The organism is Shimia sp. R10_1 (assembly GCF_017744095.1).
In the GTDB taxonomy this organism is placed as follows: domain Bacteria; phylum Pseudomonadota; class Alphaproteobacteria; order Rhodobacterales; family Rhodobacteraceae; genus Shimia.
The window spans coordinates 283150-337873 of the sequence record NZ_JAGHQX010000003.1 but is presented as its reverse complement, the minus strand read 5'-3'; the positions used below and the strand labels follow the sequence as shown (position 1 = coordinate 337873).

The following is a 54724-nucleotide window of genomic DNA, read 5'->3' as shown; positions in this document are numbered from 1 at the left end:
GCAGGGCTGCGCAGCTTGTGGCAGCTGTGAGGTGTTTCGGTGTTTGTGACAATTGCCAGCTGGGTGGAGCGGCGCGGCTTGCCTCAGGTCGCCGATTGGGCTAGCCCATGGCGAACGCTGACTTTGGCGGGCCTGTCATTCTGAACAGGCCGCCCTATTGGAGAAAACTGCAGATGCGCCTGTCCCGCTATTTCCTGCCTGTGTTGAAAGAAACGCCGTCTGAAGCCCAGATTGTGAGCCACCGCCTGATGTTGCGCGCTGGTATGATCAAGCAATCCAGCGCCGGGATTTATTCCTGGCTGCCGCTGGGCTTCAAAGTGCTGCGCAAGATTGAAAATATCGTGCATGAAGAGCAGGTGCGCGCGGGCCATATCCCGATGCAGATGCCAACGCTGCAGTCCGCCGATTTGTGGAAAGAGAGCGGGCGCTATGATGCATACGGCGAAGAGATGCTGCGCATCAAAGACCGCCACGACCGCGACATGCTCTATACGCCAACTGCAGAAGAACTGATCACAGATATCTTCCGCTCTAATGTGAGCTCTTACAAAGATCTGCCGCTGACCATGTATCAGATCCAGTGGAAATTCCGTGATGAAATTCGCCCGCGTTTCGGCGTGATGCGGGGCCGCGAATTCTACATGAAAGACGGCTATAACTTTGACCTGACCAAAGAAGACGCGCTGCACGCCTATAACCGTCATCTGGTGAGCTATCTGCGCACCTATGAGCGTATGGGGCTTCAGGCGATCCCGATGCGTGCGGATGGTGGCCCGATTGGCGGCGACTACACCCATGAATTCCTCGTGCTGGCAGAAACCGGTGAGTCTGAGGTCTTCTATGACAGCGCGGTGACCGATCTGACCTTTGGTGATCGTGAGATCGACTATGACAGCGTTGCGCAGTGTCAGGGCGTGCTGGAGGAGTTTACCTCCAAGTATGCCCGCACGGACGAGACTCATGATGAGGCGCTGTTCAACGAAATCCCGGAAGAGCGCCGCCGTGTGGCGCGCGGCATCGAAGTGGGGCAGATCTTCTACTTTGGCACCAAGTATTCTGATGCGCTGAACGCGCAGGTTCAGACCGCTGAGGGAGAGAAAGTCTCTGTACATATGGGCAGCCATGGCATTGGTGTGAGCCGCCTGCTGGGCGCGATCATTGAGGCGAGCCATGACGACAAAGGCATCATCTGGCCTGAAGGTGTAACCCCGTTCCATGCGGGCATCGTGAACCTCAAGCAGGGCGACGAAGAGGCCGATGCCGCCTGTGAAGCGCTTGAAAAGGCGTTGATCGCTGCAGGTCTTGAGCCGCTTTATGATGACCGGAAAGAGCGTGCGGGCGGCAAGTTTGCCACGATGGATCTGATCGGACTGCCTTGGCGCATCACTGTGGGGCCACGTGGCCTTAAAAATGGAGTGGTCGAGCTGACCAGCCGCCGCACTGGAGAGAGCGAAGAACTGTCGCCAGAAGCGGCGGTGGCCAAGCTGATTGAGATTTACGCGGACCACCGTGTGGTTGGGCTGTAAGCTTTGATAAAGTGTGCGCCTTCCGGCGCGCCCTGTGTTGAAAACCCCCGCCTTTGTGCGGGGGTTTTTATTTGCCTCCGGCGGGGATATTTGCCGCAAAAGGAAGCCGCGCTGCATGTGCCGTACCGTTGCAGGATGTTGCCTAAGGGCGTGCGGTGCTGGGTTGACCCTTTGCAGGGGGGCTCATAGGGTCGCGCTCAACCAGAACCTGGAGCAGACATGGCAGGCACAACAGCCCCTTTTTCCCGATTTGAGTGGATGATTGCGTGGCGCTATCTGCGTGCACGGCGCGCCGAAGGCGGCGTGAGCGTGATGACATGGATCAGCCTGATTGGCATCACGCTGGCGGTGTTTGCGCTGATCGCAACGCTTTCGGTGCGGGCAGGGTTTCGCGCGGAATTTGTCGATACAATTCTGGGGGCCAATGCCCACGTAACTATCTATCAACGTGGCGAAATCTCAGAGACAGGTCAGATAGATCGCACCATTCGTGATTTCGACGCGATGGCTGAGCGTATACAGGCGGTGCCTGGTGTGACGCGCGCCGCGCCGCTGGTGAAGGGCCAAGTCATGGCCAACAAGCGTAGCCGAAACGCGGGCGTTGAGGTCTTTGGCATGCGGGCTGAGGATCTCGCGGAATTGCCGCGGATTGCCGATCCCGCAACCAGCGAAGGCGACTTGGCGCGGTATGGTGAGGGGATTGCGATTGGTTCTGGCGTGGCGCGGGAGCTTGGGGTGTTGGTTGGCGACAAGATCAAGATTATCTCCCCCAACGGTGTCAAAACCGCCTTCGGTACGTCGCCGCGGGTGAGCAGCTATGAGGTGGTTTATATCTTTTCGGCTGGGCGCTATGACATTGATCGCACACGGGTCTATCTGCCGTTTGAAGAAGCGCAGCTGTTTTTTGAACGGGACGGCGTGGCCGATGAGATTGAGGTGATGGTCGCGGATCCGGAGGATGTGGACGCGATTGCGGTGCCGCTGTTGCAAGCTGGCGGAGACAGGGCACTGATCTGGACCTGGCAGCAAGCTTCAGGTGGGTTCCTTAACGCATTGGAAGTTGAGGACAATGTGATGTTTGTCATCCTGTCCGTTCTGGTGCTGATAGCCACGATGAACATTGTCTCTGGCCTTGTGATGCTGGTGAAAAACAAAGGGCGCGACATTGGCATTCTGCGCACCATGGGGTTGACGGAAGGCTCTGTTCTAAGGGTGTTTTTCATCTGTGGGGCTTTCACCGGGGTGATTGGCACGGCGATGGGCGTGGCGCTTGGATGCTTGTTCGCGATTTATATCGACCCAATTTTTTCTTTTGTGAACATACTCTTGGGTGGAGAAGCCTGGGATCCGTCGATCCGCAATATCTACCACCTGCCAGCGCGGTTGCAGGTGGAGGACGTGATAAGCGCGGTGAGCCTGTCACTGGGACTTTCGTTTATTGTCACGATTTTTCCGGCGCGGCGTGCGGCCCGGATGAACCCGGTGGAGGCGCTGCGCTATGAATGAAATTGTTCTAAGGCTGAATAGCGTAGAAAAGTTTTATAACAAGAGCTTGGCCAGCGAAATTCACGTGGTTCGCGGCGCGGATCTGAGCCTGACCGCAGGCGAGATGGTGGCTTTGGTGGCCCCCTCTGGCGCCGGTAAATCAACGCTGCTGCATATGGCAGGGCTGCTTGATGCGCCGGACGCGGGGACGGTGGAAATTGGTGGCCAGCAATTGTCCGGAAAGTCGGATCGACAGCGTACAAAGGCGCGGCGGCAGGACATTGGATTTGTTTATCAGTTTCACCATTTGTTGCCGGAATTCAGTGCCTTAGAGAATATTGCCCTGCCGCAGATGGCCAATGGCGTGGGCAAGGCAGAGGCTTTGGCGCAGGGGCGGGAGCTTCTGGAGATTGTCGGTGTGGCGCACCGGGCGGATCACCGGCCAGCCGAGCTCTCTGGTGGGGAGCAGCAACGGGTGGCGTTTTGTCGAGCTTTGGCCAATAAGCCACGGATTTTATTGGCAGATGAGCCGACGGGCAACCTTGATCCTAAAACCAGTGATCAGGTGTTTGACGCGCTGATGACCCTGGTGCGGGAGACCGGGCTGGCGGCTTTGGTTGCGACGCACAATATGGAGCTGGCGGCGCGGATGGACCGGGTGGTGCGGCTGGAAAACGGGCTGTTGGTGGACGGCTGAAGGCCGCTGTTGCCTAAGAGGTTAATGGGGCAGATTTGCCCTGTTTGAAACGTCGGTATTGCGTCGGTAACGCGGCTGTATTGCGTCGGTTCAATATCTTGGGGCAGGGGCGTTTGTGAACGCAAGGGGCGTTGCGTCGCATGCTGGCCTTAGCCCCAGAACAAGCCGAAGGCGCTGGGGCAGCGCCCGACCGTCCGCAGGGCGGGCGCTTAGGCGACGGGGCGCGGCAACTTGATGAAACCGGATGTGTTTGGTCGGCATAAACGGGCAGGTTGCCCGCTGAGTGCGCCCACCCCCGGTCGGGCTTTGCGCAGGCGCGCGGCTACACGCTCATTGCCAGCACGCGGCTGATTTGGGTGAGGCTGCGGCCGGATTGCTCCATCCAGATGTTGAAGACTTCCTGCACTTTCTTCATCGCGCCTTTGGAGGTGGGCTGTTTGTCCACCACGCCTTCGGCGATCAGGCGGGCGACCACATCGCGGGACAGGATGAAGCTGTCTTTGCCCAAGAAGCGCAGCGCATATTGACCGGTGTTGCCGCCGATGCGGGAGCCGCCCCTTTTCATAAATTCGAGCAGGCCGATATAGTCGGTCGCGGCCCAGCCGCCGAGCACCACGCCCGCGCCGCCCTCTGCGCGCAGGGATTGCAGGAAGTGGGCGTTTTCGATCACGGTGCGGATTTTGGGACCGTTGCGCACGATGTCTGTGTTGGACATCAGGCGGTCCATATCTTCGTCGTGCAGAAAGGCGCAGCGGTCCACATCAAAGCCATGGAAAGCGGCCTCAAAGCCCTCCCATTTGTTCTCGATGACCTGCCAGTTAAAGCCTGCTTGAAACACGCCTTTGGTGAATTGGGCAAGCCAGCGGTCTTCGGGGATTTGCGCAAGGTCCTCGGCGGATTTGGGTTTGGTCAGTTGGGCTTCAAGCGCAGCGGAGCCGCCTTTGCGGTCGGCGGCGATGGCGAAGATCTCGTCGAAGGGGCGCATGGGTTGGGTCCTTTGGGTGGCGTTGATCTTCAGAGCATTGTTGCGATTTTTTGGGCGCGCGCCAGAGATTTACCTGTGCAGTTTCTCAAGTGGTTTGATCAGAATTGCACGGGGTCAATTGCTGAGCTGCCGCGCCCGCCCGGTTGGGGGCGGTTCGGGCGCTGCCAAAGCGCAGCTTTGGCATAGGAATGGCTTTGCGGCGGGGATGGGTGGCGAAGAGTTCGACGAAGGGGCGCATGGAGTTTTCACAAGCGGAACTTTATAGCTTGCAGCGTTCACGTAGAGCGGCGTCTCTCTGGCCTATCATTGCCCCATAAACCATTTTATCCAAACATTCCGGATTGTAGTTTTCCCGCATGTACTTTGCATCCAGTATCACGATCTTCTTTCTTTGAACGTAAAAAGGGAGCACGTGCCGCCTAAGGTGTATACCAACGCCGCTTTTTTCAATGCTGTTGCCCGGTGCGCTGTCTGCGATATCGTCGGGGTCGAGGCCAAGCTGCTGTGCAAGTTCGAAAGTGTGAATGTCCGCGAAGCCTTCAAGCAGGATCACCCAGATATCGACATCGTGAAAATCGGTTGGTTCGTCGAAAGACAGATACCCATTGGGATCTGAGAGCGGTCTGGTGAACAATGGTGGGGTCGAAAAGAACCCTTGGTTTTGCCAGAAGACAAATTTTGAGGGGTTTATGCGTTTCTCGATGTTTGCGATTTTTGGAGAGGCAAGCGAGAGGCTATAGAAGGCAAACAGCAAAGCGAGAAAAAGGATGTATAGGCCTAAACCGTAGGCGATCCATTTTGCGGCTTTCTTCATGCAGCTGTCTTTCTTCGAATTTCTACCAGAAGCGTTGTCGCCTCAAAGTTGCGCTGAAATCAAGTGTGTTGAACCGTTGGCTATGTGAGTAGATTTTGTCGGGACATTAGCAGCATAAATGCTGCCGCGCACGAACCGAGGGGCAGGAAGCGAAGCGCCCGCCCCGTGGGGGCGGTTCGGGCGCTGCCAGATTTTTGATTTGGCTTAGGGGGGCATTCGAACGAGGCTGATCAATAACCTCTTACGTTGTGCTTTCGCCCCCCACCTTTACCTCGCTTTAACTCAAAAATCCTTAGGTGGCCTTGCAGCCCTCCGAACCCACCACTAAGACTCTCTTGGTAGGGTCCGACGGTCGGGCCGAAGCGATCAACAGGCAGGCGATATGAAAGACCCTTTTGAGACTTATATGAACACCCTTGTGCCCATGGTTGTGGAACAGACCAGCCGTGGTGAGCGCGCCTATGATATTTTCTCGCGCCTGTTAAAAGAGCGCATTATTTTCCTTAACGGTCCGGTGCATGACGGCATGTCGAGCCTGATCGTTGCGCAGCTGCTGCACCTTGAGGCGGAAAACCCCTCCAAAGAGATCAGCATGTACATCAACAGCCCCGGCGGCGTGGTGACTTCCGGTCTGTCGATCTATGACACCATGCAGTACATCAAGCCGAAGGTGAGCACGCTGGTGATTGGTCAGGCGGCCTCCATGGGCTCCTTGTTGCTGACCGCAGGTGAAGCGGGCATGCGTTTCTCTCTGCCGAACTCGCGCGTGATGGTGCACCAGCCATCTGGCGGCTATCAGGGCCAGGCGACGGACATCATGATCCACGCCGAAGAAACCCTGAAGCTGAAGAAACGCCTCAATGAAATTTACGTGAAGCACACCGGCCGCACCTATGAAGAGGTGGAGCAGGGGCTTGAGCGTGACAACTTCATGAGCCCGGAAGAGGCCAAAGAGTGGGGTTTGATCGACGAGATTGTCGAAAACCGCGCCAAAGGCGACGACGAAGAGAAATAAATCAGCTGCCCGGTGAGGCATGAACTTCACCGGGCACTTTCGCATTGTACCCGCTTTCTGCCTGCCCTAAGCTGGCTGGAGCGGTGGCCTCAGGAACTGAGGCCGTAGTTTTGGGCCTGAAAGGGAAGACATGTCGAACACATCCGGTGGTGACAGCAAGAATACTCTTTACTGCAGCTTTTGTGGCAAGAGTCAGCACGAGGTGCGCAAACTGATTGCGGGGCCAACCGTTTTCATTTGTGACGAATGTGTCGAACTTTGCATGGACATCATCCGCGAAGAGACAAAAGCCAGTGGGCTGAAGTCTTCTGAAGGGGTGCCAACGCCGCGCGAGATTTGCGACGTGCTGGACGATTATGTGATCGGTCAGGCGGTTGCCAAACGGGTGCTGTCTGTGGCGGTGCACAACCACTACAAACGCCTCAACCACGCTCAGAAGGGTGGCGATATTGAGCTGGCGAAATCCAACATCCTGCTGATCGGCCCGACCGGCTGCGGTAAGACGCTGTTGGCGCAGACGCTGGCGCGCATTCTGGATGTGCCGTTCACCATGGCGGATGCGACCACGCTGACCGAGGCTGGCTATGTCGGTGAAGATGTTGAGAACATCATCCTGAAGCTGTTGCAGGCGTCAGAATATAATGTGGAGCGCGCGCAGCGTGGCATCGTCTACATTGACGAGGTCGACAAGATCACGCGCAAATCCGAGAACCCGTCGATCACACGTGACGTGTCTGGCGAAGGTGTGCAGCAGGCGCTGCTGAAGCTGATGGAAGGTACTGTTGCCTCTGTGCCGCCACAGGGTGGCCGCAAGCATCCGCAGCAGGAGTTCCTGCAGGTGGACACCACCAACATTTTGTTCATCTGCGGCGGGGCCTTTGCTGGTCTGGACCGCATCATTGCGCAGCGTGGCAAAGGCTCTGCGATGGGTTTTGGCGCGGATGTGCGTGACAATGACGAGCGCGGCGTGGGTGAGATCTTCCAGGATCTGGAGCCGGAAGATCTGCTGAAATTTGGTCTGATCCCGGAATTTGTTGGCCGTCTGCCGGTTCTGGCGACGCTGGAAGATCTGGATGAAGACGCGCTGGTGATCATTCTGACACAGCCCAAGAACGCGCTGGTGAAACAGTATCAGCGTCTGTTTGAGCTGGAAGATGTGCAGCTGACTTTCACCGATGAGGCGCTGAAAGCAATTGCGCGCCGCGCGATTGAGCGCAAGACCGGTGCCCGTGGCCTGCGTTCCATCCTCGAAGAGATCCTGCTCGACACGATGTTTGAGCTGCCGGGTCAGGAGAGCGTGACCGAGGTTGTGGTGAACGAAGAAGCCGCAACCACCCAGGCCGCGCCGCTGATGATCCACGGCGAGAGCGAGAAAGAGCCAGCGACGGCGGGCTGAGCAATTCTGCAATAGGTTTTGAAAGGGCGCTCCGGTTGGGGCGCCTTTTTTGTTTTGGGTTGAGCGGTGATGGGATTGTGGACTTTCCAGACGCTGGGTTCGAAAGCTCGGTGACTGCACGCAGTCCAAAGCGGTCCTTGGCAAAGGTAATAGCGAAAGACTTCTGTGAGCCCATTTTACCGAATGCTGCGCCGCGCATGAAGGTCTGGTTACTATAGTGCTCTGTTCATCATGAATATGCCAAGTCCTCCAAACAAAGTGCCAAAGAGCGCTTCACTGGTCCTTTGAAATTGCTGATAAAGACCTCGTGCGCGGCCTGTGGAGAACAACCAGCCATATGTTCCATAGATTGCAAAGATGATGATTGCCGACCCTGTTGTGAACATCAAAAGAAGTGGCCAATCGGTGATCGCAGGCCCGACGAACGTAGAAAGTGATGCCCAAAGTAGAGCAACCTTGGGGTTAGACGATGTGACCGTCAAGCCATGTAAAAAGTCCTGCCACACCCCGCGCCCCTTGATGGGCGCGATCTGTCCGCCTTTTCCGGTTAGCGCAGCACGCCATCCTTTGAAACCAAGCCACAGGAGATATGCTCCACCGAATAGGCCCATGATGCGCAGAAGGGCCGGATAAGCCTCAAATAAAGTTCCAAGCCCTACGGCTGTTAGAAATGACCATAGAAACGCGCCACAGGCTAAGCCCGCCGCAACAATCAGTGCAGAGTTTCTGCCCGAACCAAGGCCACGCGATGCAACAGCAACGAGGTTTGGGCCGGGCGAAATCGCCGCCGTGGCGAGGGCGGCCCACGCTGTCAAAATAAGTGAAATCATGAGTGGGCCTTTTTGCTGTCTTTTGGGGCTTGCGCGCGATCAAACATGCCGTAATCGCGGATGACGCTCGCGATGCGCAGCCGATAGTCGTCGAATACGCCGCTTCTCCCTTTCGTCTGCGCCCTGCGATGCGCGCTCAAATTGCGCCAGCGTGCAATCGCGTCCTCGTCTTTGAAAAACGACAAGGAGAGTACCTTGCGCGGATCGGTAAGGCTCTGAAACCGTTCGACCGAGATGAACCCCTCGATCTCATTCAGCATCGGTCTCATCTCGGCGGCGATATCGAGATAATCGCCCTTGCGGCCCTCTGCTGGTTCGACCTCGAAAATCACCGCGATCATGCGCCACCTCCATGCGGGGCTGACGCGAGCTTGAGCCATGTCCGATCCTCGCGGAGCAGAAATTTCTCTTTCTGGGCAAACTCATAGTTCTCACGGCCCAACGGGTCCGCCGACAGTCGCGCCCGATAGGCTTCATAGTCCGCAAGGTTTTCCACATTATAGATGCCGTAAGCCAGCGTCGATGACCCTTCATGGGGCGCGTAATAGCCGATCAGGTCCGCGCCACAGCGCGGAATCGCCTGGCCCCAGTTGCGGGAATATTCTTCAAACAGGGCTTTCTTGGTCGGGTCGATCTGGTAGCGAATGATGCAGGTCAACATAGCGGAATCCTTTTAGTGTGTTTTCTCCGGTCTACCGAATTGCGATGATCGAATGCTTCGATTAGGCTCGAACTATGAAAGAAGGTCCTGATATTGCACATGTCGCGGCGCTGATCGGCGATCCCGCGCGTGCTAACATGCTGACTGCGCTCATGAGCGGGAAGGCCCTGACCGTGAGCGAATTGGCGGAGGAAGCGGGCGTTACTATCCAGACAGCAAGCTCCCACCTGTCCAAGCTCGATGACGGCGGTCTGTTGCGTCCTCGCAAACAGGGGCGGCACAAGTATTTTTCTCTCGCCAACGACGAAGTTGCGCATGTTCTGGAAGGCTTGATGGGTTTGGCCGCGGGATCAGGACATCTGCGCAAGCGTACCGGGCCGAAGGATGCTGAATTGCGACGGGCACGCGTCTGCTACAATCATCTTGCGGGTGATATGGGCACACAGATGTTCGACAGCCTGATAGCGCAGGGCCATCTGATCCTCGACGGCGAGGATCTAAATCTAACGCGTTCCGGCCAAGCCTTTGTGACAGAACTCGGAATTGATCTGACGGAATTACGTAAAAATAAATCACCGCTTTGCCGAGAATGTTTGGATTGGAGCGAGCGCAGGTCGCATCTGGCGGGTAGTCTTGGCCGCGCGTTCCTTAGCCGGTTTGAAGACCTGTCGTGGGCCAAACGCGATCAGAAAACGCGCGTGATTTCGTTCTCGACAAATGGAGCTAAAGAATTTGAGCGACTGTTTTCTGTTGGTTAAGCTTCTCTAAAACAGGAAACCTGACATTGGCGCACCCGCAGCGAAAGCTCACTTTGTCCGCGTTGTTACCGCCTGTATCTGACTTTGCAAAGCCCGTTTCCTGCGCATCGCCGTCGTTGGAGCGTAGTGCCGTATCGGTTAAATGGCGATCACTCCGGAGTCTTGCCCCTTTGCGCGCGGGGCGTGCATTCACCCCAGGAAATTTGGCGAATGAGGAAGCTTGGCCCACGCAAATGTGAGCGGGGGGCTGGTTGCCTTTGCGGGTGCGGCACCCAATATCGGGCGCGCTAACAAAGGACCACGAAAATGCCCAAAGCCGTACTCTATCGCATGGATCTGCCCAACTACACTTGTGGCTATGGCACCGCCGCGCGTGACCTGCTCAAGCGGGAGAAGTTTGAGATTGAAGAGCATATTCTGCGCACGCGGCGGGAGACGGATGCTTTCAAAGACAAGCATCACATTACGACAACGCCGTTGATTTTCATCGATGGCAAGAAAATTGGCGGCTACACCGAGCTGAAAAAGCACCTTCAGGGGCAAAAGCCGAAATCCAAAGGGTTCTGGAAACGCTAGGCACCTATGAGGCCTCATGTCACGCCTGTGGCGGGGGCCATTGACAGTTGCCTGCTGGCGGAGGATGTCTGGGCTGAATGACAATTCAGGAGCGCATCATGTCTGTCCGTCACATTTCCACCGGATCCCCTTTTGAAGAAAAAATCGGCTATTCCCGCGCGGTTGTGGCGGATGGCTGGGTCTTTGTTTCGGGCACGACGGGCTATGACTACGCCACCATGACCCTGCCTGAGGATGTGGTGGATCAGTGCCGCAATACGCTGGCCACCATTGGCAAGGCGCTTGAGGAGGCAGGCAGCAGCCTCGATGATGTGGTGCGGGTGACCTATATTCTGCCCGATGGCAGCGATTTTGAGAAATGCTGGCCGGTGACAAGTGAGGTCTTTGCCAAGGCCAAGCCGGCGGCGACGATGGTGATTGCCGACCTTATGGAAGCGGCGATGAAAATTGAGATCGAAGTCACCGCGCGCGTCTCTGCCTGACGCTGACAGAGAGCAAAAAAATGACCGCACATATCGCCACGGATCGCGCCGCCAACAGGCTTGGTAGCCTGTTTATGATCGCCGCAATGGCTGGGTTTGCCGTGGAGGATGCTTTCTTGAAGGCCGCCGCGCAGAGCTTGCCGATTGCGCAGGTGATGGTGCTGTTTGGTGCAGGTGGGGCCATGGTGTTTGCTCTGTGGTTGCGCGCCAAAGGGCAGCCGCTGGCCCCCAAAGAAGTGCTGTCGCGCCCAATGCAGGTGCGGGTGTTTTTTGAGGTGTTTGGGCGGCTGTTTTTCACGCTCTCGCTGGCGCTGACGCCGTTGTCGTCCACAACTGTGATTTTGCAGGCCACGCCACTTGTGGTGGTGGCCTTTGCCGCGCTGGTGCTGGGCGAGCAGGTGGGCTGGCGGCGCTGGCTGGCGATTGTGATCGGGCTGCTGGGTGTCGTGCTGGTGGTGCGCCCCGGCGGGGATAGTTTCACGCTGTTGTCGCTTTTGGCGGTGGGCGGCATGCTTGGGTTTGCCGGGCGTGATCTGGCCAGCCGGGCGGCGCCTGCGAGCCTGGGGACGGCTGTGCTGGGGCTCTATGGCTTTCTTGCGATTGTGCTTGCCGGTGCGCTCTATGGTCAGTTCTGGGAGCAACAGCCGTTTCACATGCCGCCGCCCATGGCGTTGCTGTCTGTGGTGGCCGCTGTGGCCTGTGGTGTGTTCGCTTATAGCGCTCTGATGCGGGCGATGCGAACAGGTGAAGTCTCTGCCGTCACGCCGTTTCGATACAGCCGCCTGTTGTTTGGCGTTGCGTTGGGTGTGGTTGTCTTTGGCGAGGGGCTCGATGCGATGATGATTGCCGGGAGCCTACTGATTGTGCTGTCTGGTCTGGTGATTATGTGGCGGGGCGCGCGCTGAGCTTCGCCTCGCTCACGGGTGGCTGTTTCTTGCACAGACAGCTGCGATTTTGCTGAGCTTCTGCCAACAAGATTGACAACTGCGTGGCTCTGTCCTTTGGTGAGGACAGGAAAAGATGCAACTCTTGCGAGAACAGGGGGCTCATATGGCGGGAAGCTCAGCGGAGGCTGATCCTGTGCAGAAGGTGATGCTTCGATCAGCCATTCCGATTTTGCGGGTGTTTGACACAGCCCGTGCACAAAAATTTTATATTGATTTTCTTGGATTTACCTTGGATTGGCAACACCAGCATGAGCCCGGGTTTCCTTTGTATATGCAGGTGTCGCGCGCGGGCTGTTTGCTCCACCTGAGCGAGCACTTTGGGGACGCAACGCCGGGGAGCGGCTGTTTCGTACCGATGGAGGGGGTCGCGGGTTACTGCGATGAATTGTTGGCGCGCAATCCTCAGAACGTGCGACCGGAGCTTGAGAAGATGCCCTGGGGCGTACAGTTTAAGCTGACGGATCCCTTTGGCAATAAGCTGACATTTTGTGAACAGGGGGCCGAATAGCGTTCGGCCGCCATGAATTGTTGGGGCGTGGCGTGCCTGACTGTGTTGTCAGGCTTGCGCAGACTGGACCTTTGAGGGCAAATGGTCCATATGAGACATGTACTTGCGGAGACTCCCATGGGCATTCTGAGCACAATCAACAACGTATTGACCTGGTGGAACGGCGCGACGCTGAACACCAAACTTTATACGATGCGCAAAGGCACAAAGGTTGGCGAGGATGCTGAGGGCAATGTCTATTACCGCAATGCCGATGATTCAAAGCGCTGGGTGATCTATAATGGTGAGGCTGAAGCCAGCCGCGTGAGTGCGGATTGGCATGGGTGGCTGCACCGGACCTTTGACGAGGTGCCCTCGGAAAAACCATTGGCGCACAAAGCGTGGGAAATCCCACATCAGGAAAATGTGACCGGCTCGGCTTTGGCCTATGCGCCGGCAGGATCGATCAGAGCCACGGGCAAAGCGCCTGTTGAACGCTCTGATTATGAGGCTTGGAGCCCGGAGTAAGACACCCATGTCGGCGGTACGTACTGAGACTTTTGTAGGCGCGGCTGTGGTCGCGGTGGCAGCAGGTTTTCTGCTGTATGGCGCGCAGTTTTCCAATGTGGGCGGCGATACGGGGGGCTATGGGCTGACCGCATCTTTCCGCTCAATTGAGGGCATCAGCGTGGGCACGGACGTGCGCCTGGCGGGTGTGAAAATTGGCACAGTGACCGATGTGGATCTGGATCCTGCAACATTCCGGGCGACCACCACGTTTAACGTGGCCAATGGCATTGAGCTGCCCGATGACAGCGCGGTTGTGATTTCCTCTGAAGGGCTGCTGGGCGGCAACTTTGTGGAAATTCTGCCCGGTGGGTCGCCGTTCAATTTTGAAGCCGGTGATGAGATCGAAGACACGCAGGGCTCTGTCAGCCTGATTTCGCTTCTGTTGAAGTTTGTCAGCGGCAGCGGAGAGAGCTGATATGCAAAAAGCGGTTAAGGCGCTTGGACTGAGCGTTTCACTGGGGGTGGGCGCGGCGACGGCCTTTGTCTCGACGCCTGTAATGGCGCAGGACATTGAGATCGAGATGCTTGAGATTGCGCCGCTGCGCTATGAGCCGCTTGAGATCCCCTTAGGCGATGTGACGAGCGAAACCGTTGTGGCGGCCACAGTTGGGGAAAGCGCCATGCTGCGGGGGCTTGATAAGCTGACCGGGCAGGTGGCGGACTTCGAGCTGCAGAATGGCTATAGCGTCAATTTTGGCACCCTGCGGGTGGATATGGCGCAGTGCCGCCATCCCACCGAGAACCCGACCGGCGAAGCGTATGCGTTTGTCTCCGTCTTTGAGGACAAAGGCGCAGGGGAGAACCTATTTCAGGGCTGGATGATTGCCAGCTCTCCGGCGCTGAGCGCGCTGGATCATCCACGTTATGATGTCTGGGTCTTGCGCTGTAAGGCGGCAGAGGCGAGCACCTCTGAGGCGGAAGGCAGCGAGTGAGCGGTGATGTCCGCGTCCTGACGCTGGGCCCATGTGAGCATTTTATGATAGTCGGCCCGTGGCACCTCGATGGCGCCCAGTGAGGCGAGATGCTCAGTGAGAAACTGGGTGTCAAACAGGGTGAAGCCACAACGGCGCAGGTGTTCGATCAGAAACGCCAGCGCGACTTTGGACGCATCGGTGGCGCGCGAAAACATGCTTTCGCCAAAGAACGCTGCGCCAAGGGTGACGCCATAGACGCCGCCTGCGAGGCGTGGGCCGTCCCAGATCTCCAGTGAATGGGCCTGTCCGCGCTGGTGCAGATCCATATAGAGCTGATGGATTTGCGCATTGATCCAAGTCTCATCGCGATCTGCACAGCCGTAGAGCACGCCCTCAAAATCAGCGTTCAGGGACACATCATAGCGGCCACGCCGGATGCGCCGCGCCAAGCTGCGGGAGACATTAAATCCATCAAGAGGAAAGATGCCGCGGCGGATGGGATCCACCCAGAAAATATCCGGGTCATCGCGGTTTTCGGACATGGGAAAGACCCCCATGCCATAGGCGCGCATCAAGAGGTCTGGCGTGACCTCAGACATGATGCGCGCCCATGTGCGCTCAGCCCTCTACCAAATTGGTTTCGAGCCATTTTTCCAGCCAGTGAATGTTATATTCGCCGGTGTGGATGTCTTTTTCCTGCAGAAGTGCATGGAACAGGGGCGTGGTGGTGTCGATCCCGTCGATGATCAGCTCCCCAAGGGCACGCTCCAGACGCGCGAGCGCCTCTGCACGGTCGCGGCCATGCACGATGAGCTTGCCGATCAGGCTGTCATAGTAAGGTGGGATCGAGTAGCCATCATAGAGTGCGCTGTCCATGCGCACGCCAAGGCCACCGGGCGCGTGGAAGGCTGTGATCTTACCGGGACGCGGTGCGAAATCCGGCAGTTTCTCAGCGTTGATACGCACTTCGATGGAGTGGCCGTTGATCTCCAGATCATCTTGACCGAAGGACATCGGCTGACCAGCGGCGACGCGGATTTGCTCGCGCACAAGGTCCACACCAAAGATGCTTTCGGTGACCGGGTGTTCCACCTGAAGACGGGTGTTCATTTCGATGAAATAGAACTCGCCGTTTTCATAGAGGAACTCGATGGTGCCCGCGCCAATGTAGTTGATTTTCGCAACCGCATCCGCACAGATTTTCCCGATCTTGGCGCGTTCTTCTGGGGTGATGGAGGGGCCGGGGGCCTCTTCAAACACCTTCTGGTGACGACGCTGCAGGGAGCAGTCACGTTCGCCCAGATGCACCGCATTGCCCTTGCCGTCGCCAAACACCTGAATTTCGATGTGGCGCGGGGTGGTGAGGTACTTTTCGATGTAGACTTCATCGTTGCCAAAAGCGGCTTTGCCCTCGGCCCGTGCGGTCATGAAGGCGCTTTCCATGTCAGCGGCGGTTTGCGCCACTTTCATGCCACGCCCGCCGCCACCGGCGGTGGCTTTGATGATGACCGGATAGCCCATCTCTTCGCCAAGCTTCTTGGCAGCAGCCAGATCTGGCACGCCCCCGTCAGAGCCCGGTACGCAAGGCACGCCGAGTTTGATCATCGTGTCTTTGGCGGTGATCTTGTCGCCCATGATGCGGATATGTTCCGCGGTCGGACCGATGAAAGTCAGGTCGTGATCTTCGACGATTTGCACGAAGTTCGCGTTTTCTGACAGGAAGCCATAGCCCGGGTGGATCGCCTGTGCGCCAGTGACTTCGCAGGCGGCGATGATGGAGGCCATGTTCAGATAGCTCTCTGTGCCCGGCGCAGGGCCGATACAGATCGCCTCATCCGCCATGCGCACGTGCATCGCATCCGCATCGGCGGTGGAATGCACCGCGACGGATTTGATGCCCATTTCGCGACACGCACGGATCACGCGCAGGGCGATCTCTCCGCGGTTGGCGATCAGGATTTTGTCAAACATTGGGGGATCCTTACTCGATGATCACCAGCGGCGCGCCGTATTCCACGGTATCGCCATCGCCCACCAGAATGCGCTTCACGGTGCCGGATTTTGGCGCCGGGATGTGGTTCATGGTTTTCATCGCTTCGACGATCAGCAGGGTGTCGCCTTCGCTGACGGACTGACCGACGCTGACGAAGGAGGCGGCGCCGGGCTCTGGTGCAAGATACACGGTGCCGACCATTGGCGAGGTCACAGCGCCCGGATGGCTGGCAGGATCGTCTTGTGCAGCGGCAGGTGCTGCAGCGGCTGGGGCTGCGGCTGGCGCAGCAGCGGGTGCGGCGGCCGGCGCGGCCACGGCGACCTGTGCCGGAGCGGCGACCACTTGGGTCTGGCGGCTGACGCGTACGTTCAGGCTGTCGTCTTCGCCATATTCGCGCATGACTTCCAGCTCGGTCAGGTCATTATCGCGCAGAAGCTCCGCCAGTGCAGAGATAAAGGCCACATCGGAGTCGTGATTTTTGTTGCTCATTTACGTTTTCTATCCTCTTCGCGCGGGGCGCGGTTGAGTCTTATTCTGGTTTCCCCTGCGGCGCTTATAGAGAAAAAGCACCCCCTAGGAAAGCTGAACTGGCCTGTCAGATGGGGGGAAATGGGGGTGATTTTAAGCCCCTGTAGGTCATTTTTGACTGAGAAAGCCCGTATTGCGCCTTAAAGCGGCATGCCTGCGAGTTTGGCCACAAGCTCTGCGAGCTTGCGTGCGCCGAATTTGCGCAGCAGCCGCGCGCGGTATTCTTCGACAGTGCGATAAGAGAGCGCGAGCTCTAGCCCGATCTCTTTTGACGTCATACCGCGACAGGTGAGAATGGCGACTTCACGTTCCCGCTGTGTCAGTTCAACCACCGGACGGTCCTCGGATAGATCGGCAAAGGACCAGACGCTTTTCTGAAACGGGTTGTCGGGGGAGGTGGACTGGCCCCGCACGCGGCACCAGAACAGGGTGCCGTCGGTGCGGCGCATGACACGTTCGTCGCTGTAGCGCCCCGTATCGGCGATGGCCGAATACACGCGCTCGCCGATGGTGCGAAAATCCTCTTGAGAGGCGTAAAAATCGGCGATGGAGCGGGCAGAGCAGTCTTCGGCAGTCAGGCCGAACATTTCTGCAAAGCGCAGGTTGGCCCGCGAAATGATGCGGTTTTGCAGAATGCAAAGCCCCACAGGGGCGTGATCAAAAGCCAGTGCGTGCAGTTCCATGGGGCGCAGTGATGGCACAGGCTCTGCAAAAGGGGAAGGGGGCGCATGGCCCCCTTCGGATTTGTTTAGCGATCGCGTGACTTCTGGAAAACCAGCGACAGGAGCCCCAGTATTGCAGAGGCGATGATGAGCAGCAGCGACACCGCGTTGAGCACCGGCGTAGAGCCTTGTTTGAGCTTGTCAAACATGGTGATCGTGAGCGGGGAGTCAGAGCCCACCAGAATGAGCGTGGTGTTGAAGTTCTCAAAGCTCATAAGCACCGATACAACCGCGCTCGCCACAATAGCGGGCAGTAGGAAGGGCAGGGTGATCTGGCGCACCGCGCCCCATTTGCTGGCCCCGAGGTTCAGTGCCGCTTCTTCCAGGCTTGCGTCAAACTTCTGAAGGCGGGCGGAGATCACCAGCGTCGCAAAGGTTGTGATGAAGGAGAACTGCCCCAAGATCACCAGCGGCAGGCCGGGGCGCAGCCCGTCAAACCAGAGGCCGGTCGCGTCTTCGAGCGTGTTGGCTATGGAGCTTGAGAACACGAGGATTGAAATGCCTAGGATCACGCCGGGGATGATCAGCGGCAATAGCATCAGCATGTACAGCAGGGCTTTGCCGCGGAAGTCATGGCGGACAAACAGGAAGGCGTTGCAGGTGCCAACTGTGACCGCGAGGGCTGAAACCCATGCGGCCACAAAGGCTGAGGTGCCGATGGAGCGCAGGATCGCGCGTTCATGAAAGACGCCGACAAAAGGTGCTTCGGTGCCAAAGAACCACGCCATTGTGAAGCCTTCCCACGGCAGCGCAGGGAACACACTGTTGTTGAAGGCAAAGGCACAGACAACCGCGAGCGGCAGCGCGAGGTAGACGAAAAACAGCCCGACATAGGCGCGGTAGGCCCATTTTGTGAACCATGGTTGGGAAATCGTAGGAATCATGACCGCCCCATCGTTTCAGAAAGTGACTGACCGGAGAGTTTCAGGCCGACAAACACCACAAGCGAGGACAGCGCCAGCAGCAGGAAGCCAAAGGCCGCGCCCAGTTCCCAGTTAAAGCGGGTGATGAACTGTGTGTAGATCATGCCTGTGAACCACAGGCTGTCCTTGCCGCCCAGCAGGATCGGGGTGAGATAGTTGCCAAGGGACAGCATGAACACGACAATACAGCCCGACACGATGCCGGGCATCGCATGGGGAATGACGATCTCGCGCATGATGGATGTGCTGTTCGCGCCAAGGTCATAGCCGGCCTCAATCAGACTGTCGTCCAGACTGTCGAGCGTGGTGACAAGCGGCACCACCATGAAGAGGATTGAGGTGTAGACAAGGCCGACCATGATGGCGGCGTCGTTATACAGCATCTCTACCCCGCCGCTGGCCAAGCCAAGCGATTGCAGCAGGTTGGAGAACACACCGGTTTCCCGCAGCAGGATCATCCAGCCGAAGGTGCGCACCAGCTCAGACACCCAGAACGGGATCATGCACATCAGAAACAGCGTGGTTTTGGTGCGCCCTTTGGTGAGTTTTGCGATGTAGTAGGCAATCGGAAAGCCCAGCACCAGCGTCAGCGCCGTGGCGAGAATGGACATGATGGCCGTGCGCGCAAAAGTGCGCCAATAAAGCGGTTCGCCAAAGAAGGCGGCATAGTTGCCCAGCCCGTATTCATATTCGCGGGGGCCGACTTTCTCGCTGATGGAGACGATGAAAAGCCCGATATGGGGCAGGATGATGAGCAGCACCAACCAGAGCAGGATTGGTGCCAGCAGCAGGTAGAACCCAAGCCGGGATGCGTCAGAGGTCATGGCTTACTGCTCCTGCGCTGCATAACAGCGGGCCTGTTCGGCGCTCCAGCGTGTGATCAGCCGGTCGCCTTTTTTCAGGTTCGCGAGCGCGCCGGTCTGGGGCAGGGCTGCGCTGATCAGGCCGCCAGCGGCGTCGCGCACGGTGACAGAGCTGTTGGCGCCATTAAAGAGCACGGTTTCCACCACACCTTCGGAGGCGTTGCTGCCGGGCTGTTGCGCGGTGCCGATCGGCAAAAGGTCAATCGCTTCGGGGCGCAGGAAGATTTGCGCTTTTTGACCAACAGCGAGGCCCGCGTTGGGGGCAGACACCTGCACTTCGCTGCCTGCATCGGTCACGAGCGAGAGCATGGCGCCGTTGGTTGCGGTGACTTTTGCGGACAGCTTGTTGGTATCGCCGACGAAGCCCGCAACAAAGGCGGTTTGAGGGGCGTGGTAAACCTCATGAGGCGTGCCCACCTGCTCAAAGCGGCCTTTGTTCATCACGGCGATGTTGTCGCTCATCACCAAGGCTTCGGATTGGTCGTGGGTGATGTAGACGAAGGTGGTGTCAAAGGCGGCCTGAAGCGCCTTGAGCTCCACCTTCATATGTTCACGCAGTTTGAGATCCAGCGCGCCGAGCGGTTCATCCAGCAGAAGCACATCGGGCTCAAGTACCATGCAACGGGCGATGGCCACGCGCTGGCGCTGACCGCCGGAGAGCTGATCCACACGGCGCTTGGCCACACCGGGCAGGCCGACGCGTTCCAGAGCTTCATCCACCCGTTTGCCAATCTCTTTTTTGCCCACACCGCGCTGGCGCAGGCCAAAGCCGACATTGTCGCCAATGTTCATGGTTGGGAACAGCGCGAGGTGCTGAAACACCATGGAGACGGGGCGTTTGTTGGGCGGCACGCCAATCATGGAGGTGCCTTTTATCCGCAGATCGCCGCTGGTTGGGGACTGAAAGCCTGCAATCATGCGCAGCAGCGTGGTCTTGCCGCAGCCGGAGGGGCCAAGGATGGAGAAAAACGATCCTTTGGGCACGTCAAAGCTGATGCCGTCGACGGCGCGGAAATCGGTGAAGTCTTTCACCAGATTGCTGCAGGAGAGATCGGGGGTGCTGTTGGTCACTGGGGGCCTCAAAATTGGTGAAAGGGCGCCCACGAGGGGCACCCTTTGCAATGGTTTAGAGTGGTTTATTTCGCTGCGTTCACGCGATCCAGAGTGGCACCTTCCAGTGCTTCCAGACCTGCTGGCACCGGTGGGTACCATTTGATGTTGTCAATCGCCGCCTGATCAAAGCTGCCCTGATAGCGTGCTTTCAGATCGGCATTCACACCGGCATCGCCATCTACAGCGGCGGTGAAGTTGCCTGCGGTGTTGGTGATCATGGAAGCGATGTCAGGGCGCATCACAAAGTTGATCCAGTCATAGGCGGCATCATCGGCGCGGCCACGTGCGGGCAGAACAAAGGTGTCGATCCAGCCAAGCGCACCGGCTTCTGGGGCGACAAAGGTGATGTCCGCATCATCGGCGTTCAGCTGCCATCCGCCGGTGTCCCACGCCATGGAGGCGATGACTTCGCCAGAGCGCAGCAGTTGTTTGATTTCATCACCGCCACCCCAATAGGTTTTGACGTTTGGCTTACAGTCGATCAGCTTTGCTTCGACCTGATCGAGGATCTCTTGATAGGCGTCTGCGTCATCGTAGGCTGCAAATGGGTCAAGGCCCATGGAGTAGGCAAAGCCGATCAGGGTTGGGCGCTTCAGACGGTAGGACACTTTGCCAGACACGGAGGCCTCGCACAGATCGGTGTAGTCGGTGACGTCACCCGCTTTGGCGGTGTTCACAACCAAGCCGCTCGTGCCCCAGACATGTGGCAGACCGTAGACTTCGCCGTCAAAGGTGGAGTTTTCCGCGGTTGCGGCGAGCATGGACGGGATGAACAGCTCTGATTTGATGCGGGACATGTCGATTGGCTTGTAGATGCCAAACTCTTCCTGCGCGCTGGTGATGCGGTCTTGGCTGGGCTGTGCCAGATCAAAGCCGCCGCCGTTGGTGGCGCGCAGTTTTGCAATCATCTCTTCGTTGTTGGAGGTGGTTACCTCAACAGTGTGGCCGGTTTCTGCCTCAAACTTCGCGATGACCTCTTCAGGCGCGTAGCCGCCCCACGTCAGCAGGCGCAGTGTGTCGGCGCCAGCAGCCATAGGCAGCGCATAAATGGCGGTTGCGGTGACAGCCGCGACGCCGAGCTTTTCAAAATTTGCAAACATCGTGTTTTTCCCTGTGTTGCTGGTGAGGCGTGCCCCAGTGCAAATCATCAAGCTGGATTGTTTCAGGCGCTGATCAGATTGCGCCCTGACGCTCCAGGCCGACGGTTCATCTGTACGCGGTGCACTCCCCTTCCTCTTCCCCAGGTGTGAGTGAATCGCCACCTGACCGGACAGCGCAGAGGGTGCCGCAGTCGCATCTATAATTCAACATTATTATTACTGTTACATATAGTATGTCATTATACTAAAAGATCTTGCGAGAGCGACCAAGGGACAGCATCTTCATGACCGCCATAGAGCCATTGCGCATTCGACAGCTTCAGGCCCTTGGCCTGTTGGGGGAAAGCGGTACGATCAGCCTGACCGCCAAGGCCATGAACATTTCACAACCTGCGGTGAGCCGCCTGCTGTCGGATCTGGCAAAGGAGCTTGGATACCCTTTGTTTGTGCGCTCTGGTCGCCGCATGGTTTTGACGCGTGAGGCACAGTATCTGCTGCCGGAAATCGAGCGTATTTTCAGCTCGATGGAGCAGATCAGGAACTTGCGTCACAACATTCAGGGTGGCACCAGCGGCCATTTGAAAATCGCGTGTCTGCCCGGGTTTTCAACCAGCCATCTGCCAACCGTGGTTGCAGATTTTCTGGACGCCCGCCCAAATGTAACGGTGACAATTGAGCCTGACCGCCCTGAGCGCATCCTGGATTGGGTGATTGGCGAGCAGTATGACTGTGGCATCACCGATACGTTTCGCCCACACCATGCGCTCAACAGCAAAACCATCCCGATCCGCTGTGTCTGTGTATTCCCTGAAGGGCACCGGCTTGAGGCGCTGGATGTGGTCACCCCCAGTGATTTGGCAGGGGAGCGGATTGCCCATGATCGCATTGGCAGTGAGTTTTATCTGCGCTTGCGCGAATCGTTGGAACGCGAAGATGTCGCCATGGACAGCTTCATTGAAACGCGTCAGTTCACCTGTGCTTGCGAATTGGCGGCCAAGGGCGTGTGCGTCTCTGTCTTGAGTGAGCTGGATGCGCACGAATATGTCGGGCGCGGGGTCTCTTATCGGCCTTATACCGGCAATTTGACACATCGGTTGTCGTTGATCTGGCCGAACCACAAATCGACTTCGGTTTTGACGTTGGAGTTTTTGGCTAATTTCGAAAAGAGCCTGCAACCCTTTGCCGTTTGACCGCAAGTCTAGAGGCTTTGTTAAGGTTTTGTTCTTACTCTGTTCATGTTGAGAGTGCTTGTTTTGTTTCGGTGTTGTTATGGTTTTACGTGTTTTTGCGCTGTTGTGCGCGCTGATAGGTGCCCTGTCTGGGCCGGCCTCAGCGGAGTCTGTTAAACTTTATCTGGATGCGGATCGCACCTCCAATTATGCCTCTGCGCGGGCCATCGAGGTGGGGATGCGCGCGGCATTTGATGAGGTCGGCCATGTGATTGACGGGCGGGCCGTTGAGTTTGTGGTGCTTGATCACCGCGCCAATGCGCGCCGTTCCCAACGCCATTTGCAACAGTTTTTGACCGACCCGGAGGCGATCGCCGTGGTGGGGGGGCTGCATTCGCCGCCCTATTTGCGCGCAAAAGACTATGTCAATGAAAATGGCATCCCGTTGGTTTTGCCCTGGTCTGCGGCCGCACCACTGACGCGATCAGAGACCGAGCGGAACAGCATTTTCCGGCTGTCACTGGATGACTCCAAAGCCGCAAAAATCATTGTGCCTCAAGCCGTAGAGACCGATCAGTGTCAAAATGTCAGCCTTGTACTGTGGCGGTCCGGGTGGGGGGAATCCAACGAAAAAACCATGGTAGCTGAAATGCAAAAGCTTGGATTTGAGGCATATACTGTGCGGTATTTTTCGGGAAATCTGAGCATGGCGGATGCGGTGTCTTTGGCGCGTGATTTGGATATGGCAGGCAGTGATTGTGCAATCTATGTCGGCAATTCGGCAGATGCTGCCACGATTTTCGCAGCGCTCAATGAGACACAGGTGGCGCTGCACATGTACAGCCACTGGGGCATCACAGGCGGCAATTTTGAGACGCAAGTCCCGACGCAGGTGCGCGATGAGCTGGCGCTGACCTTTATCCAGCCATGTTTTGATTTTGATACGGGCGACGCATTGACCTCGGAGCGGCTGGAAACTGTGGCGCGCACCTATCAGGAGGATTTTGATGCAGAAGGTTACTTGCGCGCCCCAGCGGGGTTCTTCCATGGTTTTGATCTGGGGCTTTTGCTGATTGAGGCGCTGAGGCAGGTTGATCCAAGCGTAGATATTGCCTCGCAGCGGGCAATGTTTGTGGCGGCGATGACTCAGATTGAGGGGCCCATCTCAGGGCTGTTGCGCAGCTATTCCTTGCCCTTTTCTCCCTATGCGCCAGACAATCCGGACGCCCATGAGGCGCTCGATGTTGGCGATTTCTGTATGGCGCGCTTTGATGCTGACGATCGGATTGTGACGGCCCGAGCCGACAGTTTCTGAGCCATGGGCCGTTCCTTTCGCTACACATTGGTGTTCAACATATTTGTTGTGCTGGGATCGCTGGCCTCGGGCGCATTCACCAGCGCGGTGGTGCGCCTGTCAGTCTCTGAACAGACGCTGACCTCCCAGCAAGAGTTTGCGCGGGCAGAAGGGGATGCGCTGGCAGAGCGGTTGAACACTCAAATGGATCAACTTGGCTTGAGCCTGTCGTTTCTGGCGGCACAACCGGCAATCGTGAACAGGGTTTTAGGCGATGCAACAGGCGATAGTTTCACGGAGGCGATCTTTCGCAGCTATTTTGAGGTGAAACCTCTGGATGGTGTTGTGGTTTTTGATTTCTTTCCCGAAGAAATTTATCGGCTGGATGACACAGGCGCGCTGACGACGCGCCTCACAGACCGGGCGGCTGCGTTGGCTGAGCGCGTGGTTTTGCAAGAGCGCAGGCTTTTTGATGTCGCCTATCTGAACAATCAGCCTGCGCTTTTGGTGGCGACGCCTGTGTTGGCCAATGGCGCGGTGGAAGGCGTGATTGTTGCTGTTGATGCAGCTTGGGCTTTGCCGGCACAGATTATGCCCCCAAAAGCAACAGAACTCAGGATCTTACCAACCTCGGGAGAGCAACCGGGGCAATGGCGGTTTGCCAGTGCTTTGCAAGACGTGGGCTTCTTTCTGCATGTGCAATGGGATGCGCAGGCTTTGGATCTGACGCGTCACGATTTGTTGCGCTCACTGACTTGGGCCATTTTTGGGATCTTGCTGCTGACGGCTCCTGCCATGTCATTTCTCGGTCATCGCTTGCTGGTGCGCCCGGTGCAGGCGCTGCAACACGCCAAGCGTGAGATGGAAATTCTGGAAGAAAAACAGCGCGAGTTATCAGAGGTTGCCATCCGTTCCAACGACGCGGTGGTGATCACCGACAAACATCGGCGGATCACTTGGGTGAATCCTGCCTTTGAACGTTTGACTGGGTACACATTGGCAGAGGTTTTTGGGCGCGCGCCTGGTGATTTTCTGCAAGGGCCAGAGTCTGACCCTGCGGCGATTGCCGATATGTCCCGTAATCTTGACCTTGGGAATCCGGTGTCTGTTGAATTGGTGAACTATGCCAAAGACGGACGGCCCTATTGGGTGGATATCGCCATCAATCCGGTGCTGGATGAACAGGGGCAGCTGCTGCGTATGATCGCGGTTGAAAGAGACACCACGCGCCAGAAAGAGCACGAAGCCAAGCTCAATCGCGCGGTGCATGCTGCGGAGGAGGCCAACAGAACCAAGAGCCGGTTCCTCGCGAATATGAGCCATGAGATCAGAACGCCGATGAATGGCATCATTGGCATGTCTGAAGTGCTTCTGTCAGAAGATTTAACCGCGGAGGCGCGCGAAACTGTGGATGTGATCCGCTCCTCTGGGCTGGCTCTGGTGGGGATCATCAATGACATTCTGGATTTTTCCAAACTTGAGGCCAATCAGTTTGAGACATCGACCGAACCCGTTTTCATAGACGATCTGGTTTATGAGGTCGTGGGGCTTGTAAAGCAGGGGTTGGAAAAGCCGGAGGTGGCTTTTGAGGTTGCGGTTGGCGCGGACATGCCACGCGTGATCTGGTCTGATGCGAAACGGCTGCGACAGATTTTGCTGAATGTTGTGGGGAACGCCAATAAATTCACGCTGCGCGGGCATGTACGTGTCACTCTTGCGCGCACGGACACGGAAACATCGGAGCGTTTCACCCTGCATGTGGCCGACAGCGGGGTCGGCATCGCCGCCGATAAAATTGACCGGGTTTTTGAAGCTTTCAAGCAAGTGGACAATTCTGCAACGCGTACATTCGATGGCAGCGGGCTTGGTTTGGCGATCACCAAGGGGCTGGTGGATGTGATGGACGGCGAAATTGGAGTGACGTCCACTTTAGGGGAAGGCACAACATTTTCGATAACCTTGCCGCTGAGCACGGCCCACTGCGCTCAGGCGCCTGTCCACAGTCTTTCCGGAAAACGATGCGCAGTGTTCGTAACTGAGAATGATGTCTCACACTTGAAAGCGGCGCAGTATTGGGCCGAACGCTTGGCCTATCTTGGCGCAGAGGTGGCCGTTTTCACGTCGCCGGACGCAGTGCCGCCACAGTCTGACCTCGATGCACTGCTTGTCTTTGGGGGAGCGTGCGCTGCGGTGGATAATGGGGACTGTCCGGTTTTTGACATCGGTTCGGTCGACGCAGGGAGCGGGCACCACCCTTGGCTCAATCCGCTGATGACCAATTCCACATTGGTGGACCGCCTGTGCCCTGAGCCTGAGGCAGACGTAAGTGCGGTTTCCGGGCCTTCTGGTCTGCCCGAACTTCGGCTGCTTGCGGCAGATGACAATCGGGTCAATCGCCTGGTTTTGGAAAAACTGTTTAAGAAAGAGCCTGTTGAGATTGTGTTCTGTGTGAATGGCAAGGAAGCGGTGGAGGCCTTTCAGAGGGATCGCGGGTTTTCTGCGGTGCTGATGGACATTTCGATGCCTGTGATGGGCGGTTTGGAAGCGACGCAACGGATTCGCGATTTCGAATTGCTGCATGGCTTGCCGGCCACGCCGATCATTGCGCTGACTGCCAATGCCAGTCGTGAAGATCGCGAAACCTATCTGGCGAGCAATATGGATGCGGTTCTGTCCAAACCCTTCAAAAAAGAAGACTTGCTAGATCTACTGTGGGAGTTTTCCAAGCACAGCGATGCCAGCACGCCTTTGCAGGACAGTGAAGGTGTGGCCAAATTTGGCAGCTGACAGACCGACATTGCGACAGGTTTGACGCACGCCGCATATATTGTGCACGCTGTGGACGCAAATGGCGTTGGTTAAGCGCTGCGCATGGGGCGCGTGCGGAGACGTTTGGTGCGCGGCGGCTGTGCCCATACCTGTGCGCATAGGCGCTCTAAGACCGCTGGGCCTAACGGACAGCAAGGTCCGTAAGCGTGAAAAAATTCAGACATAATTTGTTGCAGAGTGGAGGCAGTTTGTTTTTAGGCTGAAAGCGGCTGTTGTGTACACGCCGCAGAGGCACTCTGATCGGGGGGGCGTCAGGCACCTGTATGGGGTGCCTGAACAGTTTTGCATTTTGCTCAGTTGACCAAAGTGGCCTCGGTTGCGGCTCGGAACTCTTCCTCGGATACGCCCTCCGCCAGTTCCACCAATTTTAGGCCTCCTTCGACCACATCGAGCACGCCGAGATTGGTGATGATGCGGTCGACCACGCCTTTGCCGGTCAGCGGCAGAGTGCATTCTTTCAGCACTTTGGACTGGCCGTGTTTGTTGGCGTGATCCATCACAACCACCACGCGGCCGACACCGGCCACCAGATCCATCGCGCCGCCCATGCCTTTCACCAGCTTGCCGGGGATCATCCAGTTCGCCAAATCGCCGTTTTCCGCCACTTCCATCGCGCCGAGGATGGCCATGGCGATTTTACCGCCTCGGATCATCGCAAAGCTCTGCGCGCTGTCAAAATAGGCGGTTTGCGGCAGCTCGGTGATGGTCTGTTTGCCGGCGTTGATCAGATCGGCATCTTCCTCGCCCTCATAGGGGAAGGGGCCCATACCGAGCATGCCGTTTTCAGACTGCAGCGTGACTTCAACACCTTCGGGGATGTAGTTGGACACCAGCGTCGGGATGCCGATGCCGAGGTTCACATACCAGCCGTCCTGCAGTTCCTGTGCGGCGCGTGCCGCCATTTGATTGCGATCCCAAGCCATTTTATGCCTCCTCGCGCGGGCGCGTTGTGCGCTGTTCGATACGGTTTTCATGCGCGCCAGCAATGATGCGGTGCACGTAGATGCCGGGCAGGTGGATCGCGTCTGGATCCAGCGATCCGGTGGGCACGATTTCCTCAACCTCAGCGATGCAGATCTTGCCGCAGGTGGCGGCAGGCGCGTTGAAGTTGCGGGCGGTTTTGCGGAACACCAGGTTGCCGGTTTCATCGGCTTTCCAAGCCTTCACAATGGCCAGATCGGCAAAGATGCCCTCTTCCATGATGTAGTCTTCCATCGCGCCATCCGGGCCGGTGGGGAACTGTTTTTCAAACTTGCCCTCGGCAATCACGGTGCCGACGCCGGTTTTGGTGAAGAAACCCGGAATGCCCGCACCACCAGCGCGCATACGTTCCGCGAGCGTGCCTTGTGGGTTGAATTCCAGCTCCAGCTCGCCGGAGAGATATTGGCGCATGAATTCGGCGTTTTCGCCCACATAGGAGCTGATCATTTTCTTGACCTGCTTGGTCTGCAGCAGGATGCCGATGCCAAAATCATCAACGCCTGCGTTGTTGGAGGCAAAGGTCAGATCTTTGACGCCGCTGTCTTTGATGGCGTTGAGCAGCAGCTCCGGAATGCCGCAGAGGCCAAAGCCGCCTGAGGCGATGAACATGCCGTCAGACAGCACGCCCTCAAGCGCGTCTGCGGCATTGGCATATACCTTTTTCATAGGTCTCTCTCCCTAGGGTCGGAAATTGTGCAAAGTTGTGACGGCGCGTCACATGGGAGTCAACGACCGCTGGGGCAAAGGCGTATTACTACGGGGGCTGTTTGCGGGACGGGACGAGGGCCCAGCTCCTCGCGCTCTCCGGAGATTTTGCGGCAGAATGACGTTTGGATGGGGGGACATCAGCTGTTGGTAAATGGGCGGTGGCGGTGTTCACTGAGAAGGCCGCGCCACGAGGATATATGAGCCATGCCAAACATCCCCATTTGCACCGATTTTGTCTCGCTGTTGGCGATCAGGACCACGGCGGGCGGGGCAGAGGTCTTGTTATTGAAACGTAATTCCTACCCTGCGCACAGCTGGTGTCAGGTCGCGGGGCGGATTGAGGCGGGGGAAACCGCGTGGCAAGCGGCGCTCAGAGAGTTGTGTGAGGAAACCGGGCTGGTGCCACGCGCGCTTTATTCCGGCGACATTTGTGAGCAGTTCTATGAGCCCAAGCAGGATGCGTTGATGATTGCACCGGTGTTTGTGGCGGTGATTGACCCGGAGGCGCAGGTTGTTTTGAACCACGAGCACAGCGCCTGTTGCTGGGAAAGTTTTGATGCGGCGCGGGAAATGGTTTCTTTTGGGGGGCAGCGGCGGGTGTTGCAGGCTGTGGAGGAAGAGTTTGTGAAGCGGCCTCCGAGTGCGCACCTGCGGATAGAGGTCTAACACCCGGGCGTGCCCGACCCAAAACGGGTGACCGGCTTTGCGGGGCAGACCTCAAAAACAAAAGGCCCCGCGTGGGGGCCTTTCTTTTGACGGTGGCAGCTTATTCTGTGTCCGCCGCCTTTTTGGTTGTGGTTTTCTTGGCCGCTGTTTTCTTGGCGGGCGCTTTCTTTTTCGCAGCGGTTTTCTTGGGGGCCGCTTTCTTGCGCGTGGGCTTTTTCTTTGCAGCCTTTTCGGCGATCCATTGCACCGCTTGCTCCATGGTCACGTCGGCCACTTCCACCTCTTTGGGGATGGTGGCGTTGACTTTTTCCCATTTCACATAAGCGCCGTAGCGGCCGTCCATGATGTTGACCGCGCCGCCGTCATCGGGGTGTTCACCCAGCTCGCGCAGGGGTTTGGCGGCTGCGCCACCGCCGCGACGGCCCGGGTTGTTGCGCTTTTCAGTCAGCAGCTCGACCGCGTGGTTCATGCCGATTTCAAAGACATCGTTGGGGTCTTTGAGGTTGGCGTAGACCGGCTTTGCGTCATCGGGCAGCTGGTGCATCACGTAAGGGCCGAAACGGCCAAAGTTGGAGGTGATCATGCCGCCTTCGGGGTGCATGCCGATTTCGCGTGGCAGGGACAGGAGCGTCAGGGCCTTGGCGAGGTCCATATCGTCCTTGTTCCAGCCGCGGGGCAGGGAGGCACGTGGCGGCTTTTTGTTTTCAGGCGTGGGCTCACCACGTTGCACGTAGGGGCCAAAGCGACCGGCCTTGAGCCAGATTTCATCCCCTGCGTCTTCGCCGAGCACACGCTCATCACCGTCTGCGCCTTCGCCCGCAATCGGGCGGGTGTAGGTGCATTCGGGGTAGTTGCCGCAGCCGACAAAGCCGCCGGTGCGGGAACTTTTGAGGTGCAGCTGGCCGTTGCCGCATTTCGGGCAGACGCGCGGATCGGAGCCGTCTTCGCGGGGCGGATAGAGCTGTGGGGCCAGCGCGTCATCGAGCACGTCGAGCACCTCAGAGATGCGCAGCTCGCTGGTTTCGCCGATGGCGGCCGAAAAATCTTTCCAGAAGCGTGCGAGCACGTTTTTGTAGTCGCGGTTGCCTGCGGAGACGTCATCGAGCTCTTCTTCGAGGTTCGCGGTGAACTCATAGCCGACATAGGTGCGGAAGAAGTTCAGCAGGAAGATCGTGACGATGCGGCCCTTATCCTCTGGGAAGAGGCGGTTTTTGTCTTTGCGGACGTATTCGCGATCCTGAATGGTGGTGATCACGGAGGCGTAGGTGGAAGGGCGGCCGATGCCGAGCTCTTCCATCTTTTTCACCAGCGTCGCCTCGGTATAACGGGGCGGTGGCTGGGTGAAATGCTGCTCGGGCGTCACGGTGCGTTTGTCGGCCTTTTCGCCCTGCATGATCTGGGGCAGGCGCTTGTCATCATCATCGACAACCTGATCGTCGCGGCCTTCCTCATAGACACGCATGAAGCCGTCAAACAACACCACCTGACCGGTGGCGCGCAGCTCGACCTGTTGATCGTCAGAGGCGATATCGACCGTGGTGCGTTCCATACGGGCGCCAGCCATCTGGCAGGCCAGTGTGCGCTTCCAGATCAGATCGTAAAGCTTGCGCTGATCGGCGTCGGTGACTTTGAGGTCATCGGGTTTGCGCATCATATCCGTCGGGCGGATACATTCGTGCGCTTCTTGCGCGTTTTTGGCTTTGTTTTTGTAGATGCGCGGCTCGGCGGGCACGTAGTCATCGCCATAAAGCGTCTGGATTGCGTCACGCGCTGCGGCCACGGCCTCAGGTGCCATGTCGATGCCGTCGGTCCGCATATAGGTGATGTAGCCGGCCTCATAGAGGCGCTGGGCGGCGCTCATGCACTGGCGCGCGCCCATGGAGAATTTGCGGCTGGCCTCCTGCTGCAGCGTGGAGGTCATGAAGGGCGCAGATGGATTGCGGGAGGCGGGCTTGGCCTCCACGCGCGCCACAGAAAGATCGCGGGACTGGATCGCCTGCACGGCCAGTTCGGCGGCGGTGCTGTTTTCCAGCGCGTATTTGTCGAGCTTCTCGCCGCCCAGAACGGTGAGGCGAGCCTCAAACTCTTTGCCGCGCGGGGTGGCGAGCAGGGCTTTCACGGACCAGTATTCGCGGGCGTTGAAGGCCTCGATCTCCATCTCGCGCTCAACGATGAGGCGCAGGCACACAGATTGCACACGGCCTGCAGAGCGCGCGCCGGGCAGTTTGCGCCAGAGCACCGGAGACAGGTTGAACCCCACAAGATAGTCGAGCGCGCGGCGGGCGAGATAGGCATCCACCAGCGGCTGATCCACCTGACGTGGGTTCTGCATGGCCTCGGTCACGGCGGTTTTGGTGATCGCGTTGAACACCACGCGGGACACGGGCGTGTCTTTCTTGATGGCGCGGCGTTTGCGCAGGGCTTCCTCAAGGTGCCAGCTGATCGCCTCTCCTTCGCGATCGGGGTCGGTTGCGAGAATGAGCGCGTTGTCTTCTTTCAGCGCATCCGCAATCGCTTTGACATGTTTGCGGCTGTCGGTGCCGACTTCCCATGTCATGTCAAACTCGTTGTCAGTGTCGACCGATCCATCTTTGGCTGGGAGGTCGCGTACGTGGCCGTAGGACGCCAGAACTGTGTAGTCTGAGCCTAAGTATTTATTGATTGTTTTGGCTTTGGCTGGGGATTCTACGACGACTACTGGCATGAAATTTCCTCTCGACTCGGCGCGAGCCTTATGGCGGCGAAAAATGTGGGGCGAAAGGGGGGATTGTCAATCCATGGTGGTTTTTATCGTCATTTTTGGGTGAATGCGCTGCGCTTTTGTTGGGCGCGCGCGGGGCGAGGACGTTTGGCCGTCGGGTTGCTTGATTTGGCTTCGATGTCAGTTTTTGGAGAGCAAGCCGCCGGAAAGACGATTGATTTTGCCGCTGACCTCAAGGTCCAGCAGTGCTGGGGTTAAGACTTGTGGGGGCAGCGACAGATCCCGCACGAGTTGATCTTCGCTGAGCGGGGAGGGGCCGAGGCGCCCAAGGATTTCGGCATGCAGCGCGGCTGTGTCGCGCAGATTGCGTGCAGGTTTTGGTGCGGGATCGGCGGGGATAGTGGGTTGTTCTGTCTTCTGAGGGGTGTTGCGTGCGGGGCGCATGGGGGGCTGCATCGGTAGTGTGCTGAACACTTCGAGAACGTCATCTGCGCCGCGAATGAGTGTGGCACCGTCCCGGATGAGGATATTGGCCCCTGCGGCGCGGGCATCAAACGGGTGGCCAGGGACGGCAAGCACGTCGCGCCCCTGATCCAGTGCAATGCGCGCGGTCAGAAGGCTGCCGGATTTCGAGGCGGCCTCTACCACGATAACGGCGCGCACAAGGCCGGAAATGATGCGATTTCGAGCTGGAAAATGGCGCGCGCGTGGCTCCATAGCGGGGGGCTGCTCTGACACGCAGATGCCGTGCGTGCCAATCTCTGTCGCAAGGGAGAGGTTCTGGGCGGGGTAGGGGCGTGCAAGCCCACCCGCGTAAACTGCAATCGTGCCGGTGCTGAGGGCGGCCTGATGGGCGGCGGCGTCTATGCCGCGTGCAAGGCCGGATACGATGATGTAGCCCGCGTCCCCCAATTCTTTGGCAAGGCGGGTCGCCATGCGCAGACCAAGGGAGGAGGCGTTGCGCGCCCCAATCACGGCGACGGCAGGTTTTTGAAGCAGCTCGGTTTTGCCCTGAGCCCAAAGCATGGGCGGCGCATCTGGGATTTCTGCCAGCAGCGCGGGGTAATCCGGCTCCCCAAAAAAGATCGGCCGCGCTCCTGTGGCACGGCCGTCATTCAGTTCACGTTCTGCATCTTCGCGGGACTTGGCAGTGTAGCGTGCCACCCCCGCCGCTCGGGCAATACCGGGCAAGGCGTCAAGCGCAGCCTCCGCTGAGCCGTGTTCTGCTATCAATCTGTGGTAGGTGATGGCCCCGACGCGTCGGGATCGCAAGAGGCGAAGCCGCAGTAATCGCGCTTCCTCCGTGGTGGGTGGGATTTGGGGGTGAGTGGAAGAAATTCGATCTTCGGTCATCCGCAACTCCGCCTGCTTGCAAGGAATAATTATGGCGACAGTGGTTAACAGGGCGTAAACCAAGGAAAGAAAATCGCAGTTTCTGCTAAAATTTTTCCGAGTGATTGCCCTGTTAAGTTGTTTGGCGTGTCAGGTCGCTGAGCCACCCACGGTCAAACCTTCCATTAAAACAGTGGGTTGGCCAACGCCAACCGGCACCCATTGGCCGGCTTTGCCGCAATTGCCCATACCCGGATCCAGCGCCATATCGTTTCCGAGCCCTTTGATCTGCATCATTGCGGTGGCGCCATCGCCAATCAAAGTTGCACCTTTGACGGGTGCGCCGACTTTGCCGTTCTCTACGCGATAGGCCTCGGTGCAGGAGAATACGAACTTGCCATTGGTGATATCCACCTGACCGCCGCCAAAACCTACGGCGTAGATGCCATCCTTTAGCGAGGCCACCAGATCGGCGGGGTCAGAGCTGCCGCCCTCCATATAGGTGTTGGTCATCCGCGGCATGGGCGCATGCGCATAGCTTTCGCGACGCCCGTTGCCAGTTGGGGCTACCCCCATAAGGCGCGCATTTTGACGATCCTGCATATACCCCACCAGAATCCCATCTTCGATCAGCGTGGTTTTGCCCGATGGCGTGCCTTCGTCATCGACGGTGATGGAGCCACGGCGATCCGGGATGGTGCCGTCATCGATGACAGTCACGCCTTTGGCGGCGACCTGCTGGCCGATCATGCCTGCAAATTTCGAGCTGCCTTTGCGATTGAAGTCGCCTTCAAGGCCGTGGCCCACCGCCTCATGCAGCAGAATGCCGGGCCAACCCGGGCCAAGCACCACTTCCATCTGTCCGGCGGGTGCAGGGATGGCAGAGAGATTGACGCAAGCGACGCGCAGAGCTTCGCGGGTTTTGGCCTGCCAGTCCGCTGGATCTAGCAAGCCGTCCAAGCCGATACGCCCGCCGCCGCCCGCGGAGCCGCTTTCGCGTCGCCCGTTTTCTTCGACGATGACAGAGACGTTTACCCGCGTCATGGGGCGCACATCGGTGATCTGGCTGCCGTCTGGGCGCAGGATCACCACTTCCTGATGAGAGGCGGCCAAAGTTGCGGAGACCTGAACCACACGCGGATCAAGATCGCGGGCAAAGGTGTCGATCTCGCGCAGGGTTTCGATTTTTACAGGGAAATCGATTCCGCCAATGGGGTCGGCGTCTGTGTAAAGTTTGCGATTGGTGGGCAAGGGACCCGCAGCCAGTGTGCCGCCCCCTGCGCCAACGGCGAGACGAGCGGTTTCTACGGCGCGTTTGATGGCCGCTTCGCTGATCTCGGAGGCGTGCGCATAGCCTGAAACTTCGCCATTCACAGCCCGCAGGCCGAATCCTTCGGCAGCGTCATAACTGGCGGTTTTGAGGCGTCCATCGTCAAAAACCAATGCTTCGGAGCTGCGACGCTCCAAAAACAGCTCTCCGTCTTCAGCGCCATCGGTGGCTGCGCGCAAGAGTCGCAGGGCGGTGTGCTCATCGACTTTGTTTTCAAAGGGTTTGAAGTGGTTTTCGGCCATGACCTATGGTGCCTCTTTATTTGATCTAGATCAAAAAAGCGTCCGTTTGCCGCAAGCTTCGATCTTTATTTGAGACATAGAATATGGTTTCTGGTGCTAAAATAACAGCGGGGTTGTGCTCATGGAGCAGGCACTCCGAAAACAAACGGCAAAATAAAACGCAACCGATCAGGGTGAGACATGCGACGAATATCGACATTCCTGGGCCTAACGGCAGCTACTTCCGCCACCTCAGCACTTGCGCAGAGCGCTGAGACCATTGGCAAGCCCGTGCCCCAAGCCACAGGGTTTCAGCCCGCAGCGACAGAGCTCGCACGGCAAATTCACTCTTTGGATTGGTTGATCCTGGTGATCATCACATTGATCGTGATTTTTGTGACGGCTCTGATCGTGTATTGCATGGTGCGCTTCAGCCGCCGCAATAACCCGGAGCCCTCAGCTTTCACGCACAACACACCGCTTGAGATCGCCTGGACACTGGGGCCGATCCTTATCTTGCTGTTCATTGGTGCAAACAGCCTGCCGGTTCTGTTCAACCAGCAGGAAATCCCAGAAGGCGACGTGCATATCAAAGTCACAGGGTACCAGTGGTACTGGGGCTATGAATATACCGATCACGAGTTTGAGTTTGACAGCTTCTTGCTGGGCAAAGAGGCTCTCGCGGAGAATGGCTACAACGAAGATGAGTATCTGCTCGCAACCGACACCAAAGTGGTTGTGCCTGTCGGCAAGACCGTGGTGATGGATGTGACCGGTGCGGACGTGATCCACAGCTGGACCATCCCGTCGTTTGGTGTGAAGCAAGATGCAGTGCCTGGCCGTATCGCCCAGCTTTGGTTCAAAGCGGAACGCGAAGGCATTTTCTTTGGCCAGTGTTCTGAGCTTTGCGGCAAGGACCATGCCTATATGCCGATCACAGTGCAGGTTGTTTCTGAAGCTGAGTACAACGACTGGCTGAAAGGCGCGATCGAGGAATATGCGGGTGACATCACCACGCTTCCGGGTGTAAAGGTCGCCTCTGCAGACTGAGGCACGCCACCCCACGATATTGGGCGAGCACAGCACTCTCCCCATCAAAAATGACAAGGCGTGCAGGCACTGCCCGCCTTTTGAAGAACAGGACGATCCATGAGCGACGCAAGCCTCAACACGCAAGCCAGCACCGGTGACGCAGAATTTGGTGATTATTTCGCGCTACTTAAGCCGCGCGTGATGTCGCTGGTTGTGTTTACGGCCGCTGTTGGGTTGCTGGCCGCGCCCGGCTCTGTACATCCGTTTGTCGCCTTCTGTGCGATCCTGTTTATCGCGGTGGGCGGTGGCGCATCTGGCGCGCTGAACATGTGGTACGATTCGGACATTGACCGCGTGATGAAGCGTACCCAAAGTCGCCCCATCCCAGCCGGAAAGGTCACGGAAGGTGAGGCGCTTGCGTTTGGCGTTGCCTTGTCCGGGTTTTCCGTTGTGATGCTTGGCCTGGCGGCGAACTGGGTGGCGGCTGCACTTCTGGCGTTCACCATCTTTTTCTACGTTGTGATCTACACCATGTGGCTGAAGCGCTGGACGCCGCAGAACATCGTGATTGGCGGGGCGGCTGGGGCCTTCCCTCCCATGATCGGTTGGGCAGTGGTGACAGGCGGCATTTCGATTGAAAGCGTGCTGATGTTCACATTGACGTTTATGTGGACCCCGCCGCATTTCTGGGCGCTATGCCTGTTCATGAAATCTGATTACAAGGACGCAGGGGTGCCGATGCTGCACGTGACCCACGGGCGGCGTGCCACGCGCAATCATATTCTGGTCTACACATTGCTCTTGGCAGTGGTGGCGATTGGCATGGGGTTCACGGGCGTTGGTGGCGCGCTGTATCTGGCGACGGCGCTTCTGTTGAATGTGTTGTTTGTTGCGGGCGCAATTTCCATCTGGCGCCGTGACGAAGCGATGTCAGAGGCGGACGACTACGCGCGTGAGAAGAGCTTCTTTAAGCTTTCTCTGTTGTATCTTTTCCTACATTTCGGGGCGATCTTGGGCGAAGCTGCCTTGGCGCCCTATGGCTTGGGAGGCTGGTAGACCATGAGTTTTCGGGAGGAGCATGATCTACACAAGCGCCGATTTGGCCGTAATCTTGGCGTGGCGCTGGTGCTTGTGAGTTTCATTTTTATTGTGTTTGGCCTGACTGTCGTGAAGGTCACACGCGGCGACTATGAGCCTGAAAATGCCAGCATCCAGAGGACTGGGTGATGGCGATGGATCCCAAGACAAAAACGCTGGTTCAAACTGTTGGTGTTGTGACGTTGATGGGGGCTCTGGCATGGGCATCCGTGCCGTTTTATGACTGGTTTTGCAGGGTGACCGGCTTTGGCGGTGTGACCAGCACGGCCGAAACTGGCAGCGATGTGATATTGGATCGCACCATTAAAGTGCGCTTTGATGCCTCCACAGAGCGGGATATGCCGTGGGACTTCAAGCCGATGCAGCGCGAAATGGAAGTGCGCATTGGCGAAACTGGCCTTGCGTTTTATGAGGCCTACAATCCAACCAACCGCCCGGTTGCCGGCACCGCAAGCTATAATGTGGCGCCCTATGAAGGGGGCGGATTTTTCACAAAGATCGATTGCTTCTGCTTTGAAGAGCAGGTGCTGCAGCCCGGCGAACGGGTGATGATGCCTGTAAGCTTCTTTGTGGATCCTGAGATCGTGGACGACCGCGATGCCAAACATCTGAAGGTGATTACCTTGGGATACACATTTTATGAAACAGACTTGCCTGAAGAGCTCGCCGCATTGGCAGCTGAACCGTCTGATGGCTTGACGGTGACAGGCACGAATGACCAAAACTAACGAACTGGGCAAAACGACAAGAAAGCAAGCCGGCCAACGAGGGAATATCTAATATGGCGCACGCTAAAAATCACGACTATCACATTTTGGCCCCCTCCTGGTGGCCGTTTCTAGGCTCTGTTGGCGGCTTTTTTATGCTGTTTGGGGCTGTGCTCTGGATGCATGACAGTGGACCTTGGATGTTCCTGATTGGCCTCATCGCTGTGCTGTATGTCATGTTTGGTTGGTGGGCAGAAGTGGTGGCCGAAAGCAAGGTTGGCGACCACACACCGGTGGTTCAGATCGGGCTGCGGTATGGCTTCATTCTGTTCATCATGTCCGAAGTCATGTTCTTCTCTGCGTGGTTCTGGACCTTCTTTAAGCACGCAATGTACCCAATGGGTCCCGATAGCCCTGCAGTGGACGGTGTGTGGCCGCCCGCGGGCATTGAGACCTTTGATCCATGGCACCTGCCGCTGATCAACACGCTGATCCTGCTGTGCTCTGGCTGTGCGGCGACTTGGGCGCACCATGCGTTGGCGCATGAAGACAACCGTCAGGACATGAAGATGGGCTTGATCCTTGCCGTGGGGCTGGGCGTGATCTTCACCGTTTTCCAGGCGTATGAATACAGCCACGCCGCCTTTGGCTTTGCAGGCAACATCTATGGCGCGTCGTTCTTTATGGCGACTGGCTTCCACGGGGCGCATGTGATCATTGGCACCATCTTCCTGCTGGTGTGCTTGCTGCGCTTGAACGCGGGACATTTCACCAAGGAAAAGCACGTCGGATTTGAGGCGGCGGCCTGGTACTGGCACTTTGTGGATGTGGTTTGGCTGTTCCTGTTTGCAGCAATCTATGTCTGGGGGCAGTAATCGCTCCGATTTGACACACCACAAAAGGTTGATCCTTTGGTGTGGATAGGCTTAAAGCAAATCGCGGTGGGGCTTCCTGCCGCGATTTTGCTTTGAAAGGACCCTTCATTGCGTCGACTGTTCTGGCCGCTGTTCTTTGGCATTTTGGGCACGGTTGTGCTTGTGTCGCTGGGCGTCTGGCAGATGCAGCGACTGATGTGGAAAGAAGGGGTTCTTGCGGACATCGAAGCGCGGATCGCAAGCGCGCCGGTGGCCCTGCCGCGGACCATTGATCCAGAAGCTGATAGATACCTACCTGTACATCTGCGCGGCACGGTCACGGGTGATGAAATTCATCTGTTGGCGAGCACGCGGGATGTGGGCGCGGTTTACCGCGTCGTGAGCGCCTTTGAGACAGAGGATGGCCGCCGCATCATGGTTGATCGGGGGTGGATCAGAACCGCTGACAAAGAGGCAGCGCGGCCTGCATTTGCGACAGAGATCATAGGCAATCTGCATTGGCCTGAAGAGCGCGACAGCTATACACCGGCCAATGATAAGGGCGCAAATATCTGGTTTGCGCGCGATGTGGACGAGATGGCAGCGGCTTTGGATGCGGATCCCGTACTTGTGATTGTGCGCGAGATCAGCAACAACACGCCCAAAGTGACCCCATTGCCGGTGGACAATGCCGCCATTCCCAACAATCACCTTGAATATGTCATCACATGGTTCGGACTTGCGATTGTCTGGGTGGCGATGACGCTGTATTACCTGCGCCGGATGCGCAAAACCAAAAAGGCTGAAGAGACGTGAAATACATTTCGACCCGCGGAAATGCCCCGGAGCTGAGCTTTGAAGAGGCGATGCTGACTGGTCTCGCGCGTGATGGCGGGCTTTATGTGCCTGAGACCATCCCGACGCTGAGTGCGGCCGAGATCGCGGCGATGGCTGGGAAGTCTTACGAAGAGGTGGCGTTCACTGTGATGCGGCCCTTTGTGGGTGACGCTTTCACGGATGAAGAATTCAAGGGCATCATCGCGCGGGCCTATGCAAACTTCCGCCATGAGGCGCGCGCGCCTTTGGTACAGCTGGCGCCAAACCACTACCTGATGGAGCTGTTTCACGGCCCTACACTGGCGTTCAAAGATTTTGCGATGCAGCTGATTGGCCAGCTGTTCCAGTTTTCGCTGGCGCGCCGCAATGAACGTGTGACCATCGTCGGAGCGACCTCTGGCGATACCGGTTCTGCCGCGATTGAGGCCTTCCGGGGGCTCGACAATGTAGATGTTTTCATCCTGTTCCCGCATGGCCGTGTGTCTGACATTCAGCGGAAGCAGATGACCACGCCGGCAGACAGCAACGTGCACGCGCTGGCGCTGGATGGCGACTTTGACGATTGTCAGGCGCGCCTGAAAGATATGTTCAACGATTTTGAGTTCCGTGATGGTGTGAAACTCGCGGGCGTGAACTCGATCAACTGGGCGCGGGTGCTGGCACAGGTTGTATATTACTTCACCTCCGCCGTGAGCCTAGGCGCACCGCATCGCAAGGTGAGCTTCACCGTGCCAACCGGTAACTTCGGCGACATTTTCGCAGGCTATATCGCCAAGAAGATGGGCCTGCCGATTGATCGGCTTGTGATCGCAACCAACCAGAACGATATCTTGCATCGTACGATGGAGAGCGGCGCGTATACCAAAGAGGGTGTGACGCCGTCGATTAGCCCGTCTATGGATATTCAGGTGAGCTCCAACTTTGAGCGTGCGCTGTTTGATGCCTATGGCCGCGAAGGCGGGGCGGTGGCGCAGCTGATGGAAGAGCTGAAAGACGGCTCTTTTGCGATCAGTCAGGGCGCAATGGAGACGCTGAGAGAGCATTTTGACAGTGGCCGCGCCTCTGAGGAAGAGACCACCACGACGATAACAGACTCTTATCAATCCTGTGGTGAGGTGCTTTGTCCGCACTCTGCGGTTGGCGTGAAGGTTGCGAATGCCTATCTGGGCGAAACGCCCATGGTGACATTGGCCACAGCCCATCCGGCAAAATTCCCGGATGCTGTGGAGGCCGCAATGGGGACTCGGCCCACACTTCCGCCACATATGGTGGATATGATGGACAAAGAAGAGCGCGTGACCCGCGTTCCAAACGATCTTCAGGCGCTGGAAGCGCTGGTACAGGAACGGATTGCACAACGTTGACAGTTCAACTTCACACCCTTTCAAACGGGTTTCGCATCGCTACTGAACATATGCCGGGGCTGGAAAGCGCCTCGATCGGGATTTGGGTAAGTGCCGGTGGCCGTCACGAGCGTGCGCCGCAGAATGGCATTGCCCATTTTCTGGAGCATATGGCGTTCAAAGGCACCAAGCGGCGCAATGCGCTGGAGATTGCCGAGACGATTGAGGATGTGGGTGGCTATATCAATGCCTACACCAGTCGCGAGGTCACAGCCTATTACGCGCGCGTGCTGAAAAACGATGTGGCACTGGCGATGGACGTTGTCGGGGATATCGTGCTGAACCCGATCTTTGATCCCAATGAGATCGAGGTGGAGCGCGGCGTGATCCTGCAAGAGATCGGCCAAGCGCTGGACACACCAGATGATGTGATCTTTGATTGGCTGCAGGAACGGGCTTATCCCAACCAACCTATGGGCCGCACCATCTTGGGTGAGGGGGATCATGTGCGCAGCTTCAGCCGTGATGATCTGGCTGGGTTTGTGACCGAGCATTACCGGCCTGAGCGTATGATCCTGGGAGCTGCGGGTGGCGTGGATCATGATGAGATCGTGCGCATGGCGGAAGAGATGTTTGGCCATCTGGAGCGCGGCCCAGAAATTGAGATTGTGCCAGCACAGTTTGCTGGCGGTGAGTACCGCACGGAAAAGGCGCTGGAGCAGGCGCATTTTGCTATCGGGTTTGAAAGCCCTGACTATTGCAGCCCTGAAATTTACACGGCGCAGATCTATTCAACCGCTCTCGGAGGCGGCATGTCGAGCCGCCTGTTTCAGGAAGTGCGCGAAAAACGTGGCCTGTGTTACTCGATTTTTGCCCAAACTGGGGCCTATGCGGATACCGGGATGACCACGATTTATGCGGGCACGTCCGGTGCGCAGATCGCGGAACTTGCTGAGATCACCATCGATGAGCTGAAGCGCGCGGCGGATGATATGTCTGCGAAAGAGATTGCGCGGGCGCGTACGCAGATGAAGGCAGGCCTTCTGATGGGGCTTGAGAGCCCATCCAGCCGCGCAGAGCGTCTGGCGCGGATGCTGGCGATCTGGGGCAAGATTCCGAGCCTCTCAGAGACGGTGACTCGTATTGATGCTGTGAGCGATGCGGATGTGCGCGGTTTTGCCGAGCAGATCGCGTCGAAGGCGCGCACTGCTATGGCGCTCTATGGGCCGGTGTCTGGTGCACCTGCGCTGGAGGCATTGGAAGACAGGCGCGCTGCCTGATGTTGATGACGCGGCGCAAGGTGCGGATCGAGACGGATCGGCTGACCCTGCGTCCGCCGATTCATGCCGATTTTCGCGAATGGGCGATATTGCGCAGTGAAAGCGAAGAGTTTCTCACACCGTGGGAGCCGGTCTGGGCCAGCACCCATTTGAGCAGGAAGAGCTTTACCAACCGGGTGTATTGGGCGCAGCGATCGATCTCTGGCGACACAGCGGTGCCGTTGTTCATCTTCCGCCGTGAAGATGATCGGCTTTTGGGCGCGATCACGCTCGACAATATCCGGCGTGGGCCTGCACAGGCAGGGACGCTGGGCTATTGGGTGGGTGAACGTTTTGCACGCAACGGCTACATGAGCGAAGCAATCGAAGCCGTTGTGCATCATGCTTTTTCGCGTCTGGACCTCAGCCGAATTGAGGCGGCTTGCCTGCCGGAAAATGTCGCCAGTCGTGGCGTTTTGGAGAAGTCTGGCTTTAAGTACGAGGGCGTGGCGCAAAGTTATCTGCAGATCAACGGCCGTTGGCGGACCCATGTGCTTTATGCGGCGCTGCGACATGATCGCCGTGGACGCACGCTGGCGGGTCAGGTTTAGCCTTTTTTCCTCTTATTTTGGGTGCTTGCGCGGCGCACTTGAAGTGACGCTGCATGAAGCGCGCGCCAAACGGGCGTAAGTCTGCTATCCTCCGATTTCAGGTGATCTGATGGAGGAAGGCAGAATGCGATTTCTCATGGGGCTGTGCGTGGCTTTGGCACTTGGGAGCGGGGCAGTTGCAGCACAGGAACGACGGCCAAGTCATTGTATTGCCTTGGCAGAAGCGCCGGGCGTGACCTATCTGCACAAAGCGTCCTTTCGCGACCCGGTGGCGGAGCATTCGGTGCGTATCAGCTATATTCACCATGCCTCTTTTCTGATTCAGAGCGCGGATGGGATTGACGCGGTGACCGACTATACCGGTTTTCTGGGCACCACGGATTTTGTGCCGGATGTTGTGACCATGAACCATGCCCATGGCACCCACTGGACCGCCAGCCCAGATCCAGAAATCCCGCATGTTTTGCCGGGATGGGGCGACTATGGGTTGGGGATAGAGCACCACCTTGATCTGGGTGCGATGCTTGTGCGCAATGTATCGACAGACATTCGCAGCTATGGCGGGGTGGAAGAAAAGGGTAACTCCATCTTCATCTTTGAGGTGGCTGGGCTGTGTATCGGGCATTTGGGGCATCTGCACCATGAGCCCAATGCGGCGCAATATGCAGCAATTGGGCGGCTGGATGTGGTGATGGCCGCGGTGGACGGAGGCATGAGCCTTGATGTGGCAACCATGATGCGGGTTTTGCGTAATCTGAAAGCGCAGATTGTGATCCCGATGCATTGGTTTGAGAGCTGGACTCTGGAGGCCTTTCTGACAGGGATGTCAGATGAATATCTGATCGAGCGTGGGGCCGGCTCCTCGATGACGGTGAGCCTCAGAGATCTGCCCAAGCAACCGACGATCAAACTGCTCACGCCGCGCTTTCTGCAAGACCCCTAGACGCCGCGCAAAGCCTCCCGTAAGCCTTTGGTATGACGTTACAAGCTGCCACGCCCGCCTTCGCCGATCGCCTTGCTGAGACTTTGCCGTCAGACACGCTGCGCATTCCGGATGCGCGGTACTTGGAGGAGCCGCGTGGGCGGTTTTTTGGGGCAGGTGGCGTGTTGGCATTGCCCCGCAGCACCGAAGAGGTTGCGGCCATTGTGAAGGCTTGTGCCAAGGCCAAGGTGCCGGTGGTGCCCTATGGCGGCGGCACGGGGCTTGTTGGGGGGCAGATCAAAACAGAGGGGCCAGCGCCTGTTGTGCTTTCGCTTGAGCGGATGAACCGCATTCGGGCGGTTTATCCCCTGGAAAACGCTCTGGTGGCCGATGCAGGCGCAATACTGGCGGAGATACAGGCCGCGGCAGAGGCGGAGGATCGTTTGTTCCCGCTCTCGCTTGGCTCTGAGGGCTCTGCGCGGATTGGGGGCAACCTGTCGAGCAATGCAGGCGGGCTGAACGTGCTGCGCTATGGCAATACCCGCGATCTTTGCCTTGGGCTGGAGGCCGTGCTGCCAAATGGCGACATCTGGCATGGGCTGACACGGCTGCGTAAAGACAACACCGGCTATGATCTGCGCAATCTGCTGGTGGGCGCTGAGGGCACACTTGGGGTGATTACCGCCGCCGCGCTCAAACTATTTCCGCGTCCGCGTTCGGTGGGGACGGCTATCCTGCAGGTGACCGATCCTGAGGCGGCGCTGCGGCTGCTGGCACTGGTGCGCGATCAGGTCGGAGAGAGCGTGAGCGCGTTTGAGCTGCTCAGCGCGCAAGGTATGGCGTTTGTTGCCGACACGCTGCCCGATGTACGCCTGCCGTTTGATGTGCCACCGGCCTGGTCGGTGTTGATTGAGTTGGGGATGCAAAGCGGCGCGGATGCCGCTTTGGAAGCGTTGTTTGAAGCCGCGCTGGGCGCAGGGCTGGTGAGCGACGGGTTGATTGCGCAGAGTGAGACGCAGCGTGCGGACTTCTGGCGCCTGCGAGAGCATATTCCGATTGCCAACAAAAAGGTCGGCTCGGTTGCGAGCCATGACATTTCGCTGCCTTTGGGCGCTTTGCCTGCGTTTATTGCGGAGGCCGATGCCAAGGTTGCGCAGTTTGGGCCTCTGCGCATCAACTGCTTTGGGCATCTGGGTGACGGCAATCTGCACTATAATGTCTTCCCGCCCAAAGGTGGCGACCGGCATGATTATGACTATGTCCGCCATAGCGTGAGTGATGCGGTCTATGATCTTGTGTACAGCTACGGTGGCTCGTTCAGTGCCGAGCATGGGGTGGGGCGTTTGAAAGTTGAGGCTTTGCAGAAATACGGCGATCCGGCCCGCCTTGCTGCAATGCGCGCGATCAAAGCGGCGCTGGATCCGGCCGGGATCATGAACCCCGGCGCGGTGCTGTAGAATACACTGCGTGTAAAACTGCCCGTATTTGGACGGGAAGGGGTAGGATCAGAGACCTTCAAACTCGCAAAGCACGGAGACATCCATGCCCATGGCTTCGAGCTTTTCACGTCCGCCGAGTTCTGGCAGGTCGATGATGAAAGAGCAGCTGATGATTTCGCCGCCAAGGCGCTCGATCAGCTTGATGCCCGCCTCAGCGGTGCCGCCGGTGGCCAGCAGATCATCCACCACCAGAACCTTTTCACCAGGTTGGATGGCGTCATCGTGGATTTCCACAATCGCCTCGCCATATTCGAGTTTGTAGTCCTGGGAGATGGTGGTGCCTGGCAGCTTTCCCTTTTTGCGGATCGGCACAAACCCGACGCTCAGCTGGTGGGCAATCGCGCCGCCTAAGATAAAGCCGCGGGCCTCAAGCCCGACCACCTTGTCGATGCGCGTGCCGGCATAGGGGTGCAGCATCTGGTCAATCGCCATGCGAAAGCCGCGCGGGTCGGCAAACAGCGTGGTGACATCGCGGAACATGATGCCCTCATGCGGGAAATCCACGATGGTGCGAATGTAGTCTTTGACTTGGGCGGCTTTGGGCATGTGGTCCCTCAAACATGTGTGTTTTTTGACGGGTCACATGTGCCCAATGCGGCCAGGTTTCGCAAGAGGGTCTGCCCTCGGCAGCTATTGGCGTTTTGCCGCGCCTTTGTAGCGGCGAAGGCGGTACATCGCGTTGGTCAGCCAACGCGCGTGTGGCTTGTGCCAATCCAAGCGGTCGTTCACCAATAGGGTTTTGGCGGTGTAGAGATTCATGACATGTCCTTTCTTCAACTGCTTCTGCTTTTAGAATTTTCTGGACTATGTATATTTAACGTATATACGCACCTGAGAATATCAAGGTTTTCCTTACCAGGGGATTAAGGTGGCAAAGAGCGATTCAGGGGACACCCCAAAGGGGGCTTCGGACAAGAAGGCGAAGACCAAGACAAAGTCGAAAGCCAAGAAAGACAGTCAGCTGATCTTGCGACTGGACAAGGAAGAGCGCGATGCCTTTGTTGAGCTGTGCAAAGAGCTCGACACCAGCGCAGCACGCGAAATTCGCGGCTTTATTCGCAAGTTTCTGAAGAAAAACGGGAGCTAGGTTGCTTTCTTTAATGTCGCAGTCAACACGCCCATTCCCATGAGAGTGACCCCACCGAGACGTGTCAGATTGCGCATAACACCGGGACGGTCAATGCGTGCGCGCATCTTGTCAGCCAACAAGGCGTAAGCGAGCGCATTGAGCGCTGCCAGGCCCACAAATGTTGTTATGAGAAGAGCAAACTGCGGCAGCATTGGCGCTGTGGGCGTGATGAACTGCGGCACAAAGGCGATGAAGAAGCCGATGCTTTTGGGGTTCAAAGCGGTCACGGCCGCAGCATGGCCAAAGACACCCCGTGCGGGCAAATTGGCCCCTTTGGTGAGGTCACCCAGATCCGAGCTGCCCGCACTGCGCAGCATCTTGAAGCCGAGCCACAGCAGGTAGACAGCCCCCACCCATTTCAGCACCGTGAAGGCGGTTGCGGAGGCCAATACAATGGCGCCAAGCCCCAAAAGAGAGGCCGACATGGCGATGAAATCTCCGAACGCCACGCCTGCGGCTGTGGCAAGCGCGACCTGACGTCCTTGTGTCAGCGCATAGCTGAGAACCAGCAGGATGGTTGGGCCGGGGATCAGCAGAAGAGCGGTGGAGGCGGCGACGAAGGTAAGCCAGAGGTCAAAGGGCATTGGGGGTGTCCTGAGTGGTGGGCGTGGTGGGCACTGGTTACTTTGTCGACAGGGGCGTTTGCTTGCAAGTGGCCGTGTGAGCGTTGTCCAAAGTCACCACTTGGACGGGTCAGGATAGCCTGAGGCGACTAAATTCAAAAAATATGATATGATGGCCCTTGTTTTGTTGCGTATTTGTGAGGTTCGTTATGACAAAATTTCTTCTGGCAGCTGTTTTTGCCTTTACGCTCTACACCCCGGTTCATGCACAATCCTGCCCTGACACCCACTATCCCTGTGGATCTGGCAGTTGTTGTTCCAAATAGATGGTGAATCCGATGAAATTGGTGAAAACTGTGCTCGTGACAGCCGCGATGGTTGTCGCAGGGCTGTTCGCGTTCTCTTGGTTTACAACTGTCACTGAGGACGACATTTATGCATTTCATGAGTTGGAGTTTGATACCAACCCCATTCGCCTGACGCCAGGCAGCGTTGTTGCGGTGTCCCCGAATGGCAAAGTGACACGGATTTGCGATTTCGCGATTGACAGCATCCATCGCGGGCCAATCGAAAAATCTATATACTACAATCAGTTAAGGCAGGATTTCCCCAATTACGTCAAGTCGATTGCGCTGGTGAAGACGATGTTTGGTTCAGACGCGGATAAGACTCTGGCGCTGACTGGGGAAGAACCAGTGTCATATGAGGGGCGTGAGTTTGTTGGGCGGAATGCGGCCATCACCAACCTGAAGGACACTGCCAAGAATTTTGAGGATCCGACTTGTGAACACGACATGGCGTGGCACCTGTCTAAGGGCTTTAAGGCCTGTACCGTCGAAAAGGTGCTCAATCAGGTTGTTTTGCAGGAAAGCGGGACGATCAATGTTCAGACCGTGGCGGTGTCTTTTGCCGAGTATTCCAATTTCGTGACGCCGCAGAAATTTGACGAGTTTGGAATCGAATACACTGAAGAGGCTGCGGGGGCCAACGGGCAGAAGTGCGAAGGCAGTTCCCACCCGTGGACCACTGTTGTCAAACGGAAGCTGAATGTTATTCAGCGGGTGACGGTCTCTGTCACCGAAACCATTTCGGAAAGCTGACCCAGCTTACAAAACCCGCCCGGCCACTGCGTTGAGCTTTTCGACCATGGCCGGGTCGCGTTTGTCTGGCGCTGTCAAAATCGCGTATTCCAGCGCGCGGTCACAGCCGTATTCGCAAGGCGCGCGGTCCGCTCCCAAAAGCGCAGGCAGGCGGCGCACCATGTTGCGGCCTTTGTCAGCGTTGCCCATCAAGACTTTGATGATCTCTGAGATATCCACCTCGCCGTGGTCAGGATGCCAGCTGTCATAGTCCGTGACCATGGCGACGGAGGCGTAGCACAGCTCGGCTTCGCGCGCGAGCTTGGCTTCGGGCATATTGGTCATGCCGATCACATCCGCGCCCCAGCTTTCCCGGTACATTTTGCTTTCAGCGAGCGTGGAAAACTGCGGGCCTTCCATGGCGAGGTATGTGCCGCCTTTGTGCACATTGATGCCTGCGTCTTTGGCCGCGGTGAAACAGGCCTCAGAGAGGCGTGGGCAGGTGGGGTGCGCGACGCTCACATGGGCCACGAGACCGGGGCCGAAGAAGGATTTCTCACGTGCAAAGGTGCGATCAATAAACTGGTCGACGATGACAAAATCACCCGGTGCCATTTCTTCGCGGAAGGAGCCTGTCGCCGACACGGAAATCACATCGGTTGCCCCAAGACGTTTGAGCGCGTCAATGTTGGCGCGGTAGGGGACAGAGGATGGCGTGTGGACGTGGCCACGGCCGTGGCGGGGCAGGAACGCCATGCCGACTCCATCCAGTGTGCCGGTGAGAATTTCGTCCGACGGGGTGCCAAACGAGCTGTTCACTGTCTGCCATTTGGCGTTTTCCAGCCCATCGATGTCATAAATTCCAGAACCACCGATTACGGCAATCATCGTTTTGGTCATGGCGCACCTTCTTCTATTTTCAGCCAAATTTTGTGTCGTTGATAGTCATGGTCGGACTCCGGAGCTGAATCAAGCGGATCCGCCCGCGCGCCCATTAATCTGTTGTTATCGTCTGTTTCTTAGCCAGTGCCGCACGATGCGTGCCCACCTCAAGACCCATGGCATGGACTTTGACTTTAGCGAACACAATGTAGCGAACAAAAGGACGCATGATGAACACCAAGAGTACCCTTGCAGTGGCTTCAACACTGGCGATGCTGACAGCTGGTGTTGCCAGCCCGGCTTTGGCTGAAACCACACTGCGCGTATATGCTGACGAATATCACCCGGTTTACTATCTGAATGACGCCGAAGAAGTCGCAGGCCCTGCGGCGGACATCATCCGCGAGGCGGCGGCGCGTGCAGGTGTCACCGTGGAATTTGAATATCGCCCGCTCAAGCGTGCACTGGCTGAAGTGGAGAAGACAGCGAACGTTTGTTTCATTGGTCTTTGGCACACGGAAGAGCGCGAGGACCGCTTCGCCTGGGCCGGCAATATCTTCACCGATGGCTATGCTATTTTTGCCAAAGAGGGCAGCGGTATCAGCATTGCATCGGTCGAGGATAGCTTTGCTTACACCACGGGCGTGACAGCCGGGTGGGGCAGCACCGAAGCGTTGCGGGCCGCGGGACATCCCAAGCTGCAAGAGGTTACCGATGATCTGCTGAATGTGAAAAAGCTCGCACACGGGCGTGTGGATCTTTGGGTCAGCGGCACGTTGAGTGGGCCGCATGCGGCGTCGCTTGAAAACATTGCCGTGGAGCAGGTGCTAGCACTACAGGAAGTGCCGCTGGATTTCGCCTGCAACCTGGCGACCGATCCGGATGCGGTGTCTGGGATGGCGGCGGCCATTACTGACCTGCGCAACGAGGGCCGCACAGATGAGCTGTTGAGCCTGACCAACTGATCCAGAGCGGCGAGCATCTGGCGTCAGATGTTCGGAATCCTCTGCGGCCCCATCACAGGATGGGGCCGTTTTGCTTTGGCGCGCGCATTTATTGAGCGGCGTGCCCTGTGGTGGCGTGGGACTGCGCGTAACGGGCCGCTGTTCCGGGCCGATCTGGGCGTGGCTATTGTTTGCTTGCGTTAAACCGGCTAGGGAGGCTTCAAAGCGAACATTCCCAGACAAACGCAGGTAGCTATATGAGACGCGCGGCGTTGGCCATGCTGGCCAAGAATATTTCTCCTCCCAATCTTTCCATTATGCAGGATGAGGGGTTCACCCCGAGCCGGATCAAGACCGAAGTGCTTTCGGGCCTTACGGTGGCTCTGGCGCTGGTGCCTGAGGCGGTGGCCTTTGCCTTTGTGGCGGGGGTGCACCCGCTGGTGGGGCTTTATGCGGCTTTCCTCGTGGGGCTGATCACTGCAGTGATCGGTGGTCGACCTGGCATGATCTCTGGCGCAACCGGGGCGCTGGCGGTTGTGATGGTCGCGCTGGTGGCGGAGCATGGTGTTGAATACCTGTTTGCCACGGTGATCCTGATGGGGATCTTGCAGATTTTTGCGGGCGCGATGCATTGGGGCAAGTTCATTCGTCTTGTGCCGCATCCTGTGATGCTGGGCTTTGTGAATGGTCTGGCAATTGTGATCTTCCTTGCGCAGCTGACGCAGTTCAAAGATCCTGCCAACACGGAACAATGGCTCGCCGGGCCGCAGATGGCGATGATGCTGGGTCTTGTGGCCCTGACCATGGCGATTATCTGGGGGCTGCCTAAGCTTACGAAGGCTATTCCGGCACCATTGGCGGGCATTGGCATCACCGCCATCCTCGTGATTGCGCTGGGCATCAATGTGCCAACCGTGGGCGACATGGCCTCCATCAAAGGTGGTCTACCAAGCTTCCACATGCCGTTTGGCGAAGGTGAGGGGCTTTATCCTCCGGCGTTGCTCGCGCCATTCACCCTTGAAACACTTTACATCATCCTGCCTTACGCGGTGATCCTTGCAGCCATCGGCCTGATCGAGAGCCTGCTGACTCTGAACCTTGTGGGCGAAATGACCGGCAAGCGCGGTGGCGCGAGCCAAGAATGTATCGCGCAGGGCACAGCGAATGTTGTGACCGGCTTCTTTGGTGGCATGGGCGGTTGTGCGATGATTGGTCAGTCGATGATCAACGTGAAATCCGGTGGTCGCACACGGATCGCCGGCATCGCGGCGGCGCTGTTCCTGCTGGCCTTTATCGTGGTGGCAAGCCCGCTGATCGAACGTATTCCGCTGGCCGCACTGGTGGGTGTGATGTTCATGGTGGTGATCGGCACTTTTGCCTGGAACAGCTTCAAGATCATGCGCCGCGTGCCACGTATGGATGCCTTTGTGATCGTTCTGGTGACGGTTGTGACCGTGCTCGAAGACCTCGCCGTGGCGGTGGTTGTTGGGGTGATCGTGAGCGCGCTGGCCTACAGCTGGCAGAACGCGCGCCGTATCCATGCCCACACCCGCGAAAGCGAGTCTGATCCGGGTGCGAAGGTCTATGAGATCGAAGGGCCACTGTTCTTTGGTTCTGCGGATGGCTTTGCCGAGCTGTTTGAGATCGACAATGATCCGGCGCATGTGATCGTGGATTTTGCCCGCTCCCGCGTGGTGGATCAATCTGCATTGCAGGCGATTGAGGCAGTGGCCGCGAAGTATGAAGAGGCCGGCAAGCAGCTGGTGCTGCGTCACCTCAGCCGGGATTGTCATGAGCTGCTGAGCAAAGCGGGCCACCTGATGGTGGATAGCGATGATGACCCGGAATACGAGATCGCCGTGGATTACTCGGTGCGCACGGGGGTTCTGAGCGGCGGTCACTAAAGACCGTATCAAAGAAATGAGAAAGGGCTGGCCGATGGGCCAGCCCTTTTTGTTATGCAGCTTGTGGCGCGGTATCTGCCGTGTTGCCCAGCGGATCAGGGCCGTAGCGGTTGGCGCCTTGTGTTCCGGGGACAAAAAGAAGCGCAATGGCGAAGAGGATGCCAATGCCGGGGATGATGGTGATCAGAATGGCCCAGCCGGTCCAGCCGAAATCACGACAGCGCTGGCTGCCAACGGCCCAGCTTGCCACGAGGAACGGCAGGAGCAGCACCAGCAGAATAAGGCCAATCCCTGCGGTTGCAGCTGCGACGCCGGCGGCGACACCGCTGACAATCATCGAAAGGATCACCATGAACAATGTGAAAAGAAAGTAGCTTTTGCGGTTGCGGCGACCGGAAAAGGAAAAGATATCTTGAAAGACAGGTTTGGACATTTTTGCTCCTAATAGTTGAGTGATTTGCTCGCTAATACCTTTCTTTTAGAAGCGCCAGCCCAAAATGAGCCTGGGCGCGTCGCCACACTCAGGTGCGCGCCTGAGACACGCCAAAGGAGTCGTTATGACGTTTGTTGCCATCTTGATCGGTTTGCTGCCGTCGTTCCTATTGGTGGGTCTTGGCGCGATTTTGCGGCCACGGCTTTCATTGAATGCGTGGCAGGGGCTCGACAAACTTAATTTTGAAATTCTGTTCCCAGCGCTTTTGTTTGTGGCGGCAAGTCAGATGCCGCTTGAGCTGACCAAAGTGGTGTCGATCGCGCCGATTGTCTGGCTGCTGCTCGCGGTTGGGCTCGCAGCGGGCTATTTGGCGCGTCCGTTTGGCCCAGAGGTGTTTCGCGATTTTGCCGCGGGCTGGCAGACTTCCTGGCGGTTTAACACGGCGTTGGCGTTCATCGCTGTTGCGACAACAGAGAAGGCTGGCGCAGGTGAAATGGCAGTGGTGGTTGGCATGGGGGTGCCAATGGCCAACGCGCTGGCGGTGATCGTATTGAGCCGGGGTGAAAGCCTTGGGCTTTGGGGGACCGTGCGCAAAGTGGCCTTGAACCCCTTTCTGTTGGCGTCGTTGAGTGGCGTTGTGGTGGGGCTTTCTGGCCTGCGCATACCGGGGCCTGTATTGGCTCCGCTTGAGATGCTGTCAGCGGCGGCGATCCCGATTGCGCTGATTTCTGTGGGTGCGACGATGAACTGGGGGGCGCTGGCGCGGCTGGATCGGTTCAGCGGGTTGATTTGCACCACGAAACTGATTGTGATGCCCGCCAGTGCCATAGCGCTGGCCCTTGGGTTGGGGCTTGAAAGCGGTGTCGCGGCGGCGCTGGTGATCTGGGCGGCGTTGCCTACGGCAAGCGCGGCGCATGTGCTGGCAGCGGGTTTTGGCGCAGATCGAGAGTTGGCCGCAACGCTGGTGGCGCAGACAACCTTGCTGGGCGCGGCGAGCCTGACGTTGTGGATCACTTTGGTGGAGGTGGTGTTTTAGCCCGGTCCAGAGACGCGCCTGACCCTGGGTGGGGGCTAAAATCGGCCTCCCGTGGGGAAGGGGCGGTCGCGGCTCGGCGGTGCCGAGCACGACCTCAGAGACGTTCTAGCGCGTCGACATCCCCAGCCATGATCGCGGGGATGGCGGCTTCGATACGATCCTGTGACCAATCCCACCAAGCAACCTCCAGAAGACGGGCGAGGGTGGCCTCGTCAAACCGCTTGCGCACAACGGTGCTGGGATTGCCTGTCACGATCCCATAGGGCGGAACCGTGCCGCGCACCACCGCGCCTGCGCCGATGATCGCGCCATGACCGATTTGCGCGCCGGGCAGCACCATTGCGCCATAGCCGAGCCAGACGTCGTGGCCCACAATCGTGTCGCGTTTATCTGGCTGATAGCCTTCGGGCACGGTTTCGCCGAAAATCGGGAAGGGATAACAGCTCAGCCCATCCATGGCGTGATTGGCTGAGGCGGTGATGAAGCGCACCCCATGCGCGATCTGGCAGAATTTGCCGATCTGCAGCTTTTCCTGCGAGAAAGGAAAAAGATAAGGCGCGAGATGTGTCGCCCAGTCCTCCGGGGGCGCAAAGTCGGAGGCATAGGTGAAGTCTCCGACCGAGAAGTTTGGCTGTTCAATCACGGCGGAGAGCAGCACCGTGCCGGCGTGGCGTGATCCATCCGGGAGCACGATGGGGTGCGGCTGGGTTGGATCAGGCAGGGGCATGTGGATCTCCGTGTGTTGGGATCAGCTTTGACCTGGGCGGGCCAGCGTGAATGTGTTGTCGACCACCGAGTAGTCTTTGTAGCCAAGGCGGGCGAGGGGGCGGAAGGTGGTCACGTCAAAGATGCCATCCACAAGGCAGTCGTCGCGCAGATGCACGCCGGTGACTTCGCCGATCACCATGAAGTTGTTTTCCCCCAAGAGCGGCACGATCTGGGTCATGCGGCATTCCAGTGAGGCCGGTGCACCCACAAGGCGCGGGCAGGCTATGGTGTCGCATTCTGCGGCCTCAAGACCGGCTTTTTCAAACTCATCGACGTCCTTGCCATAGCCATCGGTGGAAATGTTCATTGCATCGCGCATGTCAGACGCGACGATGTTCACACAGAACACCTCGGTGGCGCGGATGTTAGCCAGACTGTCTTTGCCTTCAGCTTGGTCATCTTTCTTGCCAGTTGAGGCAAACATCACTTGCGGCGGGTTGTCTGCGAGGCCGTTGAAAAACGAATAAGGTGCGAGGTTGCGCACACCATTTGCATCTTGCGTTGAGACCCATGCAATCGGGCGCGGGGTGATGATCGCTTTGAACGGGTTGTGCGGGAGGCCGTGGCCGTCCTTTGGCTGATAGAACATGAGGTTTCCCTTATTGGTTTGCAGGAAGTCGTAGCGCCATGTTAGGGGCGAGGGAACCTAAAAAGACGTCATAATCGGGTGGAGAGCGGGCGGTGTTCACGCTGGCAGTGGAGACAGGTGAGGATTGGTGGGAAGTGGAGGCGCTGTATGACCTCTGCTTTGCGCCGGGGCGTGAGGCGCTGAGTTCCTACCGTTTGCGTGATGGTGTAGACCCTGTTGCGGGGCTGTCGCTTGTGGCGCGGGATGTGGATGGCATTCTTGCGGGCGCGATCCGGTACTGGCCGGTGAAGATTGGCGATGCGCAAGCTTTGCTCCTGGGGCCTGTGGCGGTGCACCCGACCCATCAGGGCGAAGGATTGGGTGGTTTGCTGATCGAAGACAGCCTGAGCCGCGCAGCCCCTTTAGGCTGGGAGCGGGTGATGCTGGTGGGGGATGCGCCTTACTACCGCCGGTTTGGTTTTGAGAAACTTGCAAATGTCGTCATGCCGCCGCCGACCAATCCGGAGCGCGTACTGGGGCGGGCGCTGGTGGACGGCGCGTGGGCAGATATTGCGGGCGATGTGGAAAGCGTTGCTGAGGGGACTGCGTGAATAGCAAGAAACTTGACTGTGCCGCAGGG

At 57.8% G+C, this 54724-nt stretch carries 59 protein-coding genes; 34 read left to right on the top strand and 25 right to left on the bottom strand.

Annotated features, from left to right (window positions below):
• Window positions 1-173 precede the first annotated feature (173 nt).
• The 3 genes from proS to J7413_RS08535 all read left to right on the top strand — a co-directional run bounded on the left by proS (window position 174) and on the right by J7413_RS08535 (window position 3708).
• Entirely contained in the window at window positions 174-1526 is a 1353-nt protein-coding gene (gene proS / locus J7413_RS08545) for a proline--tRNA ligase (protein WP_209097729.1), read from the top strand.
• 219 nt (window positions 1527-1745) lie between these two features.
• The gene (locus J7413_RS08540; protein WP_209097648.1) at window positions 1746-3032 is read left to right on the top strand and encodes a lipoprotein-releasing ABC transporter permease subunit; all 1287 of its coding nucleotides are present in this window, start codon (window positions 1746-1748) and stop codon (window positions 3030-3032) included.
• On the top strand, window positions 3025-3708 hold the full coding sequence (locus J7413_RS08535; RefSeq protein WP_209097647.1) for an ABC transporter ATP-binding protein: 684 nt from the start codon (window positions 3025-3027) through the stop codon (window positions 3706-3708). The genes J7413_RS08540 and J7413_RS08535 overlap by 8 nt, the downstream gene beginning before the upstream one ends.
• A gap of 322 nt (window positions 3709-4030) precedes the next feature.
• Here the strand turns inward: J7413_RS08535 and J7413_RS08530 are convergent, their stop codons facing one another.
• Together J7413_RS08530 and J7413_RS08525 are read right to left on the bottom strand one after the other, a co-directional pair.
• A complete protein-coding gene (locus tag J7413_RS08530; protein ID WP_209097646.1) occupies window positions 4031-4693 on the bottom strand; it encodes a DNA-3-methyladenine glycosylase I in 663 nt (220 codons plus the stop codon).
• Between the two features lie 259 nt (window positions 4694-4952).
• Window positions 4953-5507, bottom strand: coding sequence for a hypothetical protein (locus J7413_RS08525; RefSeq protein WP_209097645.1), 555 nt, complete (start codon window positions 5505-5507; stop codon window positions 4953-4955).
• Window positions 5508-5889: 382 nt separating this feature from the next.
• Here J7413_RS08525 and J7413_RS08520 point away from each other — a divergent pair, with 382 nt between their 5' ends.
• Together J7413_RS08520 and clpX are read left to right on the top strand one after the other, a co-directional pair.
• Window positions 5890-6522, top strand: a complete 633-nt coding sequence (locus J7413_RS08520; protein WP_209097644.1) for an ATP-dependent Clp protease proteolytic subunit — start codon at window positions 5890-5892, stop codon at window positions 6520-6522.
• Between the two features lie 130 nt (window positions 6523-6652).
• The gene (gene clpX / locus J7413_RS08515) at window positions 6653-7918 is read left to right on the top strand and encodes an ATP-dependent Clp protease ATP-binding subunit ClpX (RefSeq protein WP_209097643.1); all 1266 of its coding nucleotides are present in this window, start codon (window positions 6653-6655) and stop codon (window positions 7916-7918) included.
• A 212-nt stretch (window positions 7919-8130) separates the two neighbouring features.
• Here clpX and J7413_RS08510 read toward each other — a convergent pair whose 3' ends face one another.
• From J7413_RS08510 to J7413_RS08500, 3 genes are read right to left on the bottom strand one after another with little or no spacing between them, the layout of a single operon-like run.
• Window positions 8131-8748, bottom strand: a complete 618-nt coding sequence (locus tag J7413_RS08510) for a LysE family translocator (RefSeq protein ID WP_209097642.1) — start codon at window positions 8746-8748, stop codon at window positions 8131-8133.
• The gene (locus tag J7413_RS08505) at window positions 8745-9089 is read right to left on the bottom strand and encodes an antibiotic biosynthesis monooxygenase (RefSeq protein ID WP_209097641.1); all 345 of its coding nucleotides are present in this window, start codon (window positions 9087-9089) and stop codon (window positions 8745-8747) included. Before J7413_RS08505 ends, J7413_RS08510 begins: the two co-directional genes overlap by 4 nt.
• Window positions 9086-9409, bottom strand: a complete 324-nt coding sequence (locus J7413_RS08500; protein WP_209097640.1) for an NIPSNAP family protein — start codon at window positions 9407-9409, stop codon at window positions 9086-9088. The genes J7413_RS08505 and J7413_RS08500 overlap by 4 nt, the downstream gene beginning before the upstream one ends.
• A 74-nt stretch (window positions 9410-9483) precedes the next feature.
• Between J7413_RS08500 and J7413_RS08495 the strand changes: the two genes are divergently transcribed.
• From J7413_RS08495 to J7413_RS08460, 8 genes are all read left to right on the top strand, one after another.
• Window positions 9484-10167: a winged helix-turn-helix domain-containing protein gene (locus J7413_RS08495; RefSeq protein WP_209097639.1), complete on the top strand. Its 684-nt coding sequence runs from the start codon at window positions 9484-9486 to the stop codon at window positions 10165-10167.
• Between the two features lie 306 nt (window positions 10168-10473).
• Window positions 10474-10743 (top strand): glutaredoxin, encoded by a 270-nt coding sequence (locus J7413_RS08490; RefSeq protein ID WP_209097638.1) that lies wholly within the window; start codon window positions 10474-10476, stop codon window positions 10741-10743.
• A 98-nt stretch (window positions 10744-10841) separates the two neighbouring features.
• Window positions 10842-11225 carry a RidA family protein gene (locus tag J7413_RS08485; protein ID WP_209097637.1) on the top strand — a complete coding sequence of 128 codons (384 nt, stop codon included), beginning with the start codon at window positions 10842-10844 and terminating at the stop codon, window positions 11223-11225.
• Window positions 11226-11245: 20 nt separating this feature from the next.
• Complete coding sequence (locus J7413_RS08480) at window positions 11246-12130, top strand: DMT family transporter (RefSeq protein ID WP_209097636.1); 885 nt, start codon at window positions 11246-11248, stop codon at window positions 12128-12130.
• A gap of 145 nt (window positions 12131-12275) precedes the next feature.
• Window positions 12276-12680, top strand: a complete 405-nt coding sequence (locus tag J7413_RS08475) for a glyoxalase superfamily protein (protein ID WP_209097635.1) — start codon at window positions 12276-12278, stop codon at window positions 12678-12680.
• 117 nt (window positions 12681-12797) lie between these two features.
• The gene (locus J7413_RS08470; RefSeq protein WP_209097634.1) at window positions 12798-13187 is read left to right on the top strand and encodes an NADH:ubiquinone oxidoreductase subunit NDUFA12; all 390 of its coding nucleotides are present in this window, start codon (window positions 12798-12800) and stop codon (window positions 13185-13187) included.
• 7 nt (window positions 13188-13194) lie between these two features.
• Window positions 13195-13644 carry an outer membrane lipid asymmetry maintenance protein MlaD gene (mlaD, locus tag J7413_RS08465; protein ID WP_209097633.1) on the top strand — a complete coding sequence of 150 codons (450 nt, stop codon included), beginning with the start codon at window positions 13195-13197 and terminating at the stop codon, window positions 13642-13644.
• A gap of 1 nt (window position 13645) precedes the next feature.
• Window positions 13646-14161 (top strand): DUF2155 domain-containing protein, encoded by a 516-nt coding sequence (locus tag J7413_RS08460; protein ID WP_247743402.1) that lies wholly within the window; start codon window positions 13646-13648, stop codon window positions 14159-14161.
• Here the strand turns inward: J7413_RS08460 and aat are convergent.
• From aat to J7413_RS08420, 8 genes are all read right to left on the bottom strand, one after another.
• Window positions 14092-14742, bottom strand: a complete 651-nt coding sequence (gene aat, locus J7413_RS08455; protein ID WP_209097632.1) for a leucyl/phenylalanyl-tRNA--protein transferase — start codon at window positions 14740-14742, stop codon at window positions 14092-14094. The two genes, J7413_RS08460 and aat, sit on opposite strands and share 70 nt — an antisense overlap.
• 19 nt (window positions 14743-14761) lie before the next feature.
• Window positions 14762-16114 (bottom strand): acetyl-CoA carboxylase biotin carboxylase subunit, encoded by a 1353-nt coding sequence (gene accC / locus J7413_RS08450; RefSeq protein WP_209097631.1) that lies wholly within the window; start codon window positions 16112-16114, stop codon window positions 14762-14764.
• A gap of 10 nt (window positions 16115-16124) precedes the next feature.
• Window positions 16125-16625, bottom strand: a complete 501-nt coding sequence (accB, locus tag J7413_RS08445) for an acetyl-CoA carboxylase biotin carboxyl carrier protein (protein WP_209097630.1) — start codon at window positions 16623-16625, stop codon at window positions 16125-16127.
• Window positions 16626-16804: 179 nt separating this feature from the next.
• Entirely contained in the window at window positions 16805-17347 is a 543-nt protein-coding gene (locus tag J7413_RS08440; protein ID WP_209097629.1) for a helix-turn-helix transcriptional regulator, read from the bottom strand.
• A gap of 65 nt (window positions 17348-17412) precedes the next feature.
• A complete protein-coding gene (locus J7413_RS08435; protein WP_209097628.1) occupies window positions 17413-18270 on the bottom strand; it encodes an ABC transporter permease subunit in 858 nt (285 codons plus the stop codon).
• Entirely contained in the window at window positions 18267-19133 is an 867-nt protein-coding gene (locus tag J7413_RS08430) for an ABC transporter permease (RefSeq protein ID WP_209097627.1), read from the bottom strand. The genes J7413_RS08435 and J7413_RS08430 overlap by 4 nt, the downstream gene beginning before the upstream one ends.
• 3 nt (window positions 19134-19136) lie before the next feature.
• A complete protein-coding gene (locus J7413_RS08425; protein WP_209097626.1) occupies window positions 19137-20243 on the bottom strand; it encodes an ABC transporter ATP-binding protein in 1107 nt (368 codons plus the stop codon).
• A gap of 65 nt (window positions 20244-20308) precedes the next feature.
• Window positions 20309-21385, bottom strand: a complete 1077-nt coding sequence (locus tag J7413_RS08420) for an extracellular solute-binding protein (protein WP_209097625.1) — start codon at window positions 21383-21385, stop codon at window positions 20309-20311.
• Window positions 21386-21669: 284 nt separating this feature from the next.
• On the opposite strand from J7413_RS08420, the gene J7413_RS08415 reads away from it, so the two are divergent.
• The 3 genes from J7413_RS08415 to J7413_RS08405 all read left to right on the top strand — a co-directional run bounded on the left by J7413_RS08415 (window position 21670) and on the right by J7413_RS08405 (window position 26635).
• The gene (locus tag J7413_RS08415; RefSeq protein WP_209097624.1) at window positions 21670-22575 is read left to right on the top strand and encodes a LysR family transcriptional regulator; all 906 of its coding nucleotides are present in this window, start codon (window positions 21670-21672) and stop codon (window positions 22573-22575) included.
• Between the two features lie 79 nt (window positions 22576-22654).
• The gene (locus tag J7413_RS08410; RefSeq protein WP_209097623.1) at window positions 22655-23869 is read left to right on the top strand and encodes an ABC transporter substrate-binding protein; all 1215 of its coding nucleotides are present in this window, start codon (window positions 22655-22657) and stop codon (window positions 23867-23869) included.
• Window positions 23870-23872: 3 nt separating this feature from the next.
• Window positions 23873-26635, top strand: coding sequence for an ATP-binding protein (locus J7413_RS08405; protein WP_209097622.1), 2763 nt, complete (start codon window positions 23873-23875; stop codon window positions 26633-26635).
• A gap of 335 nt (window positions 26636-26970) precedes the next feature.
• On the opposite strand, the gene J7413_RS08400 is transcribed toward J7413_RS08405, so the two are convergent.
• Entirely contained in the window at window positions 26971-27600 is a 630-nt protein-coding gene (locus tag J7413_RS08400) for a CoA transferase subunit B (protein WP_209097621.1), read from the bottom strand.
• Window position 27601: 1 nt separating this feature from the next.
• Window positions 27602-28324, bottom strand: coding sequence for a CoA transferase subunit A (locus J7413_RS08395; RefSeq protein WP_209097620.1), 723 nt, complete (start codon window positions 28322-28324; stop codon window positions 27602-27604).
• A gap of 246 nt (window positions 28325-28570) precedes the next feature.
• Here J7413_RS08395 and J7413_RS08390 point away from each other — a divergent pair, with 246 nt between their 5' ends.
• Window positions 28571-29032: an NUDIX domain-containing protein gene (locus J7413_RS08390; RefSeq protein ID WP_209097619.1), complete on the top strand. Its 462-nt coding sequence runs from the start codon at window positions 28571-28573 to the stop codon at window positions 29030-29032.
• A 100-nt stretch (window positions 29033-29132) separates the two neighbouring features.
• Here J7413_RS08390 and topA read toward each other — a convergent pair whose 3' ends face one another.
• From topA to tldD, 3 genes are all read right to left on the bottom strand, one after another.
• Complete coding sequence (gene topA, locus J7413_RS08385; protein ID WP_209097618.1) at window positions 29133-31736, bottom strand: type I DNA topoisomerase; 2604 nt, start codon at window positions 31734-31736, stop codon at window positions 29133-29135.
• Between the two features lie 177 nt (window positions 31737-31913).
• Window positions 31914-33086: a DNA-processing protein DprA gene (dprA, locus tag J7413_RS08380; protein WP_209097617.1), complete on the bottom strand. Its 1173-nt coding sequence runs from the start codon at window positions 33084-33086 to the stop codon at window positions 31914-31916.
• Window positions 33087-33215: 129 nt separating this feature from the next.
• Window positions 33216-34637 (bottom strand): metalloprotease TldD, encoded by a 1422-nt coding sequence (gene tldD, locus J7413_RS08375; protein WP_209097616.1) that lies wholly within the window; start codon window positions 34635-34637, stop codon window positions 33216-33218.
• Window positions 34638-34817: 180 nt separating this feature from the next.
• Here tldD and coxB point away from each other — a divergent pair, with 180 nt between their 5' ends.
• From coxB to J7413_RS08320, 11 genes are all read left to right on the top strand, one after another.
• Window positions 34818-35666 (top strand): cytochrome c oxidase subunit II, encoded by an 849-nt coding sequence (gene coxB, locus J7413_RS08370; RefSeq protein ID WP_209097615.1) that lies wholly within the window; start codon window positions 34818-34820, stop codon window positions 35664-35666.
• Window positions 35667-35765: 99 nt separating this feature from the next.
• Complete coding sequence (cyoE, locus tag J7413_RS08365) at window positions 35766-36704, top strand: heme o synthase (protein ID WP_209097614.1); 939 nt, start codon at window positions 35766-35768, stop codon at window positions 36702-36704.
• Window positions 36705-36707: 3 nt separating this feature from the next.
• Window positions 36708-36875, top strand: coding sequence for a hypothetical protein (locus tag J7413_RS08360; protein WP_209097613.1), 168 nt, complete (start codon window positions 36708-36710; stop codon window positions 36873-36875).
• Window positions 36875-37474, top strand: coding sequence for a cytochrome c oxidase assembly protein (locus J7413_RS08355; protein ID WP_209097612.1), 600 nt, complete (start codon window positions 36875-36877; stop codon window positions 37472-37474). The genes J7413_RS08360 and J7413_RS08355 overlap by 1 nt, the downstream gene beginning before the upstream one ends.
• Before the next feature lie 53 nt (window positions 37475-37527).
• Complete coding sequence (locus J7413_RS08350; protein WP_209097611.1) at window positions 37528-38328, top strand: cytochrome c oxidase subunit 3; 801 nt, start codon at window positions 37528-37530, stop codon at window positions 38326-38328.
• Between the two features lie 108 nt (window positions 38329-38436).
• Window positions 38437-39123, top strand: a complete 687-nt coding sequence (locus J7413_RS08345) for an SURF1 family protein (RefSeq protein WP_209097610.1) — start codon at window positions 38437-38439, stop codon at window positions 39121-39123.
• The gene (gene thrC / locus J7413_RS08340; protein ID WP_209097609.1) at window positions 39120-40508 is read left to right on the top strand and encodes a threonine synthase; all 1389 of its coding nucleotides are present in this window, start codon (window positions 39120-39122) and stop codon (window positions 40506-40508) included. The genes J7413_RS08345 and thrC overlap by 4 nt, the downstream gene beginning before the upstream one ends.
• Complete coding sequence (locus J7413_RS08335) at window positions 40505-41767, top strand: pitrilysin family protein (RefSeq protein ID WP_209097608.1); 1263 nt, start codon at window positions 40505-40507, stop codon at window positions 41765-41767. The genes thrC and J7413_RS08335 overlap by 4 nt, the downstream gene beginning before the upstream one ends.
• Complete coding sequence (locus tag J7413_RS08330; RefSeq protein ID WP_209097607.1) at window positions 41767-42357, top strand: GNAT family protein; 591 nt, start codon at window positions 41767-41769, stop codon at window positions 42355-42357. The genes J7413_RS08335 and J7413_RS08330 overlap by 1 nt, the downstream gene beginning before the upstream one ends.
• A gap of 124 nt (window positions 42358-42481) precedes the next feature.
• Window positions 42482-43300: an MBL fold metallo-hydrolase gene (locus J7413_RS08325; RefSeq protein WP_209097606.1), complete on the top strand. Its 819-nt coding sequence runs from the start codon at window positions 42482-42484 to the stop codon at window positions 43298-43300.
• Between the two features lie 32 nt (window positions 43301-43332).
• On the top strand, window positions 43333-44736 hold the full coding sequence (locus tag J7413_RS08320; RefSeq protein WP_209097605.1) for an FAD-binding oxidoreductase: 1404 nt from the start codon (window positions 43333-43335) through the stop codon (window positions 44734-44736).
• A 48-nt stretch (window positions 44737-44784) separates the two neighbouring features.
• On the opposite strand, the gene J7413_RS08315 is transcribed toward J7413_RS08320, so the two are convergent.
• Window positions 44785-45324, bottom strand: coding sequence for an adenine phosphoribosyltransferase (locus J7413_RS08315; RefSeq protein ID WP_209097604.1), 540 nt, complete (start codon window positions 45322-45324; stop codon window positions 44785-44787).
• Window positions 45325-45408: 84 nt separating this feature from the next.
• Complete coding sequence (locus tag J7413_RS20660; protein ID WP_271307944.1) at window positions 45409-45537, bottom strand: hypothetical protein; 129 nt, start codon at window positions 45535-45537, stop codon at window positions 45409-45411.
• Between the two features lie 109 nt (window positions 45538-45646).
• Here J7413_RS20660 and J7413_RS08310 point away from each other — a divergent pair, with 109 nt between their 5' ends.
• Complete coding sequence (locus tag J7413_RS08310) at window positions 45647-45865, top strand: hypothetical protein (RefSeq protein WP_209097737.1); 219 nt, start codon at window positions 45647-45649, stop codon at window positions 45863-45865.
• On the opposite strand, the gene J7413_RS08305 is transcribed toward J7413_RS08310, so the two are convergent.
• Window positions 45862-46491 (bottom strand): LysE family translocator, encoded by a 630-nt coding sequence (locus J7413_RS08305; RefSeq protein ID WP_209097603.1) that lies wholly within the window; start codon window positions 46489-46491, stop codon window positions 45862-45864. The two genes, J7413_RS08310 and J7413_RS08305, sit on opposite strands and share 4 nt — an antisense overlap.
• Before the next feature lie 317 nt (window positions 46492-46808).
• Between J7413_RS08305 and J7413_RS08300 the strand changes: the two genes are divergently transcribed.
• Entirely contained in the window at window positions 46809-47570 is a 762-nt protein-coding gene (locus J7413_RS08300; RefSeq protein WP_209097602.1) for a hypothetical protein, read from the top strand.
• Between the two features lie 6 nt (window positions 47571-47576).
• Here J7413_RS08300 and J7413_RS08295 read toward each other — a convergent pair whose 3' ends face one another.
• A complete protein-coding gene (locus J7413_RS08295; RefSeq protein WP_209097601.1) occupies window positions 47577-48449 on the bottom strand; it encodes an S-methyl-5'-thioadenosine phosphorylase in 873 nt (290 codons plus the stop codon).
• A gap of 212 nt (window positions 48450-48661) precedes the next feature.
• On the opposite strand from J7413_RS08295, the gene J7413_RS08290 reads away from it, so the two are divergent.
• The gene (locus tag J7413_RS08290) at window positions 48662-49396 is read left to right on the top strand and encodes a transporter substrate-binding domain-containing protein (protein ID WP_209097600.1); all 735 of its coding nucleotides are present in this window, start codon (window positions 48662-48664) and stop codon (window positions 49394-49396) included.
• 236 nt (window positions 49397-49632) lie between these two features.
• Window positions 49633-51279, top strand: a complete 1647-nt coding sequence (locus J7413_RS08285) for a SulP family inorganic anion transporter (protein ID WP_209097599.1) — start codon at window positions 49633-49635, stop codon at window positions 51277-51279.
• Between the two features lie 52 nt (window positions 51280-51331).
• Here the strand turns inward: J7413_RS08285 and J7413_RS08280 are convergent, their stop codons facing one another.
• The gene (locus J7413_RS08280; RefSeq protein ID WP_209097598.1) at window positions 51332-51712 is read right to left on the bottom strand and encodes a DUF805 domain-containing protein; all 381 of its coding nucleotides are present in this window, start codon (window positions 51710-51712) and stop codon (window positions 51332-51334) included.
• A gap of 124 nt (window positions 51713-51836) precedes the next feature.
• On the opposite strand from J7413_RS08280, the gene J7413_RS08275 reads away from it, so the two are divergent.
• Complete coding sequence (locus tag J7413_RS08275; protein WP_209097597.1) at window positions 51837-52748, top strand: AEC family transporter; 912 nt, start codon at window positions 51837-51839, stop codon at window positions 52746-52748.
• Window positions 52749-52842: 94 nt separating this feature from the next.
• Here J7413_RS08275 and J7413_RS08270 read toward each other — a convergent pair whose 3' ends face one another.
• Both J7413_RS08270 and J7413_RS08265 read right to left on the bottom strand, forming a co-directional pair.
• On the bottom strand, window positions 52843-53475 hold the full coding sequence (locus tag J7413_RS08270) for a CatB-related O-acetyltransferase (RefSeq protein WP_209097596.1): 633 nt from the start codon (window positions 53473-53475) through the stop codon (window positions 52843-52845).
• 21 nt (window positions 53476-53496) lie between these two features.
• Entirely contained in the window at window positions 53497-54105 is a 609-nt protein-coding gene (locus tag J7413_RS08265) for a flavin reductase family protein (RefSeq protein WP_209097595.1), read from the bottom strand.
• A 92-nt stretch (window positions 54106-54197) separates the two neighbouring features.
• On the opposite strand from J7413_RS08265, the gene J7413_RS08260 reads away from it, so the two are divergent.
• Entirely contained in the window at window positions 54198-54695 is a 498-nt protein-coding gene (locus J7413_RS08260) for an N-acetyltransferase (RefSeq protein ID WP_209097594.1), read from the top strand.
• Window positions 54696-54724 lie beyond the last annotated feature (29 nt).

What these genes read in the sequence shown, in the direction of transcription:
- J7413_RS08300 (WP_209097602.1), top strand. Translation starts at nt 46,809, where the DNA reads ATGAAATTGGTGAAAACTGTGCTCGTGACAGCCGCGATGGTTGTCGCA.
- J7413_RS08495 (WP_209097639.1), top strand. Translation starts at nt 9,484, where the DNA reads ATGAAAGAAGGTCCTGATATTGCACATGTCGCGGCGCTGATCGGCGAT.
- J7413_RS08355 (WP_209097612.1), top strand. Translation starts at nt 36,875, where the DNA reads ATGGCGATGGATCCCAAGACAAAAACGCTGGTTCAAACTGTTGGTGTT.
- J7413_RS08525 (WP_209097645.1), bottom strand. Translation starts at nt 5,507, where the DNA reads ATGAAGAAAGCCGCAAAATGGATCGCCTACGGTTTAGGCCTATACATC.
- J7413_RS08530 (WP_209097646.1), bottom strand. Translation starts at nt 4,693, where the DNA reads ATGCGCCCCTTCGACGAGATCTTCGCCATCGCCGCCGACCGCAAAGGC.
- J7413_RS08420 (WP_209097625.1), bottom strand. Translation starts at nt 21,385, where the DNA reads ATGTTTGCAAATTTTGAAAAGCTCGGCGTCGCGGCTGTCACCGCAACC.
- J7413_RS08500 (WP_209097640.1), bottom strand. Translation starts at nt 9,409, where the DNA reads ATGTTGACCTGCATCATTCGCTACCAGATCGACCCGACCAAGAAAGCC.
- J7413_RS08410 (WP_209097623.1), top strand. Translation starts at nt 22,655, where the DNA reads ATGGTTTTACGTGTTTTTGCGCTGTTGTGCGCGCTGATAGGTGCCCTG.
- J7413_RS08275 (WP_209097597.1), top strand. Translation starts at nt 51,837, where the DNA reads ATGACGTTTGTTGCCATCTTGATCGGTTTGCTGCCGTCGTTCCTATTG.
- J7413_RS08270 (WP_209097596.1), bottom strand. Translation starts at nt 53,475, where the DNA reads ATGCCCCTGCCTGATCCAACCCAGCCGCACCCCATCGTGCTCCCGGAT.
- J7413_RS08490 (WP_209097638.1), top strand. Translation starts at nt 10,474, where the DNA reads ATGCCCAAAGCCGTACTCTATCGCATGGATCTGCCCAACTACACTTGT.
- tldD (WP_209097616.1), bottom strand. Translation starts at nt 34,637, where the DNA reads ATGGCCGAAAACCACTTCAAACCCTTTGAAAACAAAGTCGATGAGCAC.
- coxB (WP_209097615.1), top strand. Translation starts at nt 34,818, where the DNA reads ATGCGACGAATATCGACATTCCTGGGCCTAACGGCAGCTACTTCCGCC.
- J7413_RS08540 (WP_209097648.1), top strand. Translation starts at nt 1,746, where the DNA reads ATGGCAGGCACAACAGCCCCTTTTTCCCGATTTGAGTGGATGATTGCG.
- J7413_RS08480 (WP_209097636.1), top strand. Translation starts at nt 11,246, where the DNA reads ATGACCGCACATATCGCCACGGATCGCGCCGCCAACAGGCTTGGTAGC.
- J7413_RS08505 (WP_209097641.1), bottom strand. Translation starts at nt 9,089, where the DNA reads ATGATCGCGGTGATTTTCGAGGTCGAACCAGCAGAGGGCCGCAAGGGC.
- accB (WP_209097630.1), bottom strand. Translation starts at nt 16,625, where the DNA reads ATGAGCAACAAAAATCACGACTCCGATGTGGCCTTTATCTCTGCACTG.
- J7413_RS08360 (WP_209097613.1), top strand. Translation starts at nt 36,708, where the DNA reads ATGAGTTTTCGGGAGGAGCATGATCTACACAAGCGCCGATTTGGCCGT.
- J7413_RS08400 (WP_209097621.1), bottom strand. Translation starts at nt 27,600, where the DNA reads ATGGCTTGGGATCGCAATCAAATGGCGGCACGCGCCGCACAGGAACTG.
- J7413_RS08535 (WP_209097647.1), top strand. Translation starts at nt 3,025, where the DNA reads ATGAATGAAATTGTTCTAAGGCTGAATAGCGTAGAAAAGTTTTATAAC.
- J7413_RS08460 (WP_247743402.1), top strand. Translation starts at nt 13,646, where the DNA reads ATGCAAAAAGCGGTTAAGGCGCTTGGACTGAGCGTTTCACTGGGGGTG.
- J7413_RS08435 (WP_209097628.1), bottom strand. Translation starts at nt 18,270, where the DNA reads ATGATTCCTACGATTTCCCAACCATGGTTCACAAAATGGGCCTACCGC.
- dprA (WP_209097617.1), bottom strand. Translation starts at nt 33,086, where the DNA reads ATGACCGAAGATCGAATTTCTTCCACTCACCCCCAAATCCCACCCACC.
- J7413_RS08470 (WP_209097634.1), top strand. Translation starts at nt 12,798, where the DNA reads ATGGGCATTCTGAGCACAATCAACAACGTATTGACCTGGTGGAACGGC.
- J7413_RS08290 (WP_209097600.1), top strand. Translation starts at nt 48,662, where the DNA reads ATGAACACCAAGAGTACCCTTGCAGTGGCTTCAACACTGGCGATGCTG.
- J7413_RS08475 (WP_209097635.1), top strand. Translation starts at nt 12,276, where the DNA reads ATGGCGGGAAGCTCAGCGGAGGCTGATCCTGTGCAGAAGGTGATGCTT.
- J7413_RS08265 (WP_209097595.1), bottom strand. Translation starts at nt 54,105, where the DNA reads ATGTTCTATCAGCCAAAGGACGGCCACGGCCTCCCGCACAACCCGTTC.
- J7413_RS20660 (WP_271307944.1), bottom strand. Translation starts at nt 45,537, where the DNA reads ATGAATCTCTACACCGCCAAAACCCTATTGGTGAACGACCGCTTGGAT.
- J7413_RS08330 (WP_209097607.1), top strand. Translation starts at nt 41,767, where the DNA reads ATGTTGATGACGCGGCGCAAGGTGCGGATCGAGACGGATCGGCTGACC.
- J7413_RS08305 (WP_209097603.1), bottom strand. Translation starts at nt 46,491, where the DNA reads ATGCCCTTTGACCTCTGGCTTACCTTCGTCGCCGCCTCCACCGCTCTT.
- J7413_RS08440 (WP_209097629.1), bottom strand. Translation starts at nt 17,347, where the DNA reads ATGGAACTGCACGCACTGGCTTTTGATCACGCCCCTGTGGGGCTTTGC.
- topA (WP_209097618.1), bottom strand. Translation starts at nt 31,736, where the DNA reads ATGCCAGTAGTCGTCGTAGAATCCCCAGCCAAAGCCAAAACAATCAAT.
- J7413_RS08520 (WP_209097644.1), top strand. Translation starts at nt 5,890, where the DNA reads ATGAAAGACCCTTTTGAGACTTATATGAACACCCTTGTGCCCATGGTT.
- J7413_RS08350 (WP_209097611.1), top strand. Translation starts at nt 37,528, where the DNA reads ATGGCGCACGCTAAAAATCACGACTATCACATTTTGGCCCCCTCCTGG.
- J7413_RS08430 (WP_209097627.1), bottom strand. Translation starts at nt 19,133, where the DNA reads ATGACCTCTGACGCATCCCGGCTTGGGTTCTACCTGCTGCTGGCACCA.
- J7413_RS08320 (WP_209097605.1), top strand. Translation starts at nt 43,333, where the DNA reads ATGACGTTACAAGCTGCCACGCCCGCCTTCGCCGATCGCCTTGCTGAG.
- J7413_RS08395 (WP_209097620.1), bottom strand. Translation starts at nt 28,324, where the DNA reads ATGAAAAAGGTATATGCCAATGCCGCAGACGCGCTTGAGGGCGTGCTG.
- mlaD (WP_209097633.1), top strand. Translation starts at nt 13,195, where the DNA reads ATGTCGGCGGTACGTACTGAGACTTTTGTAGGCGCGGCTGTGGTCGCG.
- aat (WP_209097632.1), bottom strand. Translation starts at nt 14,742, where the DNA reads ATGTCTGAGGTCACGCCAGACCTCTTGATGCGCGCCTATGGCATGGGG.
- J7413_RS08325 (WP_209097606.1), top strand. Translation starts at nt 42,482, where the DNA reads ATGCGATTTCTCATGGGGCTGTGCGTGGCTTTGGCACTTGGGAGCGGG.
- clpX (WP_209097643.1), top strand. Translation starts at nt 6,653, where the DNA reads ATGTCGAACACATCCGGTGGTGACAGCAAGAATACTCTTTACTGCAGC.
- J7413_RS08295 (WP_209097601.1), bottom strand. Translation starts at nt 48,449, where the DNA reads ATGACCAAAACGATGATTGCCGTAATCGGTGGTTCTGGAATTTATGAC.
- J7413_RS08315 (WP_209097604.1), bottom strand. Translation starts at nt 45,324, where the DNA reads ATGCCCAAAGCCGCCCAAGTCAAAGACTACATTCGCACCATCGTGGAT.
- J7413_RS08390 (WP_209097619.1), top strand. Translation starts at nt 28,571, where the DNA reads ATGCCAAACATCCCCATTTGCACCGATTTTGTCTCGCTGTTGGCGATC.
- J7413_RS08485 (WP_209097637.1), top strand. Translation starts at nt 10,842, where the DNA reads ATGTCTGTCCGTCACATTTCCACCGGATCCCCTTTTGAAGAAAAAATC.
- J7413_RS08285 (WP_209097599.1), top strand. Translation starts at nt 49,633, where the DNA reads ATGAGACGCGCGGCGTTGGCCATGCTGGCCAAGAATATTTCTCCTCCC.
- proS (WP_209097729.1), top strand. Translation starts at nt 174, where the DNA reads ATGCGCCTGTCCCGCTATTTCCTGCCTGTGTTGAAAGAAACGCCGTCT.
- accC (WP_209097631.1), bottom strand. Translation starts at nt 16,114, where the DNA reads ATGTTTGACAAAATCCTGATCGCCAACCGCGGAGAGATCGCCCTGCGC.
- J7413_RS08415 (WP_209097624.1), top strand. Translation starts at nt 21,670, where the DNA reads ATGACCGCCATAGAGCCATTGCGCATTCGACAGCTTCAGGCCCTTGGC.
- J7413_RS08510 (WP_209097642.1), bottom strand. Translation starts at nt 8,748, where the DNA reads ATGATTTCACTTATTTTGACAGCGTGGGCCGCCCTCGCCACGGCGGCG.
- J7413_RS08280 (WP_209097598.1), bottom strand. Translation starts at nt 51,712, where the DNA reads ATGTCCAAACCTGTCTTTCAAGATATCTTTTCCTTTTCCGGTCGCCGC.
- cyoE (WP_209097614.1), top strand. Translation starts at nt 35,766, where the DNA reads ATGAGCGACGCAAGCCTCAACACGCAAGCCAGCACCGGTGACGCAGAA.
- J7413_RS08405 (WP_209097622.1), top strand. Translation starts at nt 23,873, where the DNA reads ATGGGCCGTTCCTTTCGCTACACATTGGTGTTCAACATATTTGTTGTG.